Here is a 55,749-nt window from a genome sequence, read left to right as displayed (position 1 = left end):
CGATTGAACGTCTCCTCCCAGGCGGCGGCCGAGCCGCTCGCCAAGGCATCCTCGATCAGCGCTTTCAATGCAATGCGGTTCTGCTTGCGCGTTTCGCGCTCGGCAAAGCGGACATCCGACGCCAACTCCGGCCGACCGATCAACCGGCACAGCGTGACGAACTGCTCTTGCTTGTTGGCGGCGATGTTGAGCAAGCCGTCGCCGGTGCGAAACGCGCCAGACGGTGCGGCCGTCATGTTTTCATTGCCCATCGGCTGCGGCTCGACGTCCGCCGTCAGATAGTTCGACACCGGCCAGCCGAGCGCAGAAAGCGTGCATTCGAGCATCGACACGTCGAGGAACGCGCCCTCGCCAGTCGTCTTCTGCTTGACCAGTGCGGCGGTAATGGCGAAGGCTCCGACCAGCCCGCCAAGCGTATCGGCGACGGGATAGCCGACACGCAGCGGCGCCGTTTCCGGTGTACCGGTGATGCTCATGATGCCGGAAAGACCCTGGATAATCTGGTCGTAGGCTGGATTGTCGCGCATCGGCCCGGTCTGGCCGAAGCCCGATATCGCACAGTAGACAAGGCTTGGCCGGACCTCCTTCAGCCTGGCATGGCCAAGCCCCAGCCGGTCCATTACGCCGGGGCGGAAATTCTCGACCAGCGCGTCGGCCGAAGCGACCAGATCGAGGAAGCGTTCGCGGTCGGCCTCCTGCTTGAGATCGAGCGCCACCGAGCGTTTGCCGGCATTCTGCGCCAGGAACGAAGCGCCCATGCCCGCCCGGTTGAGCTCCGGCGAGGCGCCGAGCTGGCGCGCCAGATCACCACCTTGCGGCGTCTCGACCTTGATGACGTCGGCCCCGAGCAACGCCAGCTGATAGGTGCAATAGGGGCCGGCCAGCACATTGGTCAGGTCGAGAACGCGGATGCCGGAAAGCAGGTCGGTCATGACGTCACGAACAGCTCAGGCATCGCCCGGCACGTGCTCCGGCCCGCGCAAGCGCCTGTGCTCGATGTAGGCCCAGATATGCGGTCCAACCAGGCCGATGAAGGCCAGCGTCAGCAGCGTCAGCGACAGCGGATGCTTGTAGAACACCGTCCAATCGCCGTTCGAGATGGTCATCGCGCGGCGGAACTGCGTTTCCGCAAGCGGCCCGAGAATCATGCCGATGATGACCGGCGCGGTCGGGAAATCGAAACGCCGCATCAGGAAGCCGGCGGCACCGAGCAGATAGAGGATGACGAGGTCGATCGGCGATTGCGAGATACCGTAGGTGCCGACCGTGGCGAACACGACGATGCCGGCATAGAGCTGCGGCGCCGGGATCTTCAGCAATCGCACCCAGAGCCCGATCAGCGGCAGGTTGAGGACGACGAGGATGACATTGGCGATGAACAGGCTGGCGATCAGCCCCCACACCAGGTCGGCCTGCGTCGTCAGCAGCAGCGGCCCCGGATTGATACCGTAGCTCTGGAACGCCGACAGCATGATCGCGGCCGTCGCCGAGGTCGGCAGGCCGAGCGTCAGCATCGGCACCAGCACGCCGGCCGCGGATGCATTGTTGGCGGCCTCCGGCCCGGCAACGCCCTCGATGGCGCCGACGGTGCCGAACTCCTCCTTGTGTCTGGAGAGTTTCTTCTCGATCGCATAGGAGAGGAAGGTCGGGATTTCGGCGCCGCCGGCCGGCATGGCACCGATCGGGAAGCCGATCAGGGCACCGCGCAGCCATGGCTTCCACGAGCGCGCCCATTCGGCCGCGGTCATGTAGAGCGAGCCCTTCAACGGCACGATATCGTCCTTGCCGGCATAGCGGCGCGAGGCCATGTAAAGCGTCTCGCCAACGGCGAACAGGCCAACGGCGACGACGATGACGTCGACGCCGTCCAACAATTCGCTCATGCCGAAGGTGAAGCGCGGCTGCCCCGTCTGCAGGTCGACGCCAATCATGCCGACGACGAAGCCGACGAACAGACTGGTCAGGCCGCGCACCGAAGACGAGCCGAGCACCGCCGAAACCGTGATGAAGGCCAGCACCATCAGCGAGAAATATTCGGCCGGGCCGAAGGCCAGCGCGAATTTGACGACGATCGGCGCCAGGAAGGCAACGCCGATCGTGCCCAGCGTGCCGGCGACGAAGGAGCCGATCGCCGAGGTCGCCAGGGCCGCACCGCCACGGCCGGAGCGGGCCATCCGGTTGCCTTCCAGCGCGGTGACGATGGTGGCGCTTTCGCCAGGCGTGTTGAGCAGGATCGATGTCGTCGAGCCGCCATACATGGCGCCGTAGTAGATGCCGGCAAACAGGATGAAGGATGCCTCCGGCGCCACCTGATAGGTGATCGGCAACAGCAGCGCGATGGTCAGTGCCGGCCCGAGGCCGGGCAGCACGCCGATGGCAGTCCCCAGCGTGGTGCCGACCAGGCACCATATGAGATTGATCGGCGAGAAGGCGACCGAAAATCCGTGCGCGAGATGGCCAAGCGTTTCCATGGCGTCAGCCCCTCAGCATGGCAACGATCGAATCGACGGTCGCATTCAGCTGGTTTTCGATGAAGCCGGCACCGATATTGACGCCAAGCGCCCTGGCAAAGCCGAAATAGGCGGCCAGCGCCAGGATCAGCCCGAGCAGCACGTCACGCAGCGGACGCCGGCTGCCGAAACCGTGGCAGATGAGAACGAACATGATGACAGATGCCGCGGTAAAGCCGAGCGGCTGGATCAGCACCAGATTGGCGATCAGTCCGAGGGCGACGATGCCCATCGCCTTCCAGTCGGTCGGCGTCTCCTTTTCGTCCTCCGGCTGCCATCCGCCCCGCAAGGCGGCAATGATGAGCAGCAGCGACAGGATCATCATCCCGGTCATGGTGATGTAGGGAAAGACGGTCGGACCGACCTTGGAATAGAGCGGCGAGACCGGGATTGCCAGCGTCTGCCAGGCAACCGCACCCGCACAGGCGAGGAGCCCAACGCCGATCAGCAGTTCGGGCACTGCAAGGCGCGGCGGCGCCTGCTGGTCGCTGGTGCTCATCATCGTCCTCCCAATGCCAGCCCCGAGGGCCGGTTCTCCCTGGACCGGTCTCACTCGGCCGATCTCGGCCTAGTTTCACCTCCGGCGCCGCGTATGTCCATGCGGCTGGCGAAAATCGGCAAGGGTTGGGCGCAGGCCGCCCCTTGCCGAGAGCATCACGCCAGGCCGAGGTCCTTGAGGATCGTCCCGATGCGGGCCGTGTCTTCGGCGACGAATTTCGCATAATCGTCACCGGTGAGCAGGATCTGCGTCCAGTTACGGTTCTTGCATTCGGTGGCCCAGGCGTCGCTCTTGGCCATGGTCTCGATCAGCTTGATCATTGCTGCCTTGTCGGCGTCCGAGACGCCGGGCGGTGCGAAGACGCCGCGCCAGTTGAACAGCTCGACATCGATGCCGGCTTCCTTCATCGTCGGCGCATCAATTCCCTCCTGGCGTTTATCCGCGGAGATGGCCAGCAGCCGCAGCGCACCCGCCTTGACCTGTTCGGCGAACTCGCCATAGCCGGAGATGCCGGCCGCGACCTGGTTGCCGAGCAGCGCCGACAGCGCCTCGCCGCCGCCGGCAAACGGCACATAGGAGAGATTGGTGGCCGGAACACCGACGGTCTTGGCGATGAGGCCGAACAAGATGTGGTCCGAGCCGCCAGCCGAACCGCCGGCGACCGGAACCTGCGTCGGGTCGGCTTTGAGGGCGGCAACAAAGTCGGCCGCAGTCTTGAATGGCGAGGCGGCCGGCACCACAAGCGCCTCGAACTCGCCAGTAAGGCGGGCGATTGGCGTGACTTCGGTAAGGTTGTTAGCCGCCTTGTTGGCGATGATCGCGCCGACCATGACCATGCCAGCCACCATCAGCGCATTGCCCTTGCCCTTCCACTGGTTGACGAATTGCGGCAGGCCGACAGTACCGCCGGCGCCGCCGACATTGGTGATCTGCGAGCCGGAGATCAGTTTTTCGCTGCGCAGCACCTGGTCCATGGCGCGCGCCGTCTGGTCCCAGCCGCCGCCCGGCGCCGCTGGCACGAAAATCTGCAGCTGCGGCGCGTCCTGCGCGAAGGCGGGAATAAAATGCGATGCCGCGAGTCCGGCAGCACCTGCTGCCGCGGTGCTCATCAAGAATCGGCGTCTGTTCAGCATGGGATTCCTCCAAATCGCGACACCTCCTCCGGTGCCTGCCAGAAACGTGGCCTGACTTCAGACCCGCTCGATAAAATTCATGCAGAGTTTGCGTCTTCCTGTCAAAGACAGAACACGCCGCATGCGGCACAATCGGCCTGCGCGATTTTCAGGCTGGCGAACCGGACGTCCGAAGACGACGTGGCAGGCAGTGCCAAACAACATCCGTCAGGGTTGCCGCTCCAGCAGGATGGTCGGCTTGCCTTGGTAGACGGTTCGCAGCACTTCGCCATAACCACATTTTGCCGCGACGTTCAGCGATCCGGTGTTTTCCGGATCGATGATGCAGACGGTCTTCGCGGCGCCGAACGTCTCGTCGCCCCAGGCAAGCACCCGTGCGACGACTTCGCTGGCCAACCCGTGGCCATGCGCGCCCAAAACCAGAGCCCAGCCGGCCTCCGGAATGCCCTCGATCGACGGCGTCATGTCGCGTTTCAGATCGTGAAAGCCGGCCTCGCCGATGAAGCGGCCGGTCGCTTTTTCCTCGATCGCCCAGAAGCCGTAGCCCAGAAGCGACCACAGGCCGGCGTGGCGCAGGAAGCGCATCCAGCTTTCCTCCCGCGTGCGCGGCTTGCCGCCGATAAAGCGGGTGACGGCGGGATCGGCCCACATCGCGACATAGGCGTCGAAATCGTCAAGCCGGTGCGGCCGCAGGACCGTGCGCGAGGTCTCAATTACTGGGGCGACAATTGTATGCGGACTGGCCATGGTCATGTCTCGGTTGTTGCCCGTGCAGGTCTTCCAAAAGTGGGGACAGCGACACGCCCGAGACGGGAAATCCAAATCCGTTGCGAAAAACAAGAGCCAAGGCTGTGTAGATCATCTTCCAGGCTGATGTGAATCCTGCCAGGCGGTGTTAGTTTTTCTCCAGTACTGGTTCAGGCGCGTTGGGTTTCGGCGCTGCCGTCCGACAGAGGGAAAACAGCATGGACACGACCGACCTTGTGCTTGCCATCTTCCATCATCTGCTGGTGTTTTCGCTGGCAGGCATCATCGGCGCCGAGTTCGTCCTGATCCGCAGCGACTTGTCCGCCGCGACGCTGAAGCGGCTTGTCGGCATCGATCGCCACTACGGCATCATCGCCATGCTGATCATCGTCGCCGGCATCGGCCGCGTCATCTATGGTCTCAAGGGCTGGGAATTCTACGTCTACAACTGGATGTTCTGGGCAAAGATGGCCGCCTTCGCAATTGTCGGCCTGTTGTCGATTATCCCGACCGTCCGATTCCTGTCCTGGAATAGGCAGGCGAGCGCCAGTCCCGGCTTCCAGGTGCCTGCGGCGGAGCTAGCGTCCGTTCGCAGCTATGTCCGCACCGAGGCCTTCATCTTCCTCTTGATCCCGGTGTTCGCGGCGGCGATGGCGCGCGGCTACGGTTATTAAGATAGGTCGGAGGAAGGGCATCGCGCGGCCCAACCTTTCCACTCATTTGCGCGGACAAACGTGCAGTTTGCCGTTCGAGGCTGATTGTCATTTGTCGGGTTGCGCTAGTTATTGCTCCATCTACATTCGGTTTTGAGAGGAACTCCGCGCAGCGGTTGGTAATTCGTATCCTGGGAGGAATCACGATGAGAAAATTCGTCGCCGCGCTGGCTGCCGTTGCGGCCGCCATGCTTTACCCACCGGCCGCTGGCGCGCAGACCTACCCCGAACGCACGATCAGCATTGTCGTGCCGTTTTCGGCCGGCGGCCCGACTGACACCGTCACGCGTCTTGTCGCGGAAGCCATGTCGAAGGACCTCGGCCAGCAGGTCATCGTCGAGAATGTCGGCGGCGCCGGCGGCACACTGGGCGCGGGCCGCGTCGCAAATGCCGAGCCTGACGGCTACACGCTGCTCCTCCATCACATCGGCATGGCGACAAGTGCTACGCTCTACAGAAAGCTCGCCTACGACACGCTGAACGCATTCGAATATGTCGGCCTCGTCACCGAGGTGCCGATGACCATCGTCGGCCGCAAGGACCTCGAGCCGACCGATCTGAAGGGGCTGGTCGACTACGCCAAGGCTAACAAGGACAGCATCACCGTTGCCAATGCCGGGATCGGTGCCGCCTCGCATCTGTGCGGCATGCTGTTTATGAGCGCCATCGGCACGCCGCTGGTCACCGTACCATATAAGGGCACCGGCCCGGCCATGACCGATCTTCTCGGCGGCCAGGTCGACATCATGTGCGACCAGACGACCAATACCACCAAGCAGATCCAGGGCGGCACGATCAAGGCTTATGCCGTAACCTCGCCGCAACGGCTAGACGTGCTGCCGGACGTGCCGACGACGATAGAGGCCGGTCTTCCCCAGGTGCAGGTCGGCATCTGGCACGGCATCTATGCACCCAAGGGCACGCCGGCCGAGATCACCGAACGCCTGTCGAAATCTCTGCAGGTGGCGCTGAAGGACCAGAACGTCGTCGCCCGATTTGCCGAACTCGGCACCAAGCCGTCGCCCGAGGCCGATGCCACGCCGGCCGCGCTCAAGGCCAAGCTGGAAAGTGAGATTGCGCGCTGGAAGCCGATCATCGAAGCGGCCGGCCAGTACGCCGACTAAAGGTTTTTAACGGGGCGCCGCCGGCGCCCCGTTTTTACACCGGCATCGGCACGCCCGTGAGGCGGGCCGGGAGGACGTCATGAAACCTTTCGCAATCGACAGAGCCAACGGCATATGCGCCGCGCTGTTGATCTTTATTGGCGTCTTTTTCGCGCTGCAGTCGCTGGGCCTCGAAATCGGCACCGCCTTTCGCATGGGGCCGGGCTATTTCCCCCTGGTTCTGGCGATCGTGCTCATTCTGCTCGGCGCCGTCATCCTAGTCGAGGCAGTGCGCTTCGAGAGCGAGCCGATCGGTTACATTGCGTGGCGCGGCATGCTGTTCATCCTGCCTGCTCCGATCTTCTTCGGCCTGACGGTGCGCGGCCTCGGCTTCATCCCATCGATCTTCCTGGCGGCGCTGATCGCATCGTTTGCCAGCGGCCGCATGAAGCCGCTGACCGCGCTCGTGCTGTCGGCCGGCCTGACGCTGTTCGCGTTCGCCATCTTCAGCTACGCACTCGGCCTGCCGTTCCGGCGTTTCGGCCCGTGGTTGCCACTGTCGTTGTGAGGAGATGAAATGGAACTCCTCAACAATCTCGCACTCGGCTTTTCGACGGCCACATCTTTGGCAAACCTCGGTTTCTGCCTGATCGGTGTCCTTCTCGGCACGCTGATTGGTGTCCTGCCCGGTATCGGCGCCACCGCAACCATTGCCATGCTGTTGCCGATCACCTTCCAGATCGGCGATCCGGTTTCCTCCCTGATCATGCTCGCCGGCATCTATTACGGCGCGCAGTATGGCGGCTCGACTACCGCTATTCTCATCAACATGCCCGGCGAATCCTCGTCGGCCGTCACCGCCATCGACGGCTACCAGATGGCCAGGAAAGGCCGCGCCGGGGCGGCACTGGCGACCGCGGCGATAGGCTCGTTCTTTGCCGGCACGGTGTCGACCTTCCTCGTCGCCATCTTTGCCCCGCCGCTGACGGCGATAGCGTTGAAATTCGGTGCTGCCGAGTATTTTTCGCTGATGATTGTCGGTCTGGTCTCGTCCGTCGCGCTCGCCCACGGCTCGATCGTCAAGGCGCTGGCCATGGTCGTGCTCGGCCTGCTGCTCGGCCTTGTCGGCACCGATATCTACACCGGTACACCCCGTTTCACGCTCGGCATCCGCGAATATGCCGACGGGCTGAATTTCGTCGCAGTGGCGGTCGGTGTCTTCGGCGTCGCCGAGATACTGCGCAACCTCGAAAACGAGCATGAGCGTTCCGTGCTGATCCGAAAGATCTCCGGCCTTATGCCGACCCGCGAAGATTTTCGGCGCATGGCGGCTCCCATCGTGCGCGGAACGATCATCGGTTCGGCGCTCGGCATCCTGCCGGGAGGCGGCGCGATCCTTGCCGCCTTTGCCTCCTACACCGTCGAAAAACGTGTCTCGAAAAATCCCGGGGAATTCGGCAAGGGCGCCATCGAAGGCGTCGCCGGACCGGAATCGGCCAACAATGCCGGCGCCCAAACCTCCTTCATCCCGATGCTGACGCTCGGCATTCCGGCCAACCCGGTAATGGCGCTGATGATCGGCGCTATGATCATCCAGGGCATCGTGCCCGGCCCCAATGTCGCCATCGAAGAGCCTGCGCTGTTTTGGGGTATCATCACCTCGATGTGGATCGGCAATCTGATGCTGATCATCTTGAACCTGCCGCTGATCGGGCTTTGGGTGAAACTTCTTACCATCCCCTACTACGTGCTCTTCCCGATCATCATGGCGTTCTGCTCGATCGGCGTTTACAGCGTCAACACCAACGTCTACGACCTCTATGCCGTCGCCTTCTTCGGCTTGCTTGGCTACCTCCTGACCAAGCTGCGCTGCGAACCTGCGCCGCTGCTGCTCGGCTTCGTGCTCGGCCCGCTGCTCGAGGAAAACCTGCGCCGCGCCATGATCCTCTCGCGCGGCGATCCGAGCACCTTCGTGACGCGGCCGATCAGCGCCAGCCTGCTCCTCATCGCGCTTGCCGTGCTCGTCATCGTGTTTCTCCCCGCGGTCAAGAAGAAGCGCGAGGAGGTGTTTGTCGAAGAGAGTTCCTGAACGTGGACGGCGCCACATGCGAGGAACTTCACAGTCGCTTGCCGGGCACTGACTCAGTAGCCGCTTCTCCTGGCCCGAGCGGCGCGATCTCCACCAGCGGTGCAGGCACGCTGGTCGTCTTTTCCTTGGCCTTGCAGATATCGGCGATGACGCAGGCCGGGCAATCCGGCTTGCGCGCCTTGCAGACATAGCGGCCGTGCAGGATCAGCCAATGATGCGCGTGCCGCATATATTCATCCGGAATGATCTTCAGGAAACCTTGCTCGACCTGTTCCGGCGTCTTGCCCGGCGCCAGGCCGAGCCTGTTACCGATGCGGAAGATGTGCGTGTCGACCGCCATCGTATGCTGGCCGAATGCCACATTGAGCACGACGTTGGCGGTCTTGCGGCCGACACCCGGCAGCTCGACCAGTTGATCGCGATCCTCAGGCACCTCGCCGCCATGGTCGCGGATCAGCGCCTCCGACAGCGCGATGACGTTCTTGGCCTTGTTGCGCCATAGCCCGATGGTGCGGATATGGTCGCCGAGCTTGGCCTCGCCCAGCGCCAGCATCTTTTGCGGCGTGTCGGCAATTTTGAACAGCGCCCGCGTCGCCTTGTTGACGCCGGCGTCCGTCGCCTGAGCCGAAAGCACCACCGCCACCAACAGCGTGAAGGCGTTGATATGTTCGAGCTCGCCCCTCGGTTCCGGCCGCTGAACGGAAAAGCGCCGGAAAATCTCATGCACCTCGGCCGCGCTGTAAAGCGCCCGCGATCTTGCGGGCCGCGGACGCCGCTTGGCGTTCGAGCCGTCGCGGCGGCCGGGCAACAGGTCTTTTTTTAGCGCAGAAGAGTTTTTGGGCTTGGGGCTTGTCATTGCCTTCCTATAATATTCCCCAATGAGCGACACAAACGCCTCATTTCAGGCCGACGAGCCATTTTTCCAGGCGCTGCTGACACCGCACCGGTCGCTGGGCAAGACCGGCTTTGCCATACTGATGGGCGCCCTGCTGTTCGGCTGGCTGGTGACCGGAGCTTTTTTTCTGTCGCGCGGCGCCTGGCCGGTGTTCGGCTTCTTCGGCCTCGACGTGATCGCCGTCTACATCGCCTTCCGCGCCAATTATCGTGCCGCCCGGGCTCGCGAGGAGGTATCGGTGTCGCGCACCAGCCTCGACATCCGCAAGACTGCCCCGTCAGGCAAATCGGAAGCACACCGCTTCAATCCGTTCTGGGCGCGCTTTTCGATCGCCCGCCACGCCGAGATCGGCATCACCAGAATGGCGGTCGAGGCGCAAGGAAAAACCGTCTCGATCGGCGGCTTTCTCAACCCCGCCGACCGCGAGAGTTTTGCCACCGCATTTTCGCGCGCTCTGGCAGCCGCTAAGGCGCGCTGAGCCAGCGTTTCAGAACCGATAGCGCAACAGCCTGCCGATCTTGCGCAATGCTGGAATGTATTTCCAAAGGCGAACAAACAGTTTCGCGAACCAGCGCATGCGAGCGGCATGTTCCGGCTTATAGGCAGGGATGTCCTCGACGAACCGCAGCTTCGGAACGGCTCGCTCCAACTCATGCGGGTTCTCGATGCTCCAATGGACCTCGGCACCGGTGGCGCGGAAGGAGGAATTGAGGCGAATGATCTTCAGGCCCAGGCGACTATAGGCATCGAAAACCAGTTCGCCGCTCGAAAGATGTCCCACCAAACGAGAAAACAGTTGCTGCCCCTCTTCGGCGCCCAGGTAGGGAGTCAGGCCTTCCGCCACGACTATGGCCGGGCGATCCCGAGGTACTTCGTTCAGCCATCCCGGTTCGGTGACCGACGAAGCGATCAGGTGGTAGTGATCCCGCACGGGATAGAGCTTGCGCCTGAGGTCGATGACTTCGGGATAGTCGACGTCGAACCAGTCCACGCCGGCTGGCGGATCGATACGGAATACGCGCGTATCGAGCCCACACCCGAGATGCAGTACGATGGCGTCAGGATTTCGGGCGAGAAAGTCCTGAACGCAGACGTCCAGCGTCTTTGCCCTGATTGCTAGACCGACGCCGAGATTGTTGTCGACCTTGAGCTGTGAGAAATCATAGTCGATGTTGCGCACCGCCTCGTCGGCAAAGTAGTCCCTGAGCAGCGAATTGGGCAGCCGGCTCTCCAGCGCCTTGCCGTAAAGTGTCAAAAGCAAAGTCTCCTTTGCCCCGGTCAGGTTTACTTTTTCACCAGCCACGACCGTCCTCCCCATTCAAAGCCCAGCTCTATCTGGGTACATGCCGCGGGAAAGCAAGTTTCGGGTGGTGATCGGCGCCGCGAAGGACGATATTCGCACTCAAGGAGATACTGCCATGAACGCCCAAATGCCTCTCAAAACGACAGCAATCCTTCAGAAAGACATCACGCCTGAAGGTGGAGACTACGAAATCGTCCGTCGTGCCATCGAAAAGATCAGCCTCGACTATCGCGACCAGCCTTCGTTGGAAGTGCTGGCCGAGGAGGTCGGCGAGACGCCGACCGGGCTGCAGAAGCTGTTCACCCGCTGGGCCGGCCTGTCGCCCAAGGCTTTTCTGCAGGCCGTCACCCTCGATCATGCGCGCAAGCTGCTCGATGCCGGCATGCCGCTGCTTGAAACCTCGTTCGAACTCGGCATGTCCGGCCCAGGCCGGCTGCACGATCTGTTCGTCACCCACGAAGCGATGTCGCCGGGCGATTACAAGACCCGCGGCGCAGGGCTCACCATCCGCTACGGCTATCATATCTCGCCTTTCGGCATCGCGCTGATCATGGTGACGGACCGCGGCCTTGCCGGCCTCGCCTTCAACGACCCCGGCGGCGAGCGTGCGGCCTTTGCCGACATGTCCAGCCGCTGGCCGAATGCGACCTATGTCGAGGACATGGCGGCGACGGCACCCTATGCCGCGCGCATCTTCGATCCGTCGCTGTGGCGCGCCGACCAGCCGCTGCGCGTTGTCATGATCGGCACAGACTTCCAGGTCCGTGTCTGGGAGGCCTTGCTGCGCATTCCGATGGGCCAGGCCTGCACCTATTCCTCGATCGCCGCGCGCATCGGCGCACCGAGTGCCAGCCGGGCTGTCGGTGCCGCGGTCGGTGCCAATCCGATGTCCTTCGTCGTGCCGTGCCACCGGGCTCTCGGCAAGTCCGGCGCACTCACCGGCTACCATTGGGGTCTGACCCGCAAACGCGCCATCCTCGGCTGGGAGGCGGGACAGGTCTCTTCTTGAATAGCCAACGAATGGAACGATTGGAGCGATGCAAGGACCGCTAGGGTGACAAGCAGCGATCTTACGGAGTAGCTTCCCGGGCAATTAGAGTGGTATGCGCTAGCGGGAGGCACTACTTGATCGTCGTCATCGGCTCCATCAATCTCGATCTCATCGCCAGTGTCGACCGCTTGCCCGGTCCCGGCGAGACCGTGCGCGGCTCCGGTTTCGCTACTGCCCCCGGCGGCAAGGGCGCCAACCAGGCGCTGGCCGCCGCCCGCGCCGGCGCCAAGGTGCGCATGGTCGGCGCGGTCGGCAAGGACAGCTTCGCCAGCGACGCTCTGGCGCTGCTGCGCGACGGCAAGATCGACCTGTCCGGCGTCGGCGAGACCTTTGCCTCGACCGGTACCGCGTTGATCATGGTCGGCGCCGACGGCGAGAACGTGATCGCCGTTGTGCCGGGCGCCAATGATTCGGTCGTGCCGGGTGACCTTTCCAAGGCTTTCGTAAAAAACGGCGACGTCGTGCTGCTGCAACTGGAGATCCCGCTGCAGACCGTCGAGGCAGCACTCGACGCGGCAAGCACGGCCGCCGCGATCACCGTGCTCAACACCGCACCTTTCCATGGCGACGCGGCCGGCTTCCTCGGCAAGGCCGACTATCTCGTCGCCAACGAAACCGAGTTCGACCTCTATGGCGAGGCGCTGTCGTTGAATGGCCGCGACCGCCCGGCACGGATGCGCGACTATGCCGCGAGAACCGGCCGCACCATCGTCGTCACGCTTGGCTCGGACGGCGTTCTGGCGGCAACGCCGGACGATCTCCTGATGGTTCCGGCGCTGAAGATCACCCCGCTCGACACGGTCGGTGCCGGCGACACGTTCTGCGGCTATTTTGCAGCCGGGCTGGCAGCCGGCCTGCCGCTCGACCAGGCGCTAGCCCGCGCTGCCGCAGCCGGTTCGCTGGCCTGCCTGAAAGCCGGTGCACAGCCGGCCATCCCGCTGGCCAGGGACGTCGATGCCGCCCTGCAGAAATCTGCAGGCTAAAGCGGGATGACAGCCATGCGCCCGACGACGAAGCACGCGGTGCCGCCCGCCGGCGACATCTGCCGCCTGTCTGCCGTGGCGCTTGCCGGGAAGATCAGGCGCCGGCAGCTTTCGGTGCGCGAAGTGGTCGCGGCATTCCTCGACAGGATCGAGGCGGTGAACCCGCTGGTCAACGCTATCGTTTCATTGCGTGAGCGTGCCGACATCCTGCGCGAGGCCGACAGCGCTGACGCTCATCTGGCGCGAGGTGGAGATACCGGATCGCTGTTCGGCCTGCCGATCGCGATCAAGGATCTTGCGCTGACAAAAGGCCTGAGAACCGCCTTCGGCTCGCCGATCTTCGCCGATTTTGTGCCTGAGGAGGACGACTTCTTCGTCGAGCGCGTCCGCAAGGCCGGCGCGATCATCATCGGCAAGACCAATGTTCCCGAATTCGGGCTCGGCTCCAACACCTACAACACCGTGTTCGGACAGACGCTCAACGCATTTGACCCGGCGCTGACCGCCGGCGGCTCGAGCGGCGGTGCGGCGGTCGCGCTGGCGCTCGACATGGTTCCCGTTGCCGATGGCAGCGATTTTGGCGGTTCCCTGCGCAATCCCGCTGCCTACAACAATGTCTATGGCTTCCGTCCATCGCAGGGATTGGTGCCGGCCGGCCCAGACCTTGATGTGTTTCTTGCGCAAATGGGCGTCGAAGGGCCGATGGGGCGTAACGTGCGTGACATGGCGTTGCTGCTCGACGTTCAGGCCGGCTATCATCCTCGCGCGCCGCTGTCGCATGATAAGCCAGGCTCGTTCCTCGAAGGGCTGGACGCACCGGCGGCCGGCGGGCGCATCGCCTGGCTCGGCGATCTCGACGGCCATCTGCCGGTTGAAGCAGGCATTCTACAGCTTTGCGAGGCAGCACTCGGCCGGTTCGCGGATGTATCCTTCGAGGCCGAGCCGCTGATGCCGAAATTCGACTTCGAAGCGCTGTGGCAAGCCTTTGTAACGCTTCGCCAGGCGAGCAGCGGTTGTGCGCTGAAGGCGCATTACGACGATCCCTCGAAACGCAGCCTGCTGAAGCCGGAGGCCGTGTGGGAGGTGGAACATGCACTGCGCCTCACCGCGCCGCAGATCCACGCCGCCACGGTGAGGCGCTCGTCCTGGCACCGAATGCTGCTATCGCTCTTCGAGCGTTTCGACCTGATTGCGCTGCCAGCCGCACAGGTCTTTCCCTTCGATGTCGTCACCCACTGGCCAAGGCAAGTGGCCGGGCGTGCCATGGACAGCTATCATCGCTGGATGCAGGTTTCAGCGTTCGCCACGCTGGGCGGCTGCCCGGCGATCAATGTGCCGGCGGGCTTCGACGCCAGGGGCAGGCCAATGGGCATGCAATTGATCGGGCGGCCGCGCGGTGACCTCTCCGTGCTGAGGGCGGCTGCCGCCTATGAGACAACGCTGCCATGGCAGGCCGGCGCCTGCTGAAATCAACTCCGCATTGTCGGCGCCTCGCCGGCTTGCACGCAACTCATCGCCATGCATTGATCGCGACAGCGCGCCGCACGAGCGGCATCTGTGGAGGGAAAAAATGTCGTTGGAACTCTACGCCACCTATGTCGTCGCCTGCATCGTCATCATCCTGGTGCCGGGGCCGACGGTGACGCTGATCATTGCCAACAGCATCCGCCATGGCTCGCGCGCAGGGCTCGCCAATGTCGCCGGCACCCAGGCCGGGCTAGCCATCATGATCGCCATCGTCGGCATCGGATTGACTTCGCTGATCGCGGGCATGGGCCACTGGTTCGAGTGGGTCCGGCTGATCGGCGCCGCCTACCTGATCTGGATGGGCGTGCAGATGTTCCGCTCGAAAGGCAAGCTGAACGCCGACGGAACGGCAAAAAGGCCACGTGGCGGCTTCTTCCTGCAGGGCCTGCTGGTGGCGATCAGCAATCCAAAGACGCTAGTGTTCTTCGGCGCCTTCTTTCCGCAGTTCATCGCTCCCGAAGGCAATTACGCACTACAGATCGGCGTCATGGGTCTCACCGCGATGATCTTCGCCGCAGTCTCGGATTCGACCTACGCGCTGGCCGCCGGCCGCGCCGGACGCCTGCTGTCGGCCGGCCGCCTCAAGCTCTTGTCGAGGATCAGCGGCAGCTTCCTGGTCGGCGGCGGCCTGTGGCTGGCCTTTTCCAAGGCGAAGTAACGGCCGCGAGCCCGACGACGCCAACAGCAACATCCTGGAATAGGAAAGCCGATTGAAAGTCGGCCTTCAGGCCACCACATGGATCAACAGTTGGGGATTCATGTCTATGCCGTGGAGTTACGCGGATTTGAAAAGGAACGCGTTTGGCGTGATCCTGTTCATCGCTTTGTTCGCGGCGATGGTTCCGTCGGCTCTGAACAAATGGGCGAATGACGCAAGTCCGATCCGATCGGTCGACCCGGTCGATGCGACGATCAAAAGTGGACAGGGTAAAGGGCGCAATATCCAATATCTGCTGGTCCTTGAGAACGGTTCGACGGTCCTCGTTTACGACGACCTCCCGCATCTGATCGGCTCGCGCGTAGGCATCGAGCGCGTCACGCGCGACAATGGCTTCGTCTTTTACCGGTTTGCAAATTGAACGACGATCGATCGATAAGCTGTTTTCAAAGGTGACGCGAGTGACATGGCTTTTTCGGGGAATCGCTCTTGAACAAAGCCCCTATGCTACTCAACTCTAAGGTATGGGGCCGGCAAATCTTTCTCTTAGAACCCGCATTCTTTTGCTTCGGGAAGAGTTTCGCGACAGAGTTGTTGGCATCACAATCTTGTGTGCGCTCGCTCTCGCGATCGCTGTGCCGATTGTAACCAGGCAGAACAGTCCGATCACTGGCACACAACTCGTAGGAGGCACCGTCGAAGATGTTGCGACGATGCCTCTAAATCCGAGGGGTTCCGTCGGACATGGACTTTATTATAGATATGAAGTCCGCCTCTATGAGGGCAACGCTCGGATATTTGTCGATGGTGAGGTGGAAACACCCCACATGATTGGATCGGAAGTCTCGATCGAAGAACAACAACGCCAGGACGGTACCACCACCTACCGCCTGCTCAACTACTGAGCAGCCCTAAAGCCGCCCCAGCCGTTCCAGCAACAGCGCGAAAAACGCATCATGGTCGATGTCGCGCATCACCATGGCGTTCTTCGGCCGCTTGGTCACCCCCCACCAGTCGATCACCGTCATGCCCATGGTGAGCTCCGAGGCGGTTTCCACGCTGACATTGCAGTTGCGCCCCTTGAACAGCTTCGGCTTCAGCAGATACGCGATCACGCAAGGATCGTGCAGCGGGCCGCCGTCGGTACCGTATTTCTCCTCGTCGAAACGTTCGAAGAATTCCAGCATGTCCGCGGTGGCCGTGCCGACCCTGGTGCCGAGCTTGCGGAAGGCCTTCGTACGCTTGGCGGTGGTCAGCGCCTTGTGGGTGACGTCGAGCGGCATCATCACGATCGGAATGCCGGATTTGAACACGACATCGGCAGCATGCGGATCGACATAGATGTTGAACTCGGCGGTCGGCGTGACGTTGCCGCCCTCGAAGAAGCCGCCGCCCATCAGCACGATTTCCTTGATGCGCGGCGCGATTTTCGGCTCGCGGATCAGCGCCAGCGCAACGTTGGTGAGCGGCCCGAGCGCGCACAGCGTGATCGTGCCGCTCTCCTCGTTCATCAGCGTCTCAACGATGAAATCAACCGCATACTCGTCCTGCAGTTTCATCTTTGGTTCGGGCAGTTGCGGCCCGTTGAGGCCGGTCTTGCCATGCACTTCCTCGGCGGTGACGAGTTCGCGCGCCAGCGGCCGGATGGCGCCTGCATAGACCTTGACGTCCGGCCGGCCGGCCAGCTCGCAGATCTTGCGGGCGTTTTTTTCGGTAAGTTTCAGCGGCACGTTGCCGGCCACCGCGGTGATGCCGACGATCTCCAGCTCGGCGCTGCCCAGCGCCAGCAATATGGCGACGGCATCGTCCTGGCCGGGGTCAGTGTCGATGATGATCCTGCGGGATTGGGGCATTTCAATTCCTTGTTTTGGCAAGTCTTTTTGGGCGGGACGTGTGACGGCTTGAAGTCTGCCGGGCGGCGGACCATATCAAGACCATCGGGAAAAATGCCATCCGGGTTTTTCCACTTTATGTCGCTCTTGAGAGGACACTGTAACATGAGCCGAATGACGCCTTTTTCCAGCCCGCTTCTCCTCGGTTTCGATTCCATGGAAAAGACGCTGGAGCGGTTGGCAAAGTCCGGTGACAGCTATCCTCCCTACAACATCGAGCGCCTCAGCGGTGCCGACGGCAAAACCGAAAGGCTGCGTATCACGCTCGCCGTCGCCGGTTTCGCGGAAAGCGATCTCGATGTCACAACGGAGGAGAACCAGTTGGTCGTGCGCGGCCGTCAGAACGACGACACCGAGCGCGAATTCCTCCACCGCGGCATCGCCGCGCGCCAGTTTCAGCGCTGTTTCGTGCTGGCCGACGGCATGCGGGTGATTGCGGCGGAATTGAAGAACGGCCTTCTGTCGATCGATCTCGATCGGCCGGAATCCGAACGGCTGGTACGAAAAATAAACATATCGGTGAAAGACTGATTTTTGCCGATAGCTCTCATGCGGGATGGCCTTGAGCGGCATCTCGCGGCAAGGAGGCTTGAAATGACCAGAACTAACGAAAATATCATCATGACCAGCGGCGAATTCGCCCATCTCGGCGAAGGTTCTGTCGCCTATCTCAGGAAAGTGTCGAGCGACGATCTGCGCGGCCGTTTCCCGGGCCTCGGCGAAATCGCGCCCGGGCTGGAACTGTGGGCCCTGTTTGCCGCCAATGGCCAGCCGATCCTGCTTTCGGACGCTCGCGACCGGGCACTGGCTGGCGCGCTGGAAAACGATCTGACCCCGGTCGCTATCCACTAACGTCGTTATCCACTGACAAATACGGCACAGCGATCTGGTTGGAAACGGACAGGGCCGCTCACGGCGGCCCTTCAACGGATTTAATCAAAACCTCAGGCGGCGTGCGAGGCCTGTGTGTCCGACAGCAGCGCGTGGATGGCTACGGCGTCGCGCGTGCCCCTGATCTTGGCAACCGTGTCGGCGTCGCGCAGCACCCGCGCAATGCGCGACAGCGCCTTGAGGTGGTCGGCGCCGGCGCCTTCGGGAGCCAAAAGCAGAAACACCAGGTCGACCGGCTGATCATCGAGGGCCTCGAAGTCCACCGGTGTCTCCAGCCGGGCAAAAACGCCGGCGATCCGCTTCACCCCGGCCAGCTTGCCGTGCGGAATGGCGATGCCGTTGCCGACGCCGGTGGAGCCGAGCCGCTCGCGCTGCAGGATTGTGTCGAACACCTCTCGCTCCGGAATGCCGGAAATCGCCGCCGCCCTTTCGGACAGCAATTGCAGCAGCTGCTTTTTGGAGTTCGCCTTCAACGCCGGCATGATTGCCGGAACGCTGACGAGATCGCTCAGATCCATGCTTGAAATCCCTTGTTCGCCTGCCGTCGCCAGTCCCCACGCTCGCGTGCGGCTGGTTTTTACCCCTGCGCGACCTTGGCCGTGGACGGGTCGATCCAGCCAATATTCCCGTCCGGCCGGCGATAGACGATGTTGAGATGGTCGTTTCCGGCATTGCGGAAGACCAGGACCGGGCTGTCCTTGGTGTCGAGTTCGATCACCGCTGACGCCACCGACATGGTCCGCAGCGTCATGGTCGATTCGGCGACGATGGCCGGCGCGAAATTCTCCGGTATGTCCTCCTCGTCGTCGGCAAGCGGCGCCATCACCGTATAGGCGACGTCGGTGAGCTCGCCGTTGCTATTGCCTGAATTGTGCGACTTCAGCCGGCGCTTGTAGCGCCTGAGGCGTGTTTCCAGACGGTCCGCCGCGGTATCGAAGGCAAGCGTTGGATCCTGGGCATCGCCGGTCGCCTGCAGCGAAGCACCGGAGTCCAGCCGGATCATGCAATCGGCCGTGTAGCGCGACCCCGATTTGACGACTACGATTTGCCCTGAAAAGCCCCGATCGAAATATTTCCCGATCACTTCCCCGACACGGTCGTTGATGCGCGTACGGAACGCATCGCCGATATCCATGTGTTTTCCCGATATGCGCAGTGTCATCTGAAAACTGACCTTCCTTGCTCAGGCTTCAAACTGTCCCGAGTTTATACTCGTGGTCCGCGCGCACAAGCTTTTGCGGCGTCACTTGCGCCGATTTTAGATCCGAACTTTCCGGTTGATCACAAGCCGCCTTCTTGGCCGTCCCGTGGCCTACATCGTGACGGACCATCTCTCCTGCGGGCATCGGCGAACTCAAATCCACTCGCCAGCCCGTCCCATGCGGGCGGGCTTCTAGCCACTTCGTCGCCGCTTGTCAATGAAGGGCGAAAGCTGTGGAAATTCCGCCGGAGATCAACGGCCGGCGCTGGCCAAAGCGCGTTTTTCACGCCGCCGCTGCACCGAAGAGGGTATGTTCATGCCTTCCCGGTATTTGGCCACCGTGCGCCTGGCGATGTCGACGCCGCTTTCCCGCAGCATGTCCACGATGGCATCGTCGGAAAGCACATCGATGGCTTTCTCCTCGTCGATCAGCTGCTTTATGCGGTCGCGCACCGCTTCCGACGAATGCGCATCGCCGCCACCTGACGAAGCGATCGAGGCGGTGAAGAAATAGCGCAGCTCGAACACACCGCGCGGCGTCAGCATGTATTTGTTTGCCGTGACCCGGCTGACCGTTGATTCGTGCATGCCGATGGCGTCCGCCACCGTGCGCAGGTTGAGCGGCTTCAGGTGCCGCACGCCGTGGACGAGAAAAGCGTCCTGCTGGCGCACGATCTCGGAGGCCACCTTGAGAATGGTCTTCGCCCGCTGGTCGAGGCTGCGCGTGAGCCAGTTGGCGTTCTGCAGGCATTCGGCGAGGAAATCCTTTTCCGCCTGGTTTTTCGCATGTGGCGTGACCTGGGCGAAATAGATGTGATCGACCAGCACGCGCGGCAGCGTCTCGGCATTGAGCTCGACCGTCCAGCTGCCGTCATTGGCTGCGCGCACCTCGACGTCGGCCACGATCGCATCGCTGGCACCGCGCGAAAACGCCATTCCCGGCCGCGGGTCGAGCGCCCGGATCTCGGCCAGCATGTCGAGCAGATCCTCCTCGTCGACGCCGCAAATCCGCTTCAGCGTCTGGAAATCGCGCCGTGCCAGGAGTTCGAGATTGGCGATCAGCGCCTTCATCGCCGGATCGAGCCGGTCGCGCACGGCCAGCTGCAGCAACAGGCATTCGGCGAGGTCGCGGGCGAATATGCCGGCGGGCTCGAATGTCTGGCAGACCGCCAGGACCCTTGCCACCGCCGTGGCGTCCGTGCCGAGGCGGGCGGCGATCTCGGCCATGTCGGCACGCATGTAGCCGGCCTCGTCGAGGCCGTCGGCAAGCTCGCCGGCGATCAGGCGCGCCGCCGGATCGGCAAAGGCGAGCGCCACCTGCTCGCCGACATGGTCGCGCAGCGTGATGGCCGCCGCCGCCATATCCGCGACGTCGAAGCCGTCGGAGGAAGAGGTGGAACCGTTGCCGGACGCCGATTTCCATTGTGCCGTCAGGTCGGGCCCGAGCCGCTCGCTCGTACCAGGATCATCGGGAAACAGGTTTTCCAGCGATGTATCGAGCTTTTCCGAGATCGCCTCGGCGCTCCACGCCGTTTCCGCCTCGAACCAGTCGCCGTCGGCAGCCGGTTCCGATGCAGCGTCGCCCTTCTGCGCCTGGTCGCTGGCGGCGTCCTCTTGCGGTTCGGCGCGTTCCAGCAGGGGATTGCGTTCGATCTCGTCGTCGATGAAGCGTTCCAGCTCAAGATGGGTGAACTGCAGCAGGCGGATCGACTGCATCAGCTGCGGCGTCATCACCAGCGACTGCGACTGTCGTAGCTGTAGTTTTGCCGCCAACGCCATGGTTCGGTTTCAAACGCTCCGTCTACGCACCCGCACTGCTGGAAGGAATTTTCCAGGCCAGCATAGAAACTGGCCCGGCTTTTGCTTGTCAAGGCGAGGAGCGGTAAAACTCGCCTGCCGGCACGTTTTCAGGCAGAAAATTGAAGAAAAAGCTGCTGGACTACGCTGGAAATCCCGCTCGAGCCGGAATTTCGCACTTAGAGCGTAAATCCCTCGCCGAGATAAAGCCGCCGCACATCGGCATTTGCGACCACTTCGTCGGCTCGACCATGGGTCAGCACCTGGCCGGCATGGATGATGTAGGCGCGGTCGATCAGGCCAAGTGTCTCGCGGACATTGTGGTCGGTGATCAGAACGCCGATGCCACGTGCCGTCAAGTGGCGCACGAGTTGCTGGATGTCGGCGACGGCGATCGGATCGATGCCGGCGAAAGGTTCGTCGAGCAGCATATAGGCGGGGCGGGTTGCCAAGGCGCGGGCAATTTCGAGGCGTCGCCGCTCACCGCCGGAGAGCGACAGCGACGGAGCCTTGCGCAGATGGCTGATGTGAAATTCCTCGAGCAATTCGTCGAGCAGGCGCTCACGCTCCTTGCGGCTCTTTTCGACGACCTCGAGCACGGCCCGGATGTTTTGCTCGACATTCAGGCCGCGAAAAATCGACGCTTCCTGCGGCAGATAGCCGATGCCGAGACGGGCGCGGCGATACATCGGCATCGACGTGACGTCGAAACCGTCGATTTCGATCGTGCCTTCATCGACCGGCACCAGGCCGGTTACCATGTAGAAACAGGTCGTCTTGCCGGCGCCGTTGGGGCCGAGCAGCCCAACCGCCTCGCCGGCGCGCACGCCCAGCGTCACGCCGCTGACGACTTTGCGGCCCTTGTAGCTTTTGGTCAGCCCCTTGGCGATCAAGGTTCCCTTGAACTTTGCCGCTTCGACGGTGACCCTGGCCGGTGCCGCAAGTTTGCTGGCGGCGCGCCCTGGAAGACGCGCCAGCAGCGACGATATGCCGGTCATCAGGGTTTCGCTGCTCCAGACTTCGCCGGCGGCGTGATCGACATCATGACGCGGCCGCCGCAAGCGTCGACCTGGGCAAGGCCGCTCTTCATCTGCACGGTAAGCTTGCAGCCGACAAGCACGTTATCGCCTTGCGAGAGCACGACCTTGCTGCCCGAAAGCACCAGCACTTCGGTCTTCATGTCGAAGGTGCCGCGGTCGCCGGTGGCAACCTGATTGTCCGATTTGATGTAGACCTTATCGTCGACCTCGAGATGGTCGATGTTGGCGGATCCGGTCATTGCCGCGGCACCCGCGGGCTGGGCGCCTTTAGCGGCGCCTGCATCCCTGACGTAATAGACCGTCATTTTGCCGGCCTTGAGCACGGTTGGACCCTGGACGACGTTGACGTTGCCGGTGAAGACGGCGACGCTTTCCGCCTGGCGCACCTCGAGCTTGTCGCTTTCGATCTGGATAGGCTTGTCGCCCGACAGCCTGAGGCCGGACATTTGGCTGGTGGCACTGGATTGCGCCAGCGACGGCGCCGTCCCGAAGGTCAGCCCCAAGGGCAACCCGAGCGTCAACGCCGAAATCGCGGCGAGGCGCCGTGCCGAACTACTGAACCGCATTGGTCTCTCCGCTCTTTGCCTCTGCCGCCTTCAAACTGGCGGGATCGATGTCGACGCGCACCTTGTTCTCGAAAACCAGGACCTTGCCATTGTCCTGGACCGACATCGAATCCGCCCTGATCCGCGACCCGCCGCGGCTGACATCGACGGGCTCGCTTGTCTTCATAGTGCCTTCGCCCATGTCGAGATAGACTGATTTGAATTTTGCCACCACACCATCCGTGGTCGACACGGTCACATCGCTGGTCAGGCTGAGCGTGTTGCCGTCGCGATCATAGGTGCCGTGCGTGGCATCGATGGCGGCCGTGTTGTCGGCCGCAATCGGCAGCTTGGCCTTGATGCCCTCCAGATCGATGATGCCTTGTTTGCTGACATCCTGTATGGCGCGCAGGGCTGTCATCGAATAGGGCAGGTTCTGTTTGGTGAAGCCGTTGAGCTTGGGGTTCGCCATCACCAGCTTGCCATCGGCAAAGGCGCCGCCGTCGGCCTGCACCTCGATTGCGGCGGGAGCCATGAGATAGGAATAGACGGGAAACGCGACCGCAATCACGGCAGCGACCAGCGGCACGGCCAGCTTGAGGACACGGACCCGGCGCGAATGACGCTGCGCAACGTCAAACGCGTCGACCCGCGCCCGGCCTGCGGCCTTGGGAGCCAACTCCGTCTCGGTGTTGGTCGGTTCGATTGGTCCCGCTAACATGACTGCTTCTTCTAAACCCCTGCCCGCCAGGCCGCCCTATAGGTGGGGTGCCGGCGCCCTCAAGCAAGCACAAGCCGAGGAAAACCGCAAAAATGTGACAGCCGCCCCTGTACAATGAAAATGGCCCCAGCGCAGCCTGTACCTCATACCAGATATGGGCGCACAGTGTTAGGGCCTGTGGAACGAGACAGGTTGAGGCTTGCCGCGAATGCCTAACGGCCTTTGGCGCAAGGCCGTCAGGAAACGGTAGCCGGGCGCGAATGGTTGCTTTAAAAGCATCTGCTCCCACCGACTACGAGGCTGACCATGGTATTGAGAGCCGACGACCTGATCGACCGCCGCCGCTTGCGCCGCAAGCTGACATTCTGGCGTGTTGCGGCGATTATCGTCGCGGCAGCCGGACTGATCGCCTTCTCGGCATGGATCTATGGTGACGACTTCACCGGCGCGGCTGTCGACCACATCGCCAAGGTCAAGATCGAAGGTACCATCACCGAAGACGAAGAACTGATCAAGCGGCTGGAGGCAATCCGTCAGTCGCCGCGCGTCAAGGCTGTGATCCTGTCGATCGATTCACCCGGCGGCACCACCGTCGGTGGCGAATCGATCTATGAGGCAGTGCGCAAGCTTGCCGCCGAAAAGCCGGTGGTGGCCGAGGTCGGCACGCTCGCGGCTTCGGCGGGCTATATGATCGCCACCGCGGCCGACCATATTGTCGCACGCAAATCCTCGATCGTCGGCTCGATCGGCGTGCTGATTCAGTACCCGGACGTCAGCGGCCTCATGGACAAGCTCGGCGTCAAGCTGGAGGAGGTGAAATCCTCGCCCTTGAAGGCCTCGCCTTCTCCCTTCAAGCCGACCAATGACGATGAGCGCGCCATGGTCCGCAAGCTCATCCTCGACAGCTACGACTGGTTCGTCGGCATCGTCGCCGAGCGCCGCAACATGACCAAGCCGGAGGTGCTGGCGCTCGCAGACGGGTCGATCTTCACCGGCCGGCAGGCGGTCACCAACAGATTGATCGACGCGGTCGGCGGCGAGGCCGAAGCGATCGACTGGCTTGCAGGCAAGGGCGTCGATGCCAAGCTCAAGGTGGTGGAATGGAAGGACACGGAAAAACGCGGCGGTTTCCTGTTCTCCAAAGCGATGGCGCAGACCGTCGGTGCTGCGCTTGGCCTGGCCGGCCATGACGGCGACGTCCTTCACGAAATTGGAGCGGACCGCTTGTTTCTTGACGGTCTCGTTTCCGTCTGGCACCCTTGAGGAACCGCTTGGGACGAGTGAAAAACCAAATAAAATCATTCTGATAATTTCGGCGGCACTGCTTTTACGGGGAGCCTTTTCATGATCAAATCCGAACTTGTGCAGATCATCGCCACGCGTAATCCGCATCTTTTCCTGCGCGACGTCGAAAACATTGTCAGCGCCATCTTCGATGAAATCACCGACGCGCTTGCCGAGGGCAACCGGGTCGAGTTGCGCGGCTTCGGCGCGTTTTCGGTGAAAAATCGCCCTGCCCGCACCGGCCGCAACCCGCGCACCGGCGAATCCGTAGAGGTCGAGGAGAAATGGGTACCGTTCTTCAAGACCGGCAAGGAATTGCGTGAAAGGCTGAACGGAGGCAAGTAGGCGCCGCGCCCGCCGTCCCGCTCCGATAGCAGTCCCTACGGAAAAACATGTTCAATCGCTTAATCCTCATCGTGGTCTTCGTGCCGCTGGCCATCATCCTGATCGCGCTGGCCGTTGCCAACCGCGAACCGGTCGCCTTCACGCTCGACCCGTTCAATCCGGGCAACCCGGCGCTGACACTGACCTTGCCGCTGTTCATATTCCTGTTCCTTGCCCTTGCCATCGGCATGATCGTCGGCAGCCTGGCGACCTGGATCAAGCAGGGGCGCTATCGCAAGCTGGCGCGCCAGCGCGGCGCCGAGGCCGAGAATCTGCGCCAGGCGGTCAGCCGCGCGCCTGCCGCGTCGCAGAGCCCAGCCTTGCCGAAGCCGACGAACTGAGCCGCGGCTCGGGCCTGAAGCACAACCGGCCTAGTTCTCCACGGAGCCTTTCATGCTGACCATTTCCGCCGCCGAGGTCGACCGCGCGCTGACCTTTTCCGGGCTGGTCGAGACGTTGCGCGCCGCCTTTCGCGATGGCGCCGTGCAGCCGGTCAGGCACCATCACACGGTCGAGCGGCCCGATGGCGCCGCCTCGACCCTGCTTTTGATGCCGGCCTGGACCGACTTCAACGCCGCCGGCACCTCGGCCGATGGCCATATCGGCGTCAAGATCGTCACCGTGTCGCCCGACAACAATGCCGTCGGCAAGCCCGCGGTGATGGGGCTTTACCTCTTGCTCGACGGCACCACCGGCGAACCGCAGGCATTGATCGATGGCCAGCGGCTGACGCAGTGGCGCACTGCCTGTGCCTCGGCGCTGGCCGCCTCCTATCTGGCCCGCGAGGACGCATCGCGGCTGCTGGTGGTCGGCGCCGGCGCGCTGTCGCCATTCCTTGCAAAGGCGCATTCGGCGGTGCGTCCGATCAAGAACATCCGCATCTGGAACCGCACGTCGGCGAATGCCGAAAAGGTCGCGGCAAAATTGCGTGCCGAGGGTTTTTCGGCCGAAGCAGCAGGCGATCTCGACGCCGAACTCGGAAAGGCCGATATCGTATCGTCGGCGACCATCACCACCATGCCACTGATCAAGGGGGCACTGTTGAAGCCCGGAACCCATGTCGATCTGGTCGGCGGCTTCACGCCGGCGATGCGCGAAAGCGACGACCACGCGATCGTACGCGCCCGCGTCTATGTCGATACCCGCGCCGGCGCCACCAAGGAAGCCGGTGACATCGTCCAGCCGCTGGCCTCCGGCGTGTTGAAGCCGGAAGCCATCGTCGCCGACCTTTATGAACTCACGCGCGGTCAGAAAAAAGGCCGGCAGAACGACGACGAGATCACGCTGTTCAAGTCGGTCGGCGCAGCCCTCGAGGACCTCGCCGCCGGCATTGGCGTGTATCGCGCAAGCGTAGGGCAGTAGGGCAGTAGGGCAGTAGGGCAGTAGGAAACCGCACTGATCGTGCGGCGCCGCGCCAGCTATATTTCCTGTCACGTACTCCCCTACTGCCCTACTGCCTTACTCCCTTTGCCAATAAACCCGCAGCCGATGATTGTCGGGATCGAGCGCGACGAAGGTCCGGCCGAAATCCATGTCGGTCGGGCTCTGCAGGATTTTCAGACCCCGTCCGGCCCAATCGGTGTAGGTGGCATCGACCGCCTCCGGCGTGTCCAGCGCAAAGACGATCTCGGCGCCACCGCCTGCTGCCGCGGCGGCCGGTTCCACGGTGTGACGCGACCAGAGGCCGAGCTTGAAGCCGTTGTCGAGCACGAACAGCACGAAGGTCGGCGAGGTCTCGACCGGCTGCCGCCCAAGCAGCGCGCTATAGAAGGCGCCGCTTTGCTCAGGCTTGTCGACATAGAGGATGACGAAATTGGGCGGTGTCATGAATTGCTCTCCAGATCGTTTCGACTGGAGGAGCATACCGTACGCCACTGCCAGATTCTGGCAGCAGTCTCAACTGAGCAGCAGCCTTAGCTTGGCGTGTCGAGCGTCGCCCGCCATTCTTTGAGCAGCACCTGACGGCGGCGCGGATAGCGCATCTCGGTGGCATTGAGGCCGGATATCCGGTCGGCGCGAAAGTGCCTGAAATCCTGGCGCATCTCGCACCAGGCCGCGACGACGCGCACCTTGTCGAAGAAGCCGAGTGCGAACGGCCAGACGGTGCGCTCGGAGGCAGCGCCGCCGGCGTCGCGATAGACAAAGCTCAGCTTACGCTCCTCGCGGATGGCCTGCCGCACCACGCCGAGATCGATGCCTTCGGTGACCTCGGTGCGCGACCCGACCAGCAGCGTCGAGGCGTCGAGCTCTTCGCGCAAATCGTTCGGCAGCACCGCCGCGATCTTGGCCAGCGCGTCGGTGGCGGCGTTCGCAAGCCGCCAGTCCGGCTGCTTGGCCACCCAGCGCGAACCGAGCACGATCGCCTCGATCTCCTCATCGGTGAACATCAAGGGCGGCAGCATGAAACCGGGCCTGAGCACGTAACCCAACCCCGCCTCACCCTCGATCGGCGCGCCCTGCCCCTGCAGCGTGGCGATATCGCGATAGAGCGTGCGGATCGACACACCCATTTCGCCCGCAAGGCTGCGGCCGCTGACTGGCCGGCGATGCCGGCGCAGGATCTGGATCAGGTCGAGCAGGCGTTCAGCACGGGACATGAATCATGACCTGGTTTCAATCACGATAGAGCCCCAGCGCTTTCGGCGGCAAGCGACATGGGTGGCGGACGGGAACGTCTGCGTCCTGACGCCGTTGTCTGGCCACTATGGATATGCGCGGGTTCCTGTTGTTCTGGTCGGTTTTGACCGCCATCGTCGCTGCGCTCAGCCTCGGACCATCCTTCGCCCATGTGCTGGAATCGGTGCCGCGGCTGACCAGTTGGCCGCCTTCGCTCTGGCGTGAAACCACTGTCTTCAACGCTCAGTTCCAATTCTTCGCGATTGTCGGCGCACCGCTGGACGTGGCCGCGATCGCCTGTCCGGGGCTTCTCGCCTGGATGCTGCGCAGTGACCGCCCGGCATTCTGGTGGATTTTGGCCGCCACCGTGCTTTATCTGATGGCCCTCGTGGCGTGGTTTACCCTGGTCAAACCGGCAAACGATGTCCTGGCCACCTGGGTGCCTGGACCGATCCCGGACAATTTCGAAAGTATCCGGAGCAGTTGGGAAACCGGCCATATGGTCGTCACCGGCTTCAAGGCCGTTGGTTTCATAGCGCTCGCAGTCGGCCTGCTGTCGATCAGGCGCGGCTGATCCGGTTGCACACGTCGGCAGCCCTTTTGTTGCGCCGGTCAATGTGCTGTGGCAGAAGCGGCGAGCCGCCGTCCGGAGATGCGCCTTCTTGAAACCTTTTCGCGACAAACGCCGCGACAGCCGCCCGCCCCCGAAGGGCGGGGCGGAGCAGCCGCGGCGGCGCGACGCCGGCCTGACCGCCGGTTCGGAGCCTAAACTGCAGGACCGGTCCGAGCCGAAAGCCGCGCCGCGCCCTCTATCCCGTCGCGATGGCGCGCTGCCTGCCGAACATCTGCCGCTGATCCTCGAGGTCGGCCCCAATCAGGACTACGCGTTGCTCGACAGCGGCGCCGGAGAAAAACTCGAGCAATACGGCCCCTACCGCATCGTTCGGCCGGAGGGCCAGGCGATCTGGCAAAAGGCTTTGCCGGCCAGGGACTGGGAGCGCGCCGACGCCATTTTCACCGGCGATACCGACGAGGAAGGCATCGGCCGCTGGCGCTTCCCCAAGACGCCGCTCGGCGAGACCTGGCCGATGAAGCATGACGGCATAGATTATCTCGGCCGCTTCACTTCGTTTCGCCATGTCGGCGTCTTTCCCGAGCAGGCCTCGCACTGGGACCACATGGCCGGACTGATCGCGGCGGCAAAACGGCCGGTGAAGGTGTTGAACCTGTTCGGTTACACCGGCCTTGCCTCCTTGGTGGCGGCGCGTGCCGGCGCCGAGGTCACCCACGTGGATGCTTCCAAGAAGGCGATCGGCTGGGCGCGCGAAAACCAGGAAATGGCGGGCTTGTCGCAAAAGCCGATCCGCTGGATCGTCGACGATGCCGTGAAATTCGCCGAACGCGAGGAGCGCCGCGGCAGCCGCTACGACATCATCCTGTTCGACCCGCCCGCCTATGGCCGCGGACCGAAAGGCGAGGTCTGGCAGCTGTTCGAGGACCTGCCGGCGCTGACCGATATCTGCCGCACGATCCTGACGCCGAAGCCGCTCGCCGTGGTACTGACCGCCTATTCGATCCGCGCCTCTTTTTTCGCCATCCATGCCCTGATGCGCGACACCTTCGCCGGCATGGGCGGCACGGTCGAGTCGGGTGAATTGATCATCCGCGAGAAATCTGCCGGTCGGGCGCTTTCGACCTCGCTGTTCTCGCGCTGGGTGGCCTGAATGAGTGCGTACGAACGGCACGCGGGCGCGCCAGGGCAGGTGAAGGAAGTCACCAGCCTCGCCAACCCGCTGGTCAAGGACATCAAGGCGCTCGCGCTGAAGAAATTCCGTGACCAGCAGAATTCCTTCATGGCCGAAGGCCTGAAGCTGGTCATCGACGCGCTCGATCTCGGCTGGTCGATCAGGACACTGGTCTTCGCCAAGGCCGGACGTGGCAATACGGCGGTTGAAAAGGTCGCGGCGCGCACGGTCGCCGCCGGCGGCACCGTCCTTGAAGTTTCGGAAAAAGTGCTGGTCGCCATCACCCGCCGCGACAATCCGCAAATGGTCGTCGGCGTGTTCTCGCAGAAATACCTGCCGTTGAAGGACATCCGCGCCCGTGACGGCGACGTCTGGGTGGCGCTCGACCGCGTCCGCGACCCCGGCAATCTCGGCACCGTCATCCGCACGGTCGACGCTGTCGGGGCCAGGGGCGTCATCTTGGTCGGCGAGACCACCGATCCCTTTTCGGTCGAAACGGTGCGCGCCACCATGGGCTCGATTTTCGCCGTGCCGGTCGCCAAGGCGTCGCCCGAAGCTTTTCTCGCCTGGCGAACGAGCTTCCCCGGCCTCGTCGCCGGCACCCACCTGAAGGGTGCGGTCGACTACCGCTCGGTCGATTTTTCAAAGGGCCCGGTGCTTTTGATGATGGGTAACGAGCAGCAAGGCCTGCCTGACGAGCTTGCCGCAAGCTGCGACAAACTGCTGCGGATACCGCAGGCCGGCCGCGCCGATTCGCTCAACCTTGCAGTGGCCACCGGCGTCATGCTGTTCGAGATCCGGCGCGGCGCGCTGAAGCTCGGCCCGGAGGACGCCAGATCGTGACATCTCAAACCGTGAAACTGCAAACCATGAAGTCCTGGAGGCCGTATGCTCTTCTGGTCGTCGCCGCGATAGCGCTCGACCAGTGGGTGAAATACCTAGTCGAAACCGGTCTTGCCTTTCAGGAACGGCTCGACCTGCTTCCGTTCCTGGCGCTGTACCGCACCTACAACACCGGCATCGCGTTCTCGCTGTTTTCGTCCTTCGGCGACACCGGCCTGGTGGTCGTCGCGGTTCTGGTGGTCGCTTTCGTGCTCTATCTTGCGGCCCGCACGCCGCCCGGCCACCTGCTTGCCCGCATCGGCTTCGCACTGATCGTCGGCGGCGCGCTCGGCAACCTGATTGATCGCGCAATCTACGGTCATGTCATCGACTATGTCCTGTTCCATACGCCGGTCTGGTCCTTCGCGATCTTCAACCTCGCCGACGCCTTCATTTCGGTTGGTGCGGTGCTGGTCGTCTTCGACGAACTCATTGGCTGGCGGCGCGGAGCGTCGAGCGATTGACCTCACTCGCCTGGCGCCGCACATTCTGATCTGCAAGCCCGAGGAGAAAAATGCCCGAAACCTTCAAAGCCATCCTCGTTTCGCGTGACGCCGAGAAAAACCAGTCGGTCGCGGTGACCGAGCTTACCGAGGCAGACCTGATGGAGGGCGACGTCACCGTCGCGGTCGAGGCGACGACGGTGAACTACAAGGACGGTCTTGCAATTACCGGCAAGGCGCCGGTGATCCGCCGCTGGCCGCTGGTGCCGGGCATCGATTTCGCCGGCACCGTCATCTCGTCTTCCAATCCTGACTGGCGCAAGGGTGACAAGGTCATATTGAACGGCTGGGGCGTCGGCGAGACGCATTTCGGCGCCTTTGCAGGGCGCGCCCGCGTCAAGGGCGACTGGCTGGTGCCGTTGCCGGACGGCATGAGCCCGCATGATGCGATGGCGGTCGGCACCGCCGGCTACACCGCCATGCTTTGCGTCATCGCGCTGGAGCGCCACGGCATCGTGCCCGATCGCGGCCCGGTGGTGGTGACCGGCGCTGCCGGTGGCGTCGGCTCGGTCGCGGTCTCGATCCTGTCCAGCCTCGGCTATCACGTCATCGCCTCGACCGGCCGTGCTGCCGAAAGCCCCTATCTGATCGACCTCGGCGCCGCGGAAGTGATTTCACGCGACGAGCTTGCCCAGCCCGCAAAACCACTCGCCAAGGAACGCTGGGCCGGCGGCGTCGATGCGGTCGGCAGCCACACGCTGGCCAACGTTCTATCGATGACCTCCTATGGCGGCGCCGTTGCCGCTTGCGGCCTCGCCGGCGGCATGGACCTGCCGGCAAGCGTCGCCCCCTTCATCCTGCGCGGCGTCTCGCTGCTCGGCATCGATTCGGTGATGGCGCCGAAGGCGGTCCGCCTCGAGGCCTGGCGCCGTATCGGCGCCGATCTCGACCACGCAAAGCTTGCCAGCCTTTCGACGAGCATCGGCTTCGACGGCATCATCGGCGCCGCGCATGACATCGTCGAGGGTAAGATCCGCGGCCGCGTGGTGGTGGATATGTGAGCCCCCAAGGGAAAAAAAAGAGCGCGACCGGTAAAATTCGAGCGATCAACCACAACCTTCGATAAGCTCTGTCTGACAGGATTTCCGTATGATTGCGGAACCCGGCATCAGAGAGGCGGAACCAGCCGAACGGGCCGACGGGACGGCCCCCGCGGCGCCAGGACGGCAGCTTGTCGCCGCGCCACCGCTGGCGCCGGAACTGCCGGCCTCCAACCGCGAAGGCCTGCCCTTCCTGACGCTCGTCGCCATTGTCGTGCTGGCAGGCTTTTCGCATCTGACCGGGGCGCCGATCTTCATCACTATCGGCCTTTTGGCGACAGCCATCGCCGGGCTCGCCATGCATCTGCGCAACAGGCGCACCGAGCGCCGCGCGGTGGCCCTGCTCGATGCCACGACCGCCCGCAGCCGCGCCGAAATCGAGACGCTGGCCGACCGCATGTGGGAGATGCAGGAGAGCGAGGAGCGCTTTCGCGGGCTGATCGATGCACTCGGCGATCTCGTCGTCCATCGTGACCGCGACGGCCACATTGTCTACGCCAACAAGGTTTTCGCCGACCTTGTCGAAACCGACCAGCGCGAGCTTGCCGGCAAGTCCCTGGCCGAACTAGGCATCGATGTCGGCATCGTCCCCGACGCCGCGTTTTCCGACCATGAATGCCTGAGTTCCACCGACGTCGCCATTCGCACGCCGGACGGCCCACGCTGGTTCTCTTGGATCGAGCTGTCGGTGCGCGACAAGGACAGCGGCGCCGTTTCGCATCGCGCCATCGCCCGCGACATCACCGCTCGCAAGCGCGCCGAATCCTCGCTGATCACCGCCCGCGAGCGGGCCGAATATGCGAGCCAGGCCAAATCGCGCTTCCTCGCCACCGTCAGCCACGAGATCCGCACGCCGATGAACGGCATCATGGGCATGGCCCGGCTTCTCGCCGACACCAGCCTTTCGCCCGAGCAGCGGACCTATGTCGGCGCCATCTCGACCTCGGCCAGCGCGCTGCTGGCGCTGATCGAGGACCTGCTCGACTACTCCAAGATCGAGGCCGGCCGCTTCGATCCCGAACCGCAGCCGATGTCGGTGCGCGAGATCGCCGACAATGTCATCGAGCTTTTGGCGGCGCGGGCTTTTGCCAAGGATATCGGCCTCGGCTGTCATGTCGAACCCGACGTGCCGCAGCTGATCACCGCCGACCCCGGCAGGGTCAGGCAGGTGCTGCTCAATCTCATCGGCAACGCCGTCAAGTTCACCGACAGCGGCGGCGTCCTGGCAAGCATCGCCCGCGTCCGCACCGAAACCACCGACCGCATCCGCTTCACCATCACCGACACCGGCCCCGGTCTGCGCGAGCAGGACATGGAGCGCATATTCGAGGACTTCGAACAGGCTGACGGCACCTCGACCCGTGCGCATGGCGGTGCCGGCCTCGGTCTCGCCATTTCCAAGCGCCTGGTGACCGCCATGGGCGGCACTATCTCTGTGTCGAGCCGGCTTGGCCAGGGGTCCGAATTCGTCTTCGAGATTCCCGCTATTTCCGCCGTCGAGGCGCCGCAGATCCGCCAGGACGCGCTGTCGGGCCGGCATGCGGTGATCGTGTCGAAGAACCTGGTCGAGGCCGAAGCCCTCGCCCGCACCATTCGCGGCAATGGCGGCACGGTCGATCTGGCCACCGCCGCCGCCCAGGCCACCCCTTTCGCCGAGAGCTGCGACGTGCTGCTGATCGATGCTGCCATGGAGCAAAGCGACGGCAGGCTGCTCAGGCGCCTGCGCCAGAGCGGATTTGCCGATTGCGAGGCAGTGACGCTGATCGCACCGACCGACCGTGGCATGCTTGGCGAGTTCCGTGCCAATGGTTACGCCACCTTCCTTGCGAGGCCGGTGCGCGGCGAGACATTGCTGCGCGTGCTTTTGACCAGCCACGCGCCGGTCGTCGCCGAGCCGCAACTGCAAAGGCGCGGCGCGCAGGCGGGGCAAGCCATTGGCGCCCGCCAGCAGGGCCTGTCGGTGCTGATCGCCGAGGACAACGACATCAACGCCATGCTGGCCCGCGCTACGCTGCTGAAGGCCGGGCATCGCGTGAAAGTGGTCGGCAACGGCAAGGCCGCCGTCGAGGCGGTCATCAGCACCGGCCACAAGCACCGTTACGACGTGGTGCTGATGGACTTGCATATGCCTGTCATGGACGGCCTGGACGCCATCGCCGCCATCCGCCGCCATGAGGAGGAGACCGCGGTGCCGCCGGTGCCGATCATGGTGCTGTCGGCCGACAGCCAGGAAAAGACCCGCCACGCCGTGCTCGCTCACGGTGCCAGCGGCTTCGTCACCAAGCCGCTCGACCCCGATGCCCTGGTTCATGCGGTCGAAGGGCAAGCGGCCGCCTGAGGCACAACATCGACGGTTGATAGATTGCCCAGCCGACGAAGTATTGCCCGCAGAGCCGTATCACGGTACTGTCACAATCCTGTTGCACCTACACCGTATCCCCGTGCCAAGAGGGATGGCTCGAAGGAGAATCACTCGTGCATACAGTCATGCCGGAATGTGATGCTCGGCCGAACGCCAGCGGGCCTTTGCTCGTCGGCCGGAACGCCGATGCCGTCATAAAAGGCGCATCGCTCGGCCGCATCGGCAATCTCGAAGTGCGGCTCGCCCGCAACGAGGCCGAGATCGCTGCCGCGCAGGAAGTGCGCTACCGGGTGTTCTACGACGAGCTTGGTGCCAGGAAGGACCTGTTCCAGATGCAGGACCGCCGCGATGCCGATCGCTTCGATCCCCTCTGCGATCATCTCCTGGTCTTCGATACTTCGCTTTCCGGCCCCGAGCATCGCCGCATCGTCGGCACCTACCGCCTGCTGCGGCAGGAGATTGCCGCGGCCGCCGGCGGCTTCTATTCCGAAGGCGAATTCGAACTGACCAAGCTGATCGCGCGGCATCCTGGCCAGCGCTTCCTCGAGCTCGGCCGCTCCTGTGTTCTGCCCGAATACCGCTCGAAGCGCACCATCGAGGCGCTGTGGCAAGGCATCTGGGCCTATATCAACCATTACGGCATTGGCGTGATGACCGGCTGCGCGTCGTTCCACGGCACCGTGCCGGCGGCACATGCAGAGGCGCTGACCTACCTTGCCCACCACTGCCGGACGAATTCATCATGGGACGTGCGTGCCGTCGCCGGGCGCTATTGTTCGATGGATCTGATGCCGATCGAGGCCGTCAATACCAAGGCGGCGATCGCCGCGATGCCGCCGCTGGTCAAGGGCTATCTGCGCGTCGGCGCGCGCATCGGCGACGGTTGCGTCATCGACCGTGAATTCTCGACGGTCGACGTGTTCGTGGTGATGCCGGTCAAGGAGATCGGTGCCCGCTACGTCAATTATTATGGCGGAGAAGCGCAGCGGTTTGCGGCCTGAATAGGGGAGTAGGCGGAGAGAAGGCAAGGGCGCGAGTAGGCAATTGCTCTACTTTGCCCGACGTAGCGCTATTCCCTACTCCCGTACTGCCCTGTTCCCCTACTCCCCTAACTTACGCATCCTTCTCAGCCTGCTCGTTGACCGGCCCCGGCTCCACCGGCGCTTCGCTCGCCACATGCTTGGGGCCGCCCTTGGCGACGCCGACCATGGCCGGCCGCAGAACACGCTCGCCGATCGAATAGCCGGGCTGCACGACCTGCACGACTGTGTTGGCCGGTACGTCGGGATTGGGCACCTCGAACATCGCCTGGTGGAAATTCGGATCGAATTTCTCGCCCTCGGGCTCAAGCTTCTTCACGCCGTGGCGTTCCAGCGCCGACAGCATGGCGCGCTCGGTGATCTCGACGCCGTCGATCAGCGTCTTGAAGCCGGCATCGCCCGACGCCTTGGCCTCCTCGGGGATGGCATCCAGCGCACGGCGCAGATTGTCCGACACCGAAAGCATGTCGCGGGCAAAATTGGCAACCGCATAGGCGCGCGCATCGTGGACGTCCCGCGCGGTACGGCGGCGCAAATTCTCCATGTCGGCCGCGACGCGCAGCGCGCGATCCTTCAGCTCTTCGTTTTCCTTCAGAAGCCGCACAAGCGCCTCATAGTCGCCGTCGACGCCACCTTCCCTTGGCTCCGCGGCAGCCTCGGTCTTCTCGGCTTCATCGGGCGCGCGTTCGTCTTTTGCCTGGTCGCTCATCGCCGTTTCCCGTCATTTTCGAATGGTGTGGATTTGCGCCCGATATCGAGGTTTAGCGGCCAAAAATCAAGGGGCAAGCGATACTGCAGCCGCTGTCGCTGCTTGATGGCGGACGGCGCAGACCTTTCGATTTTAATTCAAACTTTACCGTACCCGACGGCTTTGCTTGCCGGGACACTACAATGCGGGAACCATTCCTCCCTTGGAAGAGTTTCGAAGCCGACACAGGATTTTGGATGATGCCCCGCAGGAATGGCGAAAAACGCGACGGGCTCGCCGCCGATATCCGGCGCCAGCTCGGCACCGAGGCGACCAAGCGCTTTCTGCGCACCTTACCGGCCTTCCGCACGGAGTCCGATATTCCCGACCGTCTGAAGGAATTGCTCGACCGCCTGGACGGCGTCGAAGCCAAGGTGGTCGCAGGCGGGCGCCGTCGGTAGACACCGTCGCCAGCAACGCGACCTGCGATTGCGGCCGCAATTCCTCGCCATCGCGCGACATTTACCCGCAGTAACTTTGCGTGATCTCCGCCTTGCGGCAGCGCGCCGCTCCGCCTATGTTTCATGATGAACATGATTTCCCCCGAAGCTGTGGCAAACAGCAAGCGCGCCTGGTTGAAGATCCTGTCGCGCTATAAAAAGCCCGACAGGCGTCGCAGCGCCGTCGAACTCGCCATCACCCTCATCCCCTTCGCCACGCTGTGGGCACTGTCCTCGGCCGCTTATGCCTATGGCCATTGGTGGGGTCTGGTCCTGATCCTTCCGGCAGCCGGCTTTCTGGTGCGTATCTTCATGATCCAGCACGATTGCGGCCACGGCTCCTTCTTTGCCAACCGCTATGCCGACGACTGGATCGGCCGCGTGCTTGGCGTGTTGACGCTGACGCCCTACGATTGCTGGCGCCGCGCCCACGCAACCCATCACGCCAGCGCCGGCAATCTCGACGAGCGCGGCACCGGCGACATCAAGACACTGACGGTCGCTGAATATCGGCAACTGTCATGGCGGGGCCGGCTCGCCTATCGCCTCTATCGCCATCCGCTGGTGATGTTTGGCCTTGGCCCGATATGGATCTTCATTTTCGAGCAGAGACTGCCCTTGGGCATGATGCGGGGCGGTTTCACCCCCTGGGTGTCGTCGATGTCGACCAATCTCGCCATCGCGGTCATCGCCGCGCTGCTCATCTGGTTCGTTGGCCCCGGCGCGTTCCTGGTCGTGCATTTGCCGATCGTCATCCTCGCCGGATCGGCCGGCATCTGGCTGTTTTATGTCCAGCATCAGTTCGAGGAGACGGAGTGGACAAAGGACTCCGAGTGGGAATTCCAGCACGCTGCCCTGCACGGTTCGTCCTATTACGACCTGCCGCCGGTGCTGAACTGGATCACCGGCAATATCGGCGTCCACCACGTGCATCACCTCTCGGCCAAGGTGCCATGCTACCGGCTTCCGGAAGTGTTGAGGGACTATCCGGAGCTGCGTGAGATCGGCCGCGTCACACTCCTCGACAGCCTGCGCTGCGTCAAGCTGGCGCTGTGGGACGAGAGTCGCAGCAAGCTGGTATCGTTCCGCGAAGCGCGGATGGCCGTGTAAAGCATACCGCCGCACCTAAAGCGCGTTGCGCTCGACCGGCCTCATGCGACGCGCTTTAGGTTGTCGTTTATGCATGCCGTTATCGCAAAACCGCTGACACTTTTGCGCGACATGCGTTAGGGGTGCGGCGGGCTCCACATTCCGAGCTTAAGCCGCCCGGCGCTGGTCGCGCATCAGGGTCTCGCCCTGGCGGATCTCGGTGCCCAGCACTTTCAGGCATTCGCGCATGAAGGCGGCAAGGCCCGGCCAGCCCTTCGCCGACACCAAATTGCCGTCGACATGGGCGCCGGTCGGCGCAACATCGATATAGATGCCGCCGGCCAGCGTGACTTCCGGCTCGCAATATTGCAGCGCCGCGACTTCCCTGCCGCGCACCACGCCGTCGACCGCGATCAGGATCTGCACGCCGTGGCAGATGGTGAAGATCGGTTTTCCCGTCTCATGGAAATGCCGCACCAGCGCCTGCACGCGCTTGTCGATGCGGATATATTCCGGCCCGCGCCCGCCCGCCGCGTAGACGGCATCGTAGTCGGCCGGATTGACCTCGGAAAACGTCTTGTTGAGGATGTAGTCGTGGCCGAGCTTTTCCGTATAGGTCTGGTGGCCCTCGAAGTCGTGCAGGGAGGTCTTCAGGATATCGCCGGCCTTCTTGTCGGGGCAAACGACATGGACGGTGTGGCCCACCGCATGCATGGCCTGTTCAAAGACGAAAATCTCGTACTCCTCGCTGAACTCGCCAACGAGCATCAATATCTTCTTGCCAGCCATACCCGGTTCCTCCCTTGTGGCCACATTTATTCGGATCGCGAAATAATGGGCCCATCCTAAGGCGGAGAGGCGCAAAATAAAAGGCTGAATCGGGAATGTGGTCCGACCAGATAGGGCTTCTGGCCCTCTGGAGCGGATCAGCCGGCGCGCACCCGCCGCCAGGAATATTTCGGGCCTTTGGCCTCCGGCTTCACCGCCGGCTGATAGAACAGCGGAAGTCCGCCGGTGCGGCCTTGCTCGAGCCGCTTCAGCAGCACCGGGTGCGATACCTCGAATTCATCGAAGCCGACGCGCAGCATATGCGGCAACTGATCGATCAGCACCTGCCCGGTGGCGCGCATAGCGCCTGCAAAATGATAACGGCTGCGCAGCAATTCGCCCTTGGAGAACGAGCGGCCGTCATTGAACGCCGGAAACGCCAGCGCCACCAGCGACAGCTGATCGAGCAGGCCTGCGATCTTCTCGAGCTGATCGCCGGGCTGCAGCAGCACACCGATGCGCTCCTTCGCCGACCGCCGCACCTCCGGATCGAGGCCCAGAAACGCCTGCAAGGGCAGGATGAAACGGCCATTGCCGACCAGCGCCTCGGCGCTTTCGGCATGAACCCACTCGTCCTCGCGGAACCCATCCGGTGTCCACAGCCGCATGGCGTTTTCGGCTATCAAGTCGCTCATCAAGAAAATTCCCAAGTCCAAAGATTCTAAAGTGCAAAACACCTCAGGGTGCGTTGAGATTCAGGTCAGGCCGAGCCGAAGGCGGGCGCGAAGCGACCAAACTGCGTGGCCTCCGAGAACCGGAGCGGAGCGTACTTTGGGTACGTGAGCGCCGGAAGCGCAGGAAGCCGCCGTTTGCAGGCCGGCTGAATATCAATATACCCTAAAGTGATGCGTCGGTCAGCGACCTTTCCAGCCCCGACAAGTGGATGCCGCATTCGGTCTTGGCGTGCCCGGCCCAGCGGCCGCTGCGCGCATCGTCGCCCGGTTGCACCGGCTGCGTGCATGGGAAACAGCCGATCGACAGATAGCCATAGGCGACCAGCGGGTTTTCACGCAGCGCATGCGCGCGCATGTAGCCGGCCTGGTCCGATGTCGTCCAGTGCGCCAGCGGATTGATGCGGATGCGCGAGCCGACCGCCTCGAACACCGGGAGCGCTGCCCGGGTCGCCGCCTGGAAGCGCTTGCGGCCGGTGAACCAGGCGCGGAACGGCTCGACGCCGCGCGCCAGCGGCTCGACTTTGCGCACGTCGCAGCAGGCGTCGGTGTCGGTCTCGTTCAGATTGCCGGTCGGGTCGATCCTTGCCAGCGCCGCATCGTCGGGCCTGATCACCCGGATATCGCTCAGCCCGAAATCGGCGGCCAGCGCGTCACGATAGCCGAGCGTCTCCTCGAAATGCTTGCCGGTGTCGAGAAAGATCACCGGCAGCGTGCGGTCGATCTCGGCGATCATGTGCAGCAGCACCGCCGAATCCGCGCCGAAGGACGAGACGGCGGCGATTTCGCCGTGAAAGAACTCCCGGGTCGACCGCTCGATGATCTCCAGCGGCTTCAGATGGCCGTAGAGCGCGTCGAGACCCGCCGCTTGGGCGGCGATGCCGGCCTCGACGTCGACGATACGGTCAAGCGGCCTTGGCTTCGCCAGCATAGAGCGCCTCCTTGAACGGCGCGGGACCGACTCGGCGGTAGGCGTCGATGAATCTTTCGTTTCTGTCCAGCCGAAGCCCGAGATAGGTCTCGACGATCTGCTCGATGGCATCGGTGATCTCTTCCGAACTGAAGCCGCGGCCGATGATCTCGCCGACCGAGGTGTTCTCGTCGGCCGAGCCGCCGAGCGTCACCTGGTAAAGCTCGGCGCCTTTCTTCTCGACGCCCAGGATGCCTATATGGCCGACATGGTGATGGCCGCAGGCATTGATGCAGCCGGAAATCTTCAGCTTCAATTCGCCGATGTCGCGCTGGCGCTCCAGCGAAGCAAAGCGCCGCGAGATTTCCTGTGCCACGGGAATGGAACGCGCCGTTGCCAGCGCGCAATAGTCGAGGCCGGGGCAGGAGATGATGTCGCTGATCAGGTTGGAATTGGCCGTCGCCAGCCCGATATCGACAAGCGCGTCATAGACCGCCTTGAGGTCGGCCCGCGCCACATGCGGCAGGATCAGGTTCTGCTCGTGACTGACGCGCAGCTCGTCGAATGAATATTTTTCGGCAATGTCGGCGACCGCTTCCATCTGGCTGTCGGAGGCATCGCCCGGCGTCTCGCCGATGCCCTTGAGCGAGATGGTCACCGCCGCGTAGTCGGGATGGCGATGGGTGACCACATTCTGATCCAGCCATTCGGAAAAGCTCTTGGAGTCGAGGCGGGCAAGCTTGACCGCCTCGTCGCCTTCCGGCCGGTCGACAAGCGGAGGCGGCGCGAAATACGCATCGATGGCGCGGATGTCTTCTTCCGGCAGCCTCAGCTCGGCGTCCTTCAACTCCTGCCATTCGGCCTCGACCTGGCGGGTGATCTCCTCGACGCCGGTCTCATGGACCAGGATCTTGATGCGCGCCTTGAACTTGTTGTCGCGCCGGCCGTAGAGGTTGTAAACGCGCAGGATCGCCGTGCAGTAGGACAACAGATCCGCTTCGGGCAGGAAATCGCGGATCTTCTTGGCGACCATCGGCGTGCGGCCTTGGCCGCCGCCGACATAGACAGCGAAACCGAGCTCGCCGGCGGCGTTCTTCTTCAGGTGCAGGCCGATGTCGTGCGTCTGGATGGCGGCGCGGTCGCGCTCGGCGCCGGTCACCGCGATCTTGAATTTTCGCGGCAGGAACGAGAACTCCGGATGCACCGAGGACCATTGCCGCAGGATTTCGGCATAGGGGCGCGGATCGGCAACCTCGTCAGCGGCGGCGCCGGCGAAGTGGTCGGCGGTGACGTTGCGGATGCAATTGCCGCTGGTCTGGATGGCGTGCATCTCGACGTTTGCCAGATCAGCCAGGATCGCCGGGATGTCCGACAGCGCCGGCCAGTTGAACTGGATGTTCTGGCGCGTCGTGAAATGGCCGTAACCTTTGTCGTATTTGCGGGCGATGTGGCCGAGCATGCGCAGCTGCTTGCTGTTCAGCGTGCCGTAGGGCACCGCGATGCGCAGCATATAGGCATGCAGCTGCAGATAGACGCCGTTCATCAGCCGAAGCGGCCGGAACTGGTCCTCGGTGATCTCGCCGGCAAGGCGCCGCGCAACCTGGTCGCTGAACTCGGCGACGCGGGCCTTGACGAAATCGTGGTCGAACTCATCGTAACGGTACATATTCAGGTCTTTCCGGGCGCGTCCGCCCGTTATTTTCTTCGTTCGAGCATGATCGGGATCATGCTTGTGTCATCTATGCCGCACGTGCGGCTTGCGGACGGGCCTGCTTGCCCAGGTCGTTGCGGGTGGTCGGGCCGGCGGCACGGATCCTTTCGCGCAACCGGACCGCTTCGACTGTGCCGTTGGCCACGGTCACGTCTATCAGGTTGACGTCGACCACTTCGTTGTTGGCGGAGGCCTTGGCGCCGATTGCCTCCAGCCGGTCCTCGGCCGCCTTGTCATGGGCGATGTCGGCATGGTCGATGATCTCGGCCCAGCCGCCATTGGCGTACCAGACGGCTATGCCGTCGGCGAGGCGGTTCGCGGTCAAGACTTTCATTGGCTCACTCCTTGCGCGGCAGCACTCGCCACGCTTTCCTGCCTGTGTGCCGCCAGCGGCTCGGACCGTTCGAAATTGGCGCCGGCGACCGCGTCGCCGATGATGGTCATCACCGGGCCGCTGAGGTCGGCGCGCACCTCCAGCGACGGCAGGTCGGCGAGCGTGCCGTGGAAACGGCGGCGGTTGGCAAGGCTGGCATTCTCGACCACGGCGACGGCCGTATCCGGCGACAGGCCGGCTTCGATCAGCCGGCCGGCGACCTCGGCGGCGACCGAGCGGCCCATATAGACGGCGACCGTCGCGCCGGAAATGGCGAGCTTTGCCCAGTCGGGCAGCGAATTTCCCTTGAGGTCATGGCCGGTGGTGAACACCATCGACGACGACACGCCGCGCAGCGTCAGCGGCAGTTCGAAATCGGCGGCGGCGGCGAAGGCCGCGGTGACGCCCGGAACCACTTCGTAGGCGACGCCGGCATCGCGAAGTGCCGCCATCTCCTCGCCGGCCCGGCCGAACACCAGCGGGTCGCCGGACTTCAGCCGCACGACACGCTTGCCGGCGTGGCCAAGCTCGACCAGCAGCGCATTGATCTCGGCCTGGCTCTTGGAATGGCAGCCCTTGCGCTTGCCGACCGGCAGGCGCTCGGCATCGCGACGGCCCATTGCGACGATCGCCTCCGGCACCAGCGCGTCATGGACGATCACGTCGGCTTCCATCAGCAGGCGATGGGCGCGCAGCGTCAAAAGGTCCTCGGCGCCTGGACCGGCGCCTACAAGCGCGATATGGCCCGATGCCGGTTCTGTCGAAAGCAGCAGGCCGACGGCCGCATCATGCGCCTGCGAAAGCTCGCCTGCCTCGACAGCGCGGGCCGGCGCGCCGCCAAAGAAATCGCTCCAGAAGCGGCGGCGGGCATTGCCCTTCGGCAGCAGTCTTTCGGCGGTGTCGCGAAAAGATGCGGCGAGCGCCGCGAGCGGCCCGAGCGAGGGCGCCAGCATGCGGTCGATGCGGCTGCGCAGCATCTGCGCCAGCACCGGGCCGGCACCTTCCGTGCCGATGGCAATGGCGACCGGCGCGCGGTTGACCAGTGCCGGCGTGAAGAAATCGCATAGCTCCGGCCGGTCGACGGCATTGACCGGAATGCCCAGCCGGCGCGCATCCCCGGCAACGCGGCGATCGAGCGCCTCGTCGCCGCTGGCGGCAAACACCATCACCGCACCATTGAGATGTGCTGCATCATAGACGTCGGCGATGTGGGCGGCCCCCGTCTCGGCCATAAAGGCCAGCAGCTCCGGGCTTGTTTCATCGCTGACGATGCGCAGCACAGCGCTCGACTGCGCGAGCAGCCGCGCCTTGGCCAGCGCTTCCTCTGCGCCGCCGACGATGGCTATGGCTTCGCCCTCGACCCGCATGAAGACGGGAAAGGCATTGAGCTTGGGTGTGGCTTGCGGCATGACGAGCGGAATCCTGGAACCGTTTGTCAGTTCTACGCGGGGGCGCGAAAAACCAGAAGGCACCCACTCGCGCATCGCTTCGTAGCAGGCAATCTCTTTTCTGCAAGCATGAAGGCCAAGAGAAAAATATTCCACATTCAAATGCGGGGCAGATTGAAGCTGCTGTTGCAGCCCTTGATCCGCTGCCTTTTTAGCGGCCGGAGGAGCTAACCACAAAACAGATTTTTCTAAATTCTATCAATTTAGTAGATTAAGCCGCCGGATGCTGACCGAGCGATCGACGGCAGCCCCGCACTCTCGCCGACCCCCGTCGGAGCACCGGGTCCGAGTGCCGGAACATTCCCGCCTCGGCACGCGTTTGCCCTATGGACCCAGGCCCGGTCACACCCCTGCGGCAAAGGCCCGGCGATGGGTTCGAAAAATCAAAAAGGAGCGCCCCATGAGCAACGTCAGACTGAAACGCGGACTGTGGATCGTGGTGGCAGATGGCGAAAAGGCGCTGTTCCTCGAGAACCGTGGAGACGTCCAATATCCCGACCTTCAGGTCGTGCACGAGATGGAGCAGGAAAATCCGGCAACCCGAGAACAAGGCACGGACCGCCCCGGCCGCTACAGCGACGGCCCTTCCGTCCACCGCAGTGCGGTCGAGGACACCGACTGGCACCGTCTCGGCAAGGAGCGTTTTGCCGAAGAGATTGCCGACAGGCTCTACAAGCTCGCGCACCGCGGCAGCTTCAAGGAGATCGTGCTGATCGCGCCGCCGCCTGTGCTGGGCGACATGCGCAGGAAACTGCACAAGGAGGTCACCGACAAGATAACGGCCGAAATTCCAAAGACGCTGACCAACCACAGCATACCCGATATCGAGAGCCTGCTGCAGGCGACCTGATCGGGCATCGGCGGCGTGCAACTTTCGTTTCCGTAGCAATCGCCTGCCTGGAGCAGGCCGCGCCGGGTGGCAACGCTTGCCGGCTCAACGCCTTTTTGCCGCCTTGCCATCGATTTCATGGGGATTGCGGGTTGTCTCGCGACTGTCCCAGCCTCCATACTGCCAAGGCGGCGGCCATTGGACGGCGCATATCCGACATCGCGATTCCTGAAGGCGCTCCATAGACAATGCCGCATGACACGCCCCTTATCGCCACCATCGTCGCCGGTCTGGGGCTGGCTTTCGTCTTCGGCGCACTTGCCAACCGTTTTCGCGTGCCGCCGCTGGTAGGCTATCTCATCGCCGGCGTTCTGGTTGGACCGAACACGCCGGGTTTCGTCGCCGATGCCGGCCTCGCCAATGAACTTGCCGAGATCGGCGTCATCCTGCTGATGTTCGGCGTCGGCCTGCATTTCTCGCTGAAGGACCTGTTGTCGGTCCGCGCCATCGCCGTGCCCGGCGCCATTGTGCAGATCGGCTTCGCGACAGCCCTCGGCGCCGGCCTTGCCTGGATGCTCGGCTGGTCGATCGGTGCGGGACTGGTCTTTGGCCTGGCGCTTTCCGTGGCCTCGACCGTGGTGCTGTTGCGCGCCCTGCAGGAGCGGCGGCTGATCGAGACCGAGCGCGGCCGCATCGCCGTTGGCTGGCTGATCGTCGAGGATCTGGCGATGGTGCTGGCGCTGGTGCTTTTGCCGGCGTTGGCCGGCGTGCTCGGCGGCCAAGAGCAGGTGGAGGTGCACTCCAGCGGTCTGCTGTCGCTGCCGGCGAGCTACGGCGTCTGGGGCGTCGTCGCCATCACACTGGCCAAGGTCGCGGCCTTTGTCGTGGTCATGCTGGTGGTCGGCCGCCGGCTTATCCCCTGGATCCTGCACTACGTCGCCCATACCGGATCGCGCGAACTGTTCCGGTTGGCGGTGCTTGCGATTGCGCTTGGCGTCGCCTTCGGCGCGGCCAAGCTGTTCGGCGTGTCGCTGGCTCTCGGCGCTTTCTTCGCCGGCATGATCATGAGCGAATCCGAGCTCAGCCACCGGGCGGCCGAGGAATCGCTGCCGCTGCGCGACGCCTTTTCCGTGCTGTTCTTCGTTTCAGTCGGCATGCTGTTCGACCCGTTCAGCGTGATCAGCAATGGCTGGCCGATCCTGGCGACGCTGGCCATCATCGTTGTCGGCAAGTCGCTGGCAGCCTTCGTCATCGTCGTCGTCTTCCGCTATCCGGTCGCAACCGCATTGATGATTTCGGCAAGCCTAGCCCAGATCGGCGAATTCTCGTTCATCCTGGCTGAACTCGGCGTCGAGCTGAAACTGCTGCCCGAACAAGGCCGCGACCTCATCCTCGCCGGCGCCATCCTGTCGATCGTCCTCAATCCGCTGATGTTTTTTGCCGTCGACCGGATGAAACCCTGGCTGGAAGCACGCGCCGGCAGGACGGCGCCGTCCGGCGAAGCAAGGCCGATCGGCCCGGCGACCGAGCCCGGCCAGGTGGCTTCGGTCGCGGCGCCTGCTAACGAGGATGGCCCACCGCCCAGGACGAGGCTGACCGGCCACACCATCCTGATCGGCTACGGCCGCGTCGGCAGCCTCGTCGGCACGGCGCTGAAGCAGGCCGCCCTGCCCTTCCTCGTCATCGAGGATGCCGACAAGACGCTGGCGAAGCTCAAGGCCGAAGGGGTCGAAACCGTACCCGGCAACGCGGCGAGTGGCGACGTGTTCGCCGCATCCAATCCCGAGGGGGCGAAGCGGCTGATCCTGGCCATTCCCAACGCCTTCGAGGCCGGGCAGGTCGTTCTGCGCGCCCGCGCCGCCAATCCGACAATCGAAATCATCGCCCGCGCCCATTCCGATGCCGAGGTCGAGCACCTCAAAAACCTTGGTGCCGACACCGTCATCATGGGCGAACGCGAGATCGCCCGCGGCATCGTCGAGGTGGTGACGGCAGCACCGAAAGCGCCCACGGCAGCCTAAGCCTGCGCCGCCCTGCCAGCGTTGCGGTCAAGCCCTTCTCCCCGTTCTTCACGGGAGAAGGTCCCGGCAGGGGGATGAGGGGCAGCGTCAACGATTGATCAAAACCAACCGCTCAAACGTGCTGGCCGCCATTGATATGGATTTCCGAGCCGGTCACGTAGGACGCCTGCTGCGAGCACAGGAAGAAGATGATGTCGGCGACTTCTGCCGTGGTGCCCAATCTTCTCAGCGGGATTGTCTCGACGATTTTTTCGGTGCCCGGCGACAGGATCGCGGTGTCGATCTCGCCCGGTGCGATCGCGTTGACGCGAATGCCGTGCGGGCCGAAATCATGCGCCATCTCGCGCGTCAGCGAGCCGAGTGCTGCCTTCGACGTCGCATAGGCGGTACCGGCGAAAGGATGCACGCGGGTGCCGGCGATCGAGGTGACGTTGACGATCGAGCCCTTGGCCGATGCCAGTTCCTTGAACAGTCCGCGCGCCAGCATGATCGGGGCGAAGAAATTCACCTGGAAGACGTCGCGCCAGACATGCATCGGCGTGTCGATAGAGTTCATGCGGCTGTTGCCGTCCTTGAGCTTCGGCGAGATGCCGGCATTGTTGACGAGCGCATGCAGCTGCCCGCCATGCGCCTCGAGCCGGTGGCGTATCTCGGAGATGGCGATGCCGACATCCTCCTGGTCGGCGAGGTCGACCTTGATATGGTCTTCGGGGCCGGCCGGCCACGGGCAGTCCTCGGCAAAGGCCTGGCGCGAGCAGGTGATGACGCGCCAGCCTTCGCGTGAAAAGCGCTTGACCGTGGCATGGCCGATGCCACGGCTGGCGCCGGTCAGCACGATGGTTTTTCTGGTGTCGGTCTCTGCCATTCGCGGTCTCCAAACGGGAGATGTAGCGGAACGCGGCAGCGGTGGCGAGGGGCCCGTCGCTCAGCCGCCTGTCAGAATGTCCAATATCGAGGTCTGCCGCTTCTTGACCGGGCCGCCGACATTGCCGGGCGGCACCGGGTGCTTGATCGATCCGGTGGCGCTGTCGACGCCCGGCATGGCCAGGCCGCCGGCATCGACTGTCTCGGCAGAACGCACGGGACGCGAAGCCGACTGGGTAGCTGCCACAGGCGGCGCCGATTGGCCGACGGAAGCGACCGGCGCCGGCGGCGGCGTGTCGGACGGTATGTCGTCCGGCACGATGGTGTCGGGCGGCGTCGACTTCCAGGTTCCGGGCAGCGGTCGCACCGGCACGCCCTCATGCGCGGCGACCATGAACTCGTGCCAGGCCTGCGCCGGCAGCGCGCCGCCGGTGACCTTCTTCATCGCGCTGCCGTCATCATTGCCGAACCAGACGCCGGTGGTCAGATTGGCGGTATAGCCGATGAACCACGCGTCGCGCGAATTCTGGCTGGTGCCGGTCTTGCCGGCCGCCGGCCAGGCGAACGCCGCCTTCCTGGCCGTGCCGATCTCGACCGTGCCGGTCATCATCGAGTTCATCATGCCGACAACATCGGGATTGACGACCCGCGGCGCACCGCCGCCATTGTTTTCGTAGAGCACCTTGCCGTCGCTCGTCGTGACGCGGCGGATGAAATGGATGTCCGGCTTGTAACCGCCATTGGCGAAGGGAACATAGGCCGAGGTCAGTTCCAGCGGCGTCACTTCCGAGGTGCCGAGCGCGATCGAGGTGTTGGCCGTCAGCTCGGACTGGACGCCCATGCGGTGCGCCGCCTCGACCACCGCATTCGGCCCGACTTCCATGGTCAGCTGCGCGGCCACCGAGTTCAGCGATTTTGCCAGCGCCGTCGCCAGCGTCACCTTGCCGAAATATTTGCCGCCGTAATTGTCGGGCGTCCAGTTGCCGATCTTGATCGGCGCGTCGTTGCGCACGCTGTCGGGCGTGCGGCCGGATTCCAGCGCCGCCATGTAGACGAACGGCTTGAACGCCGACCCCGGCTGGCGGCGCGCTTCCGAGGCGCGGTCGAACTGGCTGGTCGAATAGTCGTAACCGCCGACCATCGCGCGCACCGCGCCGGAATTGTCGATCGACACCAGCGCGCCCTGGCTGACATTGAGCTTCTTGCCGCTCTGGTCGATCAGCCGGCGGATCGATTGCTCGGCGAGTTTCTGCAGCGTCAGGTCGACGGTCGTGTCGACGACGATATCGCGGCGCACGTCGCCGATCAGGTCGGGCAGTTCTTCCATGATCGTATCGGCGACGTAGTTTTCCGAGCCGGTCCAGTAGGACGGCGCGCGTGTCGCCGGCGCGCTCATCGCCGTGGTCTGCTCCTTGGCGCTGATCTTGCCCTCGTCGCGCATCGCGGCGAGCACCAGCTGCGAGCGCTGCTCGGCCGCCTTCGGGTCGCGCGCCGGCGACAGCCGCGACGGCGCCTTGAGCAGGCCGGCGAGAAGGGCAGCCTCCGACAGCGTGACGTCACGCGCGCTCTTGCCGAAATAGCGGCGCGAGGCCGCTTCGACACCATAGGCGCCGGAGCCGAAATAAACCCGGTTGAGGTACATTTCGAGGATCTGGTCCTTCGTATGCTTGTGCTCCAGCCACAGCGCCAAGAGCACTTCCTGCACCTTGCGTTCCAGCGTGCGGTCCGGCGTCAGGAACAGGTTCTTGGCCAGCTGCTGGGTCAGCGTCGAGCCGCCCTGCGAAAAATGCCCGCCCAGCACATTGGTCACCATCGCCCGGGAAAGGCCGATCGGGTCGATGCCGAAATGCGAATAGAAGCGGCGGTCTTCGATGGCGATGACGGCCTCGGGAATATAGGGCGACATTTCGTGCAGGCCGACGGCCTCGCCGCCGCTCATGCCGCGATTGCCAAGCAGCTGGCCGTCGACCGAGACGATCTTGATGTTGGGGGCGCGGTCGGGAATGGCCCAGGTGGTGGCCGCCGGCATTTTCGCGCCGTAATAGACGACGATGCCGGCGGTGGCGATGCCGCCCCAGATGGCCAGCACGAAGCACCAGTAGAACAGCCGGGCAAGCACGCCGAACACGCCGCGCCGGCTTTTGCCGCGCCCGCCGCGCGGCGGCTTGACCTTGGACGATTTGCGCTTTGCAGCGGCTTTTCGGTTGCTCGGCACGACGCGGTCCTCCTCGCTTACCGAAAAACCGGCCGAGGATCTCGCCCCCGGCGATGCCTCGAAGCTGGGCTCGATGCGGCTGTCTTTCCGGTTCGCCATGCGCTGTGCTGTCTTCCCCATGCCTATGGCGTTGGGGTTGAAGACTAGATGCGGCGGTTTAAAGGCGGGTTAAGTCGGGAAAAATCGAAGTAAACTGTATTCAGTCGCTTGCCGAACGGCTGCGGCCCGCGACAGCGCCAAAGCCGGAAATGAAAAACCCGCCTCGGCGGGCGGGTCGTTGGAGCCAATGAGCACCATAGCGAAATTAGTAGCATAGCTGCCGGCACAAAGCAAGAACAAAATGCGCGTTGCCTCAGAATAATCACTTCAGTTCGGCGGTTGCGACAACCCTCAGTCGTCGGCATCCGCATCGTCGGAGGCCGGCCGCCAGCTGATCGGCTCGATCTTCCTTTGCGTATGGCCGTCCGTATAGGCCCACCAGCCAGCGTCGCTTTCGTCCCAGTCGCCGCCTGCCGCCTTCAGCCGGTCGAGCGAACGGTATTGCGCGATGCTCTCGTTCATCACGCCGTCGCTGTCCTGCCAGTAGACGGTGACCTTGGAACCGTCCTTCGGTGCCGTTTCGATTGATTTTCGGGCAGCCATTTTCATTTCTCCCGGTGAAGCGAACGGAACGCCGGGATAAGCGTCCGGTTCCTGGCCGATGGCCTTTAGGAGAATTCGCTCCGGCGAGACATATGGCGTGGTTTTTCGAGAACCGGAGCGCAGCGGACATTTGGGTCCGTGAGCACCGGAAGCGGAGAAAACTGCGCCAGATGGCCGTCGGAGTAGAATTATCATGAAGGCCATCAGCTGTGGGCGAAGATGTCCTCTTCATCCCAGCCCATCAGGTCGAGTTTCGCACGCGTCGGCAGGAAGCGGAAGCAGGCATCGGCCTCCCTGGTCCGGTTGTCGCGCGCCAGACGCGCGCTCAGCACGTCGCGCAGCCGGTGCAAATAGAGCACGTCGGAGGCGGCATATTCGAGTTGCTCGGGCGACAGCGTCTCGGCGGCCCAGTCCGATGATTGCTGCGCCTTCGACAGGCCGATCCCGAGAAGCTCGAAGCAGATGTCCTTCAGCCCGTGCCGGTCGGTGTAGGTGCGCGTCAGCCGCGACGCGATCTTGGTGCAGAACACCGGCTCCGGCATGACGCCGAAGGCATTGTAGAGAACGGCGAGATCGAAGCGGCCGTAATGGAACAGCTTGGTGATGCTGCGGTTCTTGAGCAGGCTGACGAGGTTCGGCGCCTTCTTCTGGCCGGGCGCGATCTGGATGACGTCGGCCGAGCCGTCGCCCGGCGAGATCTGCACGACGCAGAGCCGGTCGCGATGCGGGTTCAGCCCCAGCGTCTCGGTGTCGATGGCGACCGCCCCGACATCGTAATGCAGCAGGCCGGGCAGATCGTTTTTGTGGAAACGTATGTCGCTCATCGTCTTCTCCGGTCGCGGCCCCGTGCAGCGATGCGCGACGGACCGTGCCCGTCCTTGCCGCGATCCGGCCAAAAATCAACAAAAACTTGAATCTGGCGTAATTTCAGCGTGTCAGCGCCTCGAGAATGCGCGCCCAGGAGCGCTGGCCCTTGTGGAAGGAGCTCATCTCGTACTTCTCGTTCGGCGAGTGGATGCGGTCGTCGTCGAGGCCGAAACCGACGAGCAGCGACTCCATGCCGAGATAAGTCTGGAAATCGCCGACCACCGGGATCGAGCCGCCGCTGCCGGTCACCACCGCCGGCTTCGGCCATTCGTCGGACAGCGCCTGCTTGGCCTTGGCGAGGAAGGGCGAGTCGTAGGACAGCTGGATCGCCGGCGAGCCGCCATGCGGATGAAATTCGACCGAGCAGTCGGCCGGAACGCGCTGCCTGGCAAATGCCTGGAAGGCGGCGCGGATTTTTTCCGGATCCTGTTTGTGGACCAGGCGGAAGGAGATTTTTGCCGAGGCTTGCGCGGCGATCACCGTCTTGAAGCCCTTGCCGGTATAGCCGCCGATAATGCCGTTGAACTCGGCCGTCGGTCGCGCCCAGGTCAGTTCGAGCACCGAGCGGCCCTTTTCGCCGGACGGGATCGACAGGCCGATCGGGCCGAGGAAGGTCTCGGCCGTCTCACCGAGCGACAGCCACGACTGCAATATCTGCGACGGCGTTTCCTCGACGCCGTCATAAAAACCCGGAATGGTGACGTGACCATCCGCATCGTGGATGTCGGCCAGAATTTTTGCCAGGATGCGGATCGGATTGGCGGCCGCACCGCCATAGAGCCCGGAATGCAGGTCGCGGTCGGCGGCAGTCACCGTAATCTCCTCGCCGACCAGCCCGCGCAGCGAGACGCAGATCGACGGCGTATCGCGGTCCCACATGCCGGTGTCGCAGACCAGCGCGAAATCGGCCTTGAGCTCATCCGCATTCGCCTCGAGAAACGGCTTCAGCGACGGCGATCCGGACTCCTCCTCGCCCTCGAACAGGATTGTGATTCGGCACGGCAATCCGCCATGCACCTGCTTCCACGCGCGGCAGGCCTCGACGAAGGTCATCAGCTGGCCCTTGTCGTCGGCCGCGCCGCGGCCGGTGATCACCTTGTGGCCGGGCTCGATCTCCTTGACCGCCGGCGCGAACGGGTCGCTTTCCCACAGCTCGATCGGATCGACCGGCTGGACGTCGTAATGGCCGTAAAACAGCAAATGCGGCGCGCCCGCCGGCCCATCGTGATGCGCGACCACCATCGGATGGCCTGGTGTGTCGCGCACGCTGGCGTCGAAGCCGATCAGCTTGAGCTCGGCGACCAGCCATTCGGCGGCCTTGCGGCAGTCGGCGGCGTAGTCCGGATCGGTGGAGATCGACTTGATGCCGAGCAGGCCGAACAGGCGTTCCAGGCTCTGGTCGAAGTTCTTGTCGAGGCGGTCGAGAACAGGGGAAACTGCGGACATCTGGCGGGCCTTTCGATTCTGGCGGCGAATCTAGAGCCCATGTTGCGAAACGGAAAGCCCGCGACCGTTGGGCCACAGCTTCCTGTCCAAAGGCAAAAAAATGCCGCCGTGGTGGAGGGAACCACGGCGGCCTCTACTCGAAACGATGCGGCAGCCCGGAGAGGGGGGATAGGCTGCCGCAAGTGTCCGGGATAGGCGGGGGACGGGCCTTGCTCCGGACTTCGGCGAAAACTGCCGATGGCGTTTATCTGTGTCTGCGAACGTGGCGATTCAAGGGCACAAAAATTACACTTTTGTAACATAGGCGTGAGCGAACAAAGCTCCGGCCAGGCCGCATGGCAGGCCAGGCTCGCACGCCATTTGTCAGGGTGTTGCCGGAACCCTTGGCAGAAGCCGCCTTTGGCATGGACCGCGGCGCTGCGCCGCGCTATTCCCTCGTGCCATGAAAAAAGGCGATCATCTCTTCCTTGTCGACGGCTCCGGCTACATCTTCCGTGCCTATCACGCGCTGCCGCCGCTGTCCCGCAAGTCCGACGGGCTGCCGACCAGTGCCGTGCTCGGCTTCTGCAACATGGTCTGGAAGCTGACGCAGGACGCCCGCAACACCGATGTCGGCATCGTGCCGACGCATTTCGCCGTGATTTTCGACTATTCGTCGAAGACCTTCCGCAACGACCTCTACCCCGAATACAAGGCCAACCGCTCGGCGCCGCCGGAAGATTTGATCCCGCAATTCGGCCTGATCCGCCAGGCGACCAGGGCCTTCAACCTGCCATGCCTTGAGACGAAAGGCTACGAGGCCGACGATTTGATCGCCACCTATTGCCGGCTTGCCTGCGAAGCCGGCGCCGACACCACCATCATCTCTTCCGACAAGGATCTGATGCAACTGGTCGGCCCAACGGTTGCCATGTACGACCCGATGAAGGACCGCCAGATCGGCGTTTCCGAGGTGATCGAGAAATGGGGCGTGCCGCCACAGAAAATGATCGACCTGCAGGCGCTGACCGGCGATTCGGTCGACAATGTGCCGGGCGTGCCCGGCATCGGGCCGAAGACGGCAGCGCAATTGCTCGAACAGTTCGGCGACCTCGACACGCTGCTCGCCCGCGCCGGCGAGATCAAGCAGGACAAGCGGCGCGAATCGATCATCGCCAATGCCGACAAGGCACGCATTTCGCGTGACCTGGTGAGGCTGAAGAACGACGTGCCGGTGACCGAAGGGCTTGACGAGTTCGTGTTGCATGCGCCGGACGGCCCCAGGCTGATCGGCTTCCTCAAGACCATGGAATTCTCGACGCTGACCCGCCGCGTGGCCGAAGCGACCGGAACCGACGCCGGCGACGTTCCAGCCACCCCCGTCACCATAGAGCGTGCCGATACCGCGCATGGCCCCGATATGGGTTTTGGCGTGCCCGCGGCCGCCGAGAGCGCACCGCCGTCGGACGAAGCGGCACTCGAAGCTCCGGCCGCAGCCAAGCAAGGCGACACCCCATCCCTGCTTTCGGCGCTTCGCCTGGAGGCTGCCACCGCCCGCAAGATCGACACCGGCGCCTACACCTGCATCCGCGACGCCGCGACGCTGAAGGCCTGGATCGCCGAGGCGATGGAGAGAGGCATCGTCGCCTTCGACGTTAAGACGTCCTCGCCCGATCCGATGCGGGCCGAACTGATCGGCCTTGCCATGGCCGTCGCGCCCGGCCACGCCGCCTACGTGCCGCTTGCTCACAAAAACGGCAATGGCGACCTGCTCGGCGGCGGCGCGGTCGAAGACCAGATCCCGGTCCGCGACGCGCTGGCGTTGCTCAAGCCGCTGCTCGAGGACAAATCCGTCCTCAAGATCGTGCACGACATGAAATACCGCCTTGTCGTCATGAGCCGTCACGGCATCGAGATCGGCCCCTATGACGACACCATGCTGATCTCCTACGTGCTCGAGGCCGGAACCCACGGTGGCCACGGCCTGGAGGCGCTGGCCGATAAATGGCTCGGCCACGCGACCATTCCGCTGAAGGAACTGGCCGGTTCGGGAAGAAGCTTCATCGGCCTCGATCAGGCCGACCTCGGCAAGGCGACGGCTTACGGGGCCGAGCACGCCGACGTCGCGCTCAGGCTCTGGCAGGTGCTGAAGCCACGGCTTGCCGCCAAGGGCCTGGTCTCGGTCTATGAACGGCTTGAACGGCCGTTGGTGCCGGTCCTGGCACGGATGGAGCAGCGCGGCATCTCCGTCGACCGGCAGATCCTGTCGCGGCTCTCCGGCGAACTGGCACAGGGTGCCGCACGGCTCGAGGACGAGATCTACCAGCTGGTCGGCGAACGCATCAACATCGGCTCGCCAAAACAGCTCGGCGACATCCTGTTCGGCAGGATGGGTCTGCCCGGCGGTTCAAAAACCAAGACCGGCCAGTGGTCGACCTCGGCGCAGCTTCTCGAAGACCTCGCCGCCGAAGGCCACGAATTGCCGCGCAAGATCGTCGACTGGCGCCAGCTGACCAAGCTGAAATCGACCTATACCGATGCGCTGCCCGGCTTCATCCATCCCGACACCAAGCGCGTCCACACCTCCTACGCGCTTGCCGCGACGACGACCGGGCGGCTGTCGTCCTCGGATCCCAATCTGCAGAACATTCCGGTGCGCACCGTCGAGGGTCGAAAGATCAGGACGGCCTTCATCGCCGACAAGGGCAACAAGCTGGTTTCCGCCGACTACAGCCAGATCGAATTGCGCGTGCTCGCCCACGTCGCCGAAATCCCGCAGCTCAAGCAGGCCTTCGCCGATGGCGCCGACATCCACGCCATCACCGCGTCTGAAATGTTCAACGTGCCGGTCGAGGGCATGCCTTCGGAAGTGCGCCGCCGTGCCAAGGCGATCAATTTCGGCATCATCTACGGCATTTCGGCCTTTGGCCTCGCCAACCAGCTGTCGATCGCGCGCGAGGAAGCCGGCGACTACATCAAGAAATATTTCGAGCGCTTCCCCGGCATCCGCGACTATATCGATGCGACCAAGGCCTATGCCCGCGAGCACGGCTTCGTCGAGACCATCTTCGGCCGCCGCATCCACTATCCGGAGATACGGTCGTCGAACCCTTCGGTCCGTGCCTTCAACGAGCGCGCCTCGATCAACGCCCGCCTGCAGGGCACCGCCGCCGACATCATCCGTCGCGCCATGATCCGTATGGACGAGGCGCTGGAAAAAGCCAGGCTTTCTGCCCGCATGCTGCTGCAGGTGCATGACGAGCTGGTTTTCGAGACGGTCGAAGCCGAGGTCGAGGCGACGATCCCGGTCGTCTGCCACGTCATGGAGAACGCCGCCATGCCGGCGGTATCGATGTCGGTGCCGCTGCACGTCGACGCCCGCGCCGCCAACAACTGGGAAGAGGCGCATTAGGGCCGTGCTTCGTCATCCTAGTGGATTGATCGAGACAAAAGAGTCCGATGTTGGATTCCCATCGGTTTTCGCATGTGCGACGATCGTGCATGCGCACCGGTA

The 55,749-nt window shown here is 63.6% G+C and carries 56 protein-coding genes (1 of these 56 only partly in view); 28 read left to right on the top strand and 28 right to left on the bottom strand.

The features are described 5' to 3' along the window. The 5 genes from NKH60_RS23000 to NKH60_RS22980 all read right to left on the bottom strand — a co-directional run. A protein-coding gene (locus NKH60_RS23000) for a CaiB/BaiF CoA transferase family protein (RefSeq protein WP_352834536.1) crosses the window boundary here: on the bottom strand, positions 1 to 932 show its 5' portion. It extends 253 nt beyond the left edge of the window; 932 of the gene's 1,185 nt are visible here — the first part of the coding sequence; its start codon is at positions 930 to 932; its stop codon lies off the left edge, out of view. Positions 933 to 947: 15 nt separating this feature from the next. Further along, entirely contained in the window at positions 948 to 2,471 is a 1,524-nt protein-coding gene (locus NKH60_RS22995; RefSeq protein ID WP_352834533.1) for a tripartite tricarboxylate transporter permease, read from the bottom strand. 4 nt (positions 2,472 to 2,475) lie between these two features. Continuing rightward, on the bottom strand, positions 2,476 to 3,009 hold the full coding sequence (locus NKH60_RS22990) for a tripartite tricarboxylate transporter TctB family protein (RefSeq protein ID WP_352469447.1): 534 nt from the start codon (positions 3,007 to 3,009) through the stop codon (positions 2,476 to 2,478). 155 nt (positions 3,010 to 3,164) lie between these two features. Beyond that, a complete protein-coding gene (locus NKH60_RS22985; protein ID WP_352453995.1) occupies positions 3,165 to 4,142 on the bottom strand; it encodes a Bug family tripartite tricarboxylate transporter substrate binding protein in 978 nt (325 codons plus the stop codon). Between the two features lie 207 nt (positions 4,143 to 4,349). Continuing rightward, the gene (locus tag NKH60_RS22980; protein ID WP_352469446.1) at positions 4,350 to 4,889 is read right to left on the bottom strand and encodes a GNAT family N-acetyltransferase; all 540 of its coding nucleotides are present in this window, start codon (positions 4,887 to 4,889) and stop codon (positions 4,350 to 4,352) included. 218 nt (positions 4,890 to 5,107) lie between these two features. Here NKH60_RS22980 and NKH60_RS22975 point away from each other — a divergent pair, with 218 nt between their 5' ends. From NKH60_RS22975 to NKH60_RS22960, 4 genes are all read left to right on the top strand, one after another. Then, positions 5,108 to 5,563, top strand: a complete 456-nt coding sequence (locus NKH60_RS22975) for a DUF2214 family protein (protein WP_352469445.1) — start codon at positions 5,108 to 5,110, stop codon at positions 5,561 to 5,563. A 185-nt stretch (positions 5,564 to 5,748) separates the two neighbouring features. Continuing rightward, positions 5,749 to 6,726, top strand: coding sequence for a tripartite tricarboxylate transporter substrate-binding protein (locus tag NKH60_RS22970; protein ID WP_352469444.1), 978 nt, complete (start codon positions 5,749 to 5,751; stop codon positions 6,724 to 6,726). Between the two features lie 79 nt (positions 6,727 to 6,805). Next, on the top strand, positions 6,806 to 7,273 hold the full coding sequence (locus tag NKH60_RS22965; RefSeq protein ID WP_352469443.1) for a tripartite tricarboxylate transporter TctB family protein: 468 nt from the start codon (positions 6,806 to 6,808) through the stop codon (positions 7,271 to 7,273). A 9-nt stretch (positions 7,274 to 7,282) separates the two neighbouring features. Continuing rightward, entirely contained in the window at positions 7,283 to 8,794 is a 1,512-nt protein-coding gene (locus tag NKH60_RS22960) for a tripartite tricarboxylate transporter permease (protein WP_352873432.1), read from the top strand. A 28-nt stretch (positions 8,795 to 8,822) separates the two neighbouring features. Here NKH60_RS22960 and nth read toward each other — a convergent pair whose 3' ends face one another. Further along, complete coding sequence (gene nth / locus NKH60_RS22955) at positions 8,823 to 9,650, bottom strand: endonuclease III (RefSeq protein WP_352469441.1); 828 nt, start codon at positions 9,648 to 9,650, stop codon at positions 8,823 to 8,825. A gap of 22 nt (positions 9,651 to 9,672) precedes the next feature. Between nth and NKH60_RS22950 the strand changes: the two genes are divergently transcribed. After that, positions 9,673 to 10,167: a DUF2244 domain-containing protein gene (locus NKH60_RS22950; RefSeq protein WP_023675281.1), complete on the top strand. Its 495-nt coding sequence runs from the start codon at positions 9,673 to 9,675 to the stop codon at positions 10,165 to 10,167. Positions 10,168 to 10,176: 9 nt separating this feature from the next. On the opposite strand, the gene NKH60_RS22945 is transcribed toward NKH60_RS22950, so the two are convergent. After that, on the bottom strand, positions 10,177 to 10,992 hold the full coding sequence (locus NKH60_RS22945) for a class I SAM-dependent methyltransferase (protein ID WP_352834529.1): 816 nt from the start codon (positions 10,990 to 10,992) through the stop codon (positions 10,177 to 10,179). Between the two features lie 115 nt (positions 10,993 to 11,107). Between NKH60_RS22945 and NKH60_RS22940 the strand changes: the two genes are divergently transcribed. From NKH60_RS22940 to NKH60_RS22920, 5 genes are all read left to right on the top strand, one after another. Next, the gene (locus NKH60_RS22940) at positions 11,108 to 12,001 is read left to right on the top strand and encodes a methylated-DNA--[protein]-cysteine S-methyltransferase (protein WP_352453988.1); all 894 of its coding nucleotides are present in this window, start codon (positions 11,108 to 11,110) and stop codon (positions 11,999 to 12,001) included. A 116-nt stretch (positions 12,002 to 12,117) separates the two neighbouring features. Further along, positions 12,118 to 13,026 carry a ribokinase gene (locus tag NKH60_RS22935; protein WP_352502653.1) on the top strand — a complete coding sequence of 303 codons (909 nt, stop codon included), beginning with the start codon at positions 12,118 to 12,120 and terminating at the stop codon, positions 13,024 to 13,026. A 6-nt stretch (positions 13,027 to 13,032) separates the two neighbouring features. After that, on the top strand, positions 13,033 to 14,493 hold the full coding sequence (locus tag NKH60_RS22930; protein ID WP_352613033.1) for an amidase: 1,461 nt from the start codon (positions 13,033 to 13,035) through the stop codon (positions 14,491 to 14,493). 103 nt (positions 14,494 to 14,596) lie between these two features. Next, the gene (locus NKH60_RS22925; RefSeq protein WP_352469436.1) at positions 14,597 to 15,211 is read left to right on the top strand and encodes a LysE family translocator; all 615 of its coding nucleotides are present in this window, start codon (positions 14,597 to 14,599) and stop codon (positions 15,209 to 15,211) included. A gap of 52 nt (positions 15,212 to 15,263) precedes the next feature. Further along, positions 15,264 to 15,632, top strand: coding sequence for a hypothetical protein (locus NKH60_RS22920; protein WP_352469435.1), 369 nt, complete (start codon positions 15,264 to 15,266; stop codon positions 15,630 to 15,632). 490 nt (positions 15,633 to 16,122) lie between these two features. On the opposite strand, the gene NKH60_RS22915 is transcribed toward NKH60_RS22920, so the two are convergent. Continuing rightward, positions 16,123 to 17,064: a nucleoside hydrolase gene (locus NKH60_RS22915; protein ID WP_352469434.1), complete on the bottom strand. Its 942-nt coding sequence runs from the start codon at positions 17,062 to 17,064 to the stop codon at positions 16,123 to 16,125. A gap of 144 nt (positions 17,065 to 17,208) precedes the next feature. Here NKH60_RS22915 and NKH60_RS22910 point away from each other — a divergent pair, with 144 nt between their 5' ends. Then, complete coding sequence (locus NKH60_RS22910; protein ID WP_023675270.1) at positions 17,209 to 17,634, top strand: Hsp20 family protein; 426 nt, start codon at positions 17,209 to 17,211, stop codon at positions 17,632 to 17,634. A gap of 63 nt (positions 17,635 to 17,697) precedes the next feature. Beyond that, positions 17,698 to 17,955 carry a BQ00720 family protein gene (locus tag NKH60_RS22905; protein ID WP_023675269.1) on the top strand — a complete coding sequence of 86 codons (258 nt, stop codon included), beginning with the start codon at positions 17,698 to 17,700 and terminating at the stop codon, positions 17,953 to 17,955. Positions 17,956 to 18,047: 92 nt separating this feature from the next. On the opposite strand, the gene ptsN is transcribed toward NKH60_RS22905, so the two are convergent. The 6 genes from ptsN to lptC all read right to left on the bottom strand — a co-directional run bounded on the left by ptsN (position 18,048) and on the right by lptC (position 23,298). After that, complete coding sequence (gene ptsN, locus NKH60_RS22900) at positions 18,048 to 18,512, bottom strand: PTS IIA-like nitrogen regulatory protein PtsN (protein ID WP_023675268.1); 465 nt, start codon at positions 18,510 to 18,512, stop codon at positions 18,048 to 18,050. A 59-nt stretch (positions 18,513 to 18,571) separates the two neighbouring features. Beyond that, positions 18,572 to 19,156 (bottom strand): ribosome hibernation-promoting factor, HPF/YfiA family, encoded by a 585-nt coding sequence (gene hpf / locus NKH60_RS22895; RefSeq protein ID WP_023675267.1) that lies wholly within the window; start codon positions 19,154 to 19,156, stop codon positions 18,572 to 18,574. A 291-nt stretch (positions 19,157 to 19,447) separates the two neighbouring features. Further along, complete coding sequence (rpoN, locus tag NKH60_RS22890) at positions 19,448 to 20,974, bottom strand: RNA polymerase factor sigma-54 (protein WP_352834526.1); 1,527 nt, start codon at positions 20,972 to 20,974, stop codon at positions 19,448 to 19,450. A 197-nt stretch (positions 20,975 to 21,171) separates the two neighbouring features. Next, positions 21,172 to 21,990, bottom strand: a complete 819-nt coding sequence (gene lptB / locus NKH60_RS22885) for an LPS export ABC transporter ATP-binding protein (RefSeq protein WP_292664962.1) — start codon at positions 21,988 to 21,990, stop codon at positions 21,172 to 21,174. Next, the gene (locus tag NKH60_RS22880; protein WP_292664963.1) at positions 21,990 to 22,598 is read right to left on the bottom strand and encodes an LptA/OstA family protein; all 609 of its coding nucleotides are present in this window, start codon (positions 22,596 to 22,598) and stop codon (positions 21,990 to 21,992) included. Before NKH60_RS22880 ends, lptB begins: the two co-directional genes overlap by 1 nt. Next, positions 22,585 to 23,298 carry an LPS export ABC transporter periplasmic protein LptC gene (gene lptC, locus NKH60_RS22875; protein ID WP_352469430.1) on the bottom strand — a complete coding sequence of 238 codons (714 nt, stop codon included), beginning with the start codon at positions 23,296 to 23,298 and terminating at the stop codon, positions 22,585 to 22,587. The genes NKH60_RS22880 and lptC overlap by 14 nt, the downstream gene beginning before the upstream one ends. A gap of 306 nt (positions 23,299 to 23,604) precedes the next feature. On the opposite strand from lptC, the gene sppA reads away from it, so the two are divergent. The 4 genes from sppA to lhpI all read left to right on the top strand — a co-directional run bounded on the left by sppA (position 23,605) and on the right by lhpI (position 26,328). Beyond that, on the top strand, positions 23,605 to 24,561 hold the full coding sequence (gene sppA, locus NKH60_RS22870; RefSeq protein WP_352502648.1) for a signal peptide peptidase SppA: 957 nt from the start codon (positions 23,605 to 23,607) through the stop codon (positions 24,559 to 24,561). Positions 24,562 to 24,642: 81 nt separating this feature from the next. Next, positions 24,643 to 24,927, top strand: a complete 285-nt coding sequence (locus tag NKH60_RS22865; protein WP_023675261.1) for an integration host factor subunit beta — start codon at positions 24,643 to 24,645, stop codon at positions 24,925 to 24,927. A gap of 47 nt (positions 24,928 to 24,974) precedes the next feature. Beyond that, on the top strand, positions 24,975 to 25,307 hold the full coding sequence (locus NKH60_RS22860; RefSeq protein ID WP_352834522.1) for a LapA family protein: 333 nt from the start codon (positions 24,975 to 24,977) through the stop codon (positions 25,305 to 25,307). Between the two features lie 52 nt (positions 25,308 to 25,359). Continuing rightward, positions 25,360 to 26,328 (top strand): bifunctional Delta(1)-pyrroline-2-carboxylate/Delta(1)-piperideine-2-carboxylate reductase, encoded by a 969-nt coding sequence (lhpI, locus tag NKH60_RS22855; RefSeq protein WP_352834519.1) that lies wholly within the window; start codon positions 25,360 to 25,362, stop codon positions 26,326 to 26,328. Positions 26,329 to 26,424: 96 nt separating this feature from the next. Here the strand turns inward: lhpI and NKH60_RS22850 are convergent, their stop codons facing one another. Both NKH60_RS22850 and NKH60_RS22845 read right to left on the bottom strand, forming a co-directional pair. Next, complete coding sequence (locus tag NKH60_RS22850) at positions 26,425 to 26,793, bottom strand: VOC family protein (protein WP_352469426.1); 369 nt, start codon at positions 26,791 to 26,793, stop codon at positions 26,425 to 26,427. 86 nt (positions 26,794 to 26,879) lie between these two features. Next, positions 26,880 to 27,563, bottom strand: coding sequence for a helix-turn-helix transcriptional regulator (locus tag NKH60_RS22845; protein ID WP_352684488.1), 684 nt, complete (start codon positions 27,561 to 27,563; stop codon positions 26,880 to 26,882). Positions 27,564 to 27,670: 107 nt separating this feature from the next. On the opposite strand from NKH60_RS22845, the gene NKH60_RS22840 reads away from it, so the two are divergent. From NKH60_RS22840 to olsB, 7 genes are all read left to right on the top strand, one after another. Beyond that, positions 27,671 to 28,156 (top strand): DUF1772 domain-containing protein, encoded by a 486-nt coding sequence (locus NKH60_RS22840; protein WP_352539414.1) that lies wholly within the window; start codon positions 27,671 to 27,673, stop codon positions 28,154 to 28,156. Positions 28,157 to 28,244: 88 nt separating this feature from the next. Further along, positions 28,245 to 29,306, top strand: a complete 1,062-nt coding sequence (locus NKH60_RS22835) for an RsmD family RNA methyltransferase (RefSeq protein WP_352539415.1) — start codon at positions 28,245 to 28,247, stop codon at positions 29,304 to 29,306. Then, positions 29,307 to 30,170, top strand: coding sequence for a TrmH family RNA methyltransferase (locus tag NKH60_RS22830; RefSeq protein WP_352684494.1), 864 nt, complete (start codon positions 29,307 to 29,309; stop codon positions 30,168 to 30,170). 26 nt (positions 30,171 to 30,196) lie between these two features. Further along, entirely contained in the window at positions 30,197 to 30,673 is a 477-nt protein-coding gene (gene lspA / locus NKH60_RS22825) for a signal peptidase II (RefSeq protein WP_352454178.1), read from the top strand. Between the two features lie 50 nt (positions 30,674 to 30,723). Further along, entirely contained in the window at positions 30,724 to 31,713 is a 990-nt protein-coding gene (gene acuI / locus NKH60_RS22820; RefSeq protein WP_352834513.1) for an acrylyl-CoA reductase (NADPH), read from the top strand. Between the two features lie 88 nt (positions 31,714 to 31,801). Further along, on the top strand, positions 31,802 to 34,090 hold the full coding sequence (locus NKH60_RS22815) for a PAS domain-containing hybrid sensor histidine kinase/response regulator (protein ID WP_352834510.1): 2,289 nt from the start codon (positions 31,802 to 31,804) through the stop codon (positions 34,088 to 34,090). Positions 34,091 to 34,239: 149 nt separating this feature from the next. Further along, positions 34,240 to 35,115 carry a l-ornithine N(alpha)-acyltransferase gene (olsB, locus tag NKH60_RS22810; RefSeq protein WP_023675251.1) on the top strand — a complete coding sequence of 292 codons (876 nt, stop codon included), beginning with the start codon at positions 34,240 to 34,242 and terminating at the stop codon, positions 35,113 to 35,115. Positions 35,116 to 35,227: 112 nt separating this feature from the next. On the opposite strand, the gene grpE is transcribed toward olsB, so the two are convergent. Beyond that, positions 35,228 to 35,863, bottom strand: a complete 636-nt coding sequence (grpE, locus tag NKH60_RS22805; RefSeq protein ID WP_352502644.1) for a nucleotide exchange factor GrpE — start codon at positions 35,861 to 35,863, stop codon at positions 35,228 to 35,230. A 236-nt stretch (positions 35,864 to 36,099) separates the two neighbouring features. Between grpE and NKH60_RS22800 the strand changes: the two genes are divergently transcribed. After that, positions 36,100 to 36,303 (top strand): hypothetical protein, encoded by a 204-nt coding sequence (locus NKH60_RS22800; protein ID WP_023675249.1) that lies wholly within the window; start codon positions 36,100 to 36,102, stop codon positions 36,301 to 36,303. Positions 36,304 to 36,429: 126 nt separating this feature from the next. Continuing rightward, the gene (locus NKH60_RS22795; protein ID WP_352469420.1) at positions 36,430 to 37,452 is read left to right on the top strand and encodes a fatty acid desaturase; all 1,023 of its coding nucleotides are present in this window, start codon (positions 36,430 to 36,432) and stop codon (positions 37,450 to 37,452) included. Positions 37,453 to 37,599: 147 nt separating this feature from the next. Here NKH60_RS22795 and NKH60_RS22790 read toward each other — a convergent pair whose 3' ends face one another. The 6 genes from NKH60_RS22790 to cysG all read right to left on the bottom strand — a co-directional run bounded on the left by NKH60_RS22790 (position 37,600) and on the right by cysG (position 43,333). After that, positions 37,600 to 38,220: a DJ-1/PfpI family protein gene (locus NKH60_RS22790; RefSeq protein ID WP_352502643.1), complete on the bottom strand. Its 621-nt coding sequence runs from the start codon at positions 38,218 to 38,220 to the stop codon at positions 37,600 to 37,602. Positions 38,221 to 38,357: 137 nt separating this feature from the next. After that, entirely contained in the window at positions 38,358 to 38,894 is a 537-nt protein-coding gene (locus tag NKH60_RS22785) for a DUF934 domain-containing protein (RefSeq protein WP_352539420.1), read from the bottom strand. A 202-nt stretch (positions 38,895 to 39,096) separates the two neighbouring features. Beyond that, positions 39,097 to 39,861 (bottom strand): phosphoadenylyl-sulfate reductase, encoded by a 765-nt coding sequence (locus NKH60_RS22780; protein ID WP_352448339.1) that lies wholly within the window; start codon positions 39,859 to 39,861, stop codon positions 39,097 to 39,099. Further along, positions 39,836 to 41,506 carry a nitrite/sulfite reductase gene (locus tag NKH60_RS22775; RefSeq protein WP_352834506.1) on the bottom strand — a complete coding sequence of 557 codons (1,671 nt, stop codon included), beginning with the start codon at positions 41,504 to 41,506 and terminating at the stop codon, positions 39,836 to 39,838. Before NKH60_RS22775 ends, NKH60_RS22780 begins: the two co-directional genes overlap by 26 nt. A 73-nt stretch (positions 41,507 to 41,579) precedes the next feature. Beyond that, on the bottom strand, positions 41,580 to 41,885 hold the full coding sequence (locus tag NKH60_RS22770; protein WP_352834503.1) for a DUF2849 domain-containing protein: 306 nt from the start codon (positions 41,883 to 41,885) through the stop codon (positions 41,580 to 41,582). Then, positions 41,882 to 43,333, bottom strand: a complete 1,452-nt coding sequence (gene cysG, locus NKH60_RS22765) for a siroheme synthase CysG (RefSeq protein WP_352834500.1) — start codon at positions 43,331 to 43,333, stop codon at positions 41,882 to 41,884. The genes NKH60_RS22770 and cysG overlap by 4 nt, the downstream gene beginning before the upstream one ends. Positions 43,334 to 43,772: 439 nt before the next feature. On the opposite strand from cysG, the gene NKH60_RS22760 reads away from it, so the two are divergent. Continuing rightward, the gene (locus NKH60_RS22760; RefSeq protein ID WP_352448343.1) at positions 43,773 to 44,222 is read left to right on the top strand and encodes a baeRF12 domain-containing protein; all 450 of its coding nucleotides are present in this window, start codon (positions 43,773 to 43,775) and stop codon (positions 44,220 to 44,222) included. A gap of 227 nt (positions 44,223 to 44,449) precedes the next feature. Next, entirely contained in the window at positions 44,450 to 46,222 is a 1,773-nt protein-coding gene (locus tag NKH60_RS22755) for a cation:proton antiporter domain-containing protein (protein ID WP_352834497.1), read from the top strand. 112 nt (positions 46,223 to 46,334) lie between these two features. On the opposite strand, the gene NKH60_RS22750 is transcribed toward NKH60_RS22755, so the two are convergent. The 5 genes from NKH60_RS22750 to NKH60_RS22730 all read right to left on the bottom strand — a co-directional run bounded on the left by NKH60_RS22750 (position 46,335) and on the right by NKH60_RS22730 (position 52,256). Next, a complete protein-coding gene (locus NKH60_RS22750; protein WP_023675240.1) occupies positions 46,335 to 47,087 on the bottom strand; it encodes an SDR family NAD(P)-dependent oxidoreductase in 753 nt (250 codons plus the stop codon). Between the two features lie 60 nt (positions 47,088 to 47,147). After that, positions 47,148 to 49,400: a transglycosylase domain-containing protein gene (locus tag NKH60_RS22745; protein WP_352834494.1), complete on the bottom strand. Its 2,253-nt coding sequence runs from the start codon at positions 49,398 to 49,400 to the stop codon at positions 47,148 to 47,150. 291 nt (positions 49,401 to 49,691) lie between these two features. Next, positions 49,692 to 49,943: a hypothetical protein gene (locus tag NKH60_RS22740; RefSeq protein WP_352469413.1), complete on the bottom strand. Its 252-nt coding sequence runs from the start codon at positions 49,941 to 49,943 to the stop codon at positions 49,692 to 49,694. 203 nt (positions 49,944 to 50,146) lie between these two features. Beyond that, the gene (locus tag NKH60_RS22735; RefSeq protein WP_254816792.1) at positions 50,147 to 50,767 is read right to left on the bottom strand and encodes a ribonuclease D; all 621 of its coding nucleotides are present in this window, start codon (positions 50,765 to 50,767) and stop codon (positions 50,147 to 50,149) included. A 103-nt stretch (positions 50,768 to 50,870) separates the two neighbouring features. Continuing rightward, positions 50,871 to 52,256 carry a M20/M25/M40 family metallo-hydrolase gene (locus tag NKH60_RS22730; RefSeq protein WP_352834491.1) on the bottom strand — a complete coding sequence of 462 codons (1,386 nt, stop codon included), beginning with the start codon at positions 52,254 to 52,256 and terminating at the stop codon, positions 50,871 to 50,873. A 442-nt stretch (positions 52,257 to 52,698) separates the two neighbouring features. Between NKH60_RS22730 and polA the strand changes: the two genes are divergently transcribed. After that, positions 52,699 to 55,647 (top strand): DNA polymerase I, encoded by a 2,949-nt coding sequence (polA, locus tag NKH60_RS22725; RefSeq protein WP_352834488.1) that lies wholly within the window; start codon positions 52,699 to 52,701, stop codon positions 55,645 to 55,647. The last annotated feature ends 102 nt before the right edge of the window (positions 55,648 to 55,749 follow it).

Origin of the sequence: Mesorhizobium sp. M1006 (assembly GCF_040318825.1) — a bacterium.
Lineage (GTDB): Bacteria > Pseudomonadota > Alphaproteobacteria > Rhizobiales > Rhizobiaceae > Mesorhizobium.
Note: the sequence above shows the minus strand (reverse complement) of the source record. Positions and strands in the feature narration are given on the sequence as shown.

Coding starts and splice junctions, on each gene's coding strand:
- NKH60_RS22995 (WP_352834533.1), bottom strand. CDS start 2,471: ATGGAAACGCTTGGCCATCTCGCGCACGGATTTTCGGTCGCCTTCTCG.
- NKH60_RS22990 (WP_352469447.1), bottom strand. CDS start 3,009: ATGAGCACCAGCGACCAGCAGGCGCCGCCGCGCCTTGCAGTGCCCGAA.
- NKH60_RS22985 (WP_352453995.1), bottom strand. CDS start 4,142: ATGCTGAACAGACGCCGATTCTTGATGAGCACCGCGGCAGCAGGTGCT.
- NKH60_RS22980 (WP_352469446.1), bottom strand. CDS start 4,889: ATGGCCAGTCCGCATACAATTGTCGCCCCAGTAATTGAGACCTCGCGC.
- NKH60_RS22975 (WP_352469445.1), top strand. CDS start 5,108: ATGGACACGACCGACCTTGTGCTTGCCATCTTCCATCATCTGCTGGTG.
- NKH60_RS22970 (WP_352469444.1), top strand. CDS start 5,749: ATGAGAAAATTCGTCGCCGCGCTGGCTGCCGTTGCGGCCGCCATGCTT.
- NKH60_RS22965 (WP_352469443.1), top strand. CDS start 6,806: ATGAAACCTTTCGCAATCGACAGAGCCAACGGCATATGCGCCGCGCTG.
- NKH60_RS22960 (WP_352873432.1), top strand. CDS start 7,283: ATGGAACTCCTCAACAATCTCGCACTCGGCTTTTCGACGGCCACATCT.
- nth (WP_352469441.1), bottom strand. CDS start 9,650: ATGACAAGCCCCAAGCCCAAAAACTCTTCTGCGCTAAAAAAAGACCTG.
- NKH60_RS22950 (WP_023675281.1), top strand. CDS start 9,673: ATGAGCGACACAAACGCCTCATTTCAGGCCGACGAGCCATTTTTCCAG.
- NKH60_RS22940 (WP_352453988.1), top strand. CDS start 11,108: ATGAACGCCCAAATGCCTCTCAAAACGACAGCAATCCTTCAGAAAGAC.
- NKH60_RS22930 (WP_352613033.1), top strand. CDS start 13,033: ATGACAGCCATGCGCCCGACGACGAAGCACGCGGTGCCGCCCGCCGGC.
- NKH60_RS22925 (WP_352469436.1), top strand. CDS start 14,597: ATGTCGTTGGAACTCTACGCCACCTATGTCGTCGCCTGCATCGTCATC.
- NKH60_RS22915 (WP_352469434.1), bottom strand. CDS start 17,064: ATGCCCCAATCCCGCAGGATCATCATCGACACTGACCCCGGCCAGGAC.
- NKH60_RS22910 (WP_023675270.1), top strand. CDS start 17,209: ATGAGCCGAATGACGCCTTTTTCCAGCCCGCTTCTCCTCGGTTTCGAT.
- NKH60_RS22905 (WP_023675269.1), top strand. CDS start 17,698: ATGACCAGAACTAACGAAAATATCATCATGACCAGCGGCGAATTCGCC.
- ptsN (WP_023675268.1), bottom strand. CDS start 18,512: ATGGATCTGAGCGATCTCGTCAGCGTTCCGGCAATCATGCCGGCGTTG.
- hpf (WP_023675267.1), bottom strand. CDS start 19,156: ATGACACTGCGCATATCGGGAAAACACATGGATATCGGCGATGCGTTC.
- rpoN (WP_352834526.1), bottom strand. CDS start 20,974: ATGGCGTTGGCGGCAAAACTACAGCTACGACAGTCGCAGTCGCTGGTG.
- lptB (WP_292664962.1), bottom strand. CDS start 21,990: ATGACCGGCATATCGTCGCTGCTGGCGCGTCTTCCAGGGCGCGCCGCC.
- NKH60_RS22880 (WP_292664963.1), bottom strand. CDS start 22,598: ATGCGGTTCAGTAGTTCGGCACGGCGCCTCGCCGCGATTTCGGCGTTG.
- lptC (WP_352469430.1), bottom strand. CDS start 23,298: ATGTTAGCGGGACCAATCGAACCGACCAACACCGAGACGGAGTTGGCT.
- sppA (WP_352502648.1), top strand. CDS start 23,605: ATGGTATTGAGAGCCGACGACCTGATCGACCGCCGCCGCTTGCGCCGC.
- NKH60_RS22865 (WP_023675261.1), top strand. CDS start 24,643: ATGATCAAATCCGAACTTGTGCAGATCATCGCCACGCGTAATCCGCAT.
- NKH60_RS22860 (WP_352834522.1), top strand. CDS start 24,975: ATGTTCAATCGCTTAATCCTCATCGTGGTCTTCGTGCCGCTGGCCATC.
- lhpI (WP_352834519.1), top strand. CDS start 25,360: ATGCTGACCATTTCCGCCGCCGAGGTCGACCGCGCGCTGACCTTTTCC.
- NKH60_RS22850 (WP_352469426.1), bottom strand. CDS start 26,793: ATGACACCGCCCAATTTCGTCATCCTCTATGTCGACAAGCCTGAGCAA.
- NKH60_RS22845 (WP_352684488.1), bottom strand. CDS start 27,563: ATGTCCCGTGCTGAACGCCTGCTCGACCTGATCCAGATCCTGCGCCGG.
- NKH60_RS22840 (WP_352539414.1), top strand. CDS start 27,671: ATGGATATGCGCGGGTTCCTGTTGTTCTGGTCGGTTTTGACCGCCATC.
- NKH60_RS22830 (WP_352684494.1), top strand. CDS start 29,307: ATGAGTGCGTACGAACGGCACGCGGGCGCGCCAGGGCAGGTGAAGGAA.
- lspA (WP_352454178.1), top strand. CDS start 30,197: ATGAAGTCCTGGAGGCCGTATGCTCTTCTGGTCGTCGCCGCGATAGCG.
- acuI (WP_352834513.1), top strand. CDS start 30,724: ATGCCCGAAACCTTCAAAGCCATCCTCGTTTCGCGTGACGCCGAGAAA.
- NKH60_RS22815 (WP_352834510.1), top strand. CDS start 31,802: ATGATTGCGGAACCCGGCATCAGAGAGGCGGAACCAGCCGAACGGGCC.
- olsB (WP_023675251.1), top strand. CDS start 34,240: ATGCCGGAATGTGATGCTCGGCCGAACGCCAGCGGGCCTTTGCTCGTC.
- grpE (WP_352502644.1), bottom strand. CDS start 35,863: ATGAGCGACCAGGCAAAAGACGAACGCGCGCCCGATGAAGCCGAGAAG.
- NKH60_RS22800 (WP_023675249.1), top strand. CDS start 36,100: ATGATGCCCCGCAGGAATGGCGAAAAACGCGACGGGCTCGCCGCCGAT.
- NKH60_RS22795 (WP_352469420.1), top strand. CDS start 36,430: ATGAACATGATTTCCCCCGAAGCTGTGGCAAACAGCAAGCGCGCCTGG.
- NKH60_RS22790 (WP_352502643.1), bottom strand. CDS start 38,220: ATGGCTGGCAAGAAGATATTGATGCTCGTTGGCGAGTTCAGCGAGGAG.
- NKH60_RS22785 (WP_352539420.1), bottom strand. CDS start 38,894: ATGAGCGACTTGATAGCCGAAAACGCCATGCGGCTGTGGACACCGGAT.
- NKH60_RS22780 (WP_352448339.1), bottom strand. CDS start 39,861: ATGCTGGCGAAGCCAAGGCCGCTTGACCGTATCGTCGACGTCGAGGCC.
- NKH60_RS22775 (WP_352834506.1), bottom strand. CDS start 41,506: ATGTACCGTTACGATGAGTTCGACCACGATTTCGTCAAGGCCCGCGTC.
- NKH60_RS22770 (WP_352834503.1), bottom strand. CDS start 41,885: ATGAAAGTCTTGACCGCGAACCGCCTCGCCGACGGCATAGCCGTCTGG.
- cysG (WP_352834500.1), bottom strand. CDS start 43,333: ATGCCGCAAGCCACACCCAAGCTCAATGCCTTTCCCGTCTTCATGCGG.
- NKH60_RS22760 (WP_352448343.1), top strand. CDS start 43,773: ATGAGCAACGTCAGACTGAAACGCGGACTGTGGATCGTGGTGGCAGAT.
- NKH60_RS22755 (WP_352834497.1), top strand. CDS start 44,450: ATGCCGCATGACACGCCCCTTATCGCCACCATCGTCGCCGGTCTGGGG.
- NKH60_RS22750 (WP_023675240.1), bottom strand. CDS start 47,087: ATGGCAGAGACCGACACCAGAAAAACCATCGTGCTGACCGGCGCCAGC.
- NKH60_RS22745 (WP_352834494.1), bottom strand. CDS start 49,400: ATGGCGAACCGGAAAGACAGCCGCATCGAGCCCAGCTTCGAGGCATCG.
- NKH60_RS22740 (WP_352469413.1), bottom strand. CDS start 49,943: ATGGCTGCCCGAAAATCAATCGAAACGGCACCGAAGGACGGTTCCAAG.
- NKH60_RS22735 (WP_254816792.1), bottom strand. CDS start 50,767: ATGAGCGACATACGTTTCCACAAAAACGATCTGCCCGGCCTGCTGCAT.
- NKH60_RS22730 (WP_352834491.1), bottom strand. CDS start 52,256: ATGTCCGCAGTTTCCCCTGTTCTCGACCGCCTCGACAAGAACTTCGAC.
- polA (WP_352834488.1), top strand. CDS start 52,699: ATGAAAAAAGGCGATCATCTCTTCCTTGTCGACGGCTCCGGCTACATC.